Origin of the sequence: Alloprevotella rava, assembly GCF_014195585.1 — a bacterium.
In the GTDB taxonomy this organism is placed as follows: Bacteria; Bacteroidota; Bacteroidia; order Bacteroidales; family Bacteroidaceae; genus Alloprevotella; species Alloprevotella rava.
On sequence record NZ_JACICA010000003.1, the window covers coordinates 230,687 to 288,357 of the forward strand.

Consider the following 57,671-nt stretch of genomic DNA (forward strand, 5'->3'; position numbering starts at 1 on the left):
GATGTTGGTGATGTATCCTTTCTCTCGTACGGTTTCGTTCTTCATTGTGATGAAGTCGGGGTTGTAGTAATCACCTTGTCCTGGAATGATGTTCCAGTAGTCAAAGCCCGTGGGCTGGCTGATAAGGTGCCACTTTCCGATGAGGGCTGTCTCGTAGCCCGCCTTTTGAAGAAGTTTCGGCATGGTCTGTTGCGATCCGTCGAAGATGCCGTGCTCGTTGTTGGTGAAGCCGTTGTTGTGAGAATGTTTGCCCGTCAACATACAAGCACGTGAAGGGCCCGAGAGGGAGTTAGCCACGTAGGAATTGACAAACCTAATGCCGTCGCGAGCAATGCGGTCTAAGTTGGGAGTAGAAATATGGCTCTTGTCATAACAAGACATCATTTGCGCCGTATGATCGTCGGTCATGATGTAGACTATATTGTAGCGCTGAGCAGCTGCAGCCATGGGCAGCAATGAGAGCAGAGCTACAGCTTGGGTTTTCTTTTTCATAAAGCGGGAGGTGGGAGTTATAAAAAGAAAGGAGTATTAAAATTAGGGAGGGGTATATACATATCGACGCGAGAAGTATGCCTTTTCAGAGACATTCTTCTCGCGTCAAGTTGTATTTAAGCTTTGTCAGAACCGGCGGCTTGCTTGTTCACCGTTTTCTCAACGATGTCGATGAGTCGCTTACCCAAAGCATCGGCTTCCTCAATGGTATGTGCCTCTGAGAATATGCGGATGATGGGTTCGGTATTGCTTTTTCTGAGGTGCACCCACTTGTCGGCGAAATCAATCTTCAGACCGTCGATGTCAGTAAGGTTCTCGTTGGCGAACTCCTTTCTCACTTCGGATAGAATAGCGTCGAGGTCAGTTTCGGGCTGCAAATCGATGCGGTTCTTTGCGATAGCGTAGAGCGGATACTGTGCTTTCAGCTGTGAAGGCGTTTTGCCCGACTTTGCCATATAGGTAAGCATCAAGGCAATACCAACTAATGTGTCGCGGCCATAGTGGGCTGCGGGATAGATGATTCCGCCATTTCCCTCGCCGCCGATCACGGCGTTGGTTTCCTTCATCTTCAGCACGACGTTAATCTCGCCGACAGCAGAAGGACTATACTGTCCACCGTTTTTCTCCGTCACGTCGCGCAGGGCACGGGTGGACGAGAGATTACTAACGGTGTTTCCTTTCGTGTGTTGGAGAACCCAGTCAGCACAAGTAACAAGGGTGTATTCTTCTCCATACATTTCGCCATCTTCTTGGATGAAAACCAAGCGGTCTACATCGGGGTCACAAACAAAACCGATGTCGTAGTGCTTTTCTTTCATCACGCTGCAAATCTCATCCAGATTCTTGCGCAGCGGTTCGGGATTGTGGGCAAATTGTCCGTTGGGCTCACCATTTAGTATGTCATAAGTCACGCCCAGCTGGTCGAGAAGTTTTGGTAGGATAATGCCACCCACGGAATTGATAGTGTCGAGGCAGACGTGGAACTTAGCGTTTCGAATTGCTTCTACATCTACCAGTTCCAAACCCTTGACCATATCAATATGGTATTGGTCGTAGATGTCTTTTTCTTCGTAGCTTCCGAGCTCATCAACATCGGCGTAGACAAAAGAATGTTCATCGTCGGCTAGGCGAACCACCTCCGCAGCCTCAGCTGGGGGAATAAATTCTCCGAGTTCGTTGAGGAGCTTGAGCGCATTCCACTGTCGTGGATTGTGAGAAGCCGTCAGGATGATACCTCCCACGGCGTTTTCAGCAGGAACGGCAATTTCTGTCGTTGGAGTAGTGGCCAGGCCGATGTTGACTACATCGAAGCCCAATCCCATAAGAGTGCCGCAGACACAGTGGCTCACCATTTCGCCTGAAATGCGTGCGTCGCGTCCTACGACAATTTTTTTCTGTACTTTTCCGCCAACTTTTGCAGCACGGAGGGTTGCATACGCTGTCACGGACTTTACAATGTCGAGCGGATTAAGTGTATCTCCAGTGTGACCGCCGATAGTTCCGCGGAAACCAGAGATAGATTTTATGAGTGTCATTTATTTTTAATTAGGTTTTAGTTCTCTTAATAGGCAGCACAAAGTTAAGAAAGTTCAGAAGAAACTGCAAGAAGTTTTTATAGGAAATTGAGCTTAAAAATAGCAAATCTCCACAAGGTTTTCTTGGTTCTTGTGGAGATTTGGCGGTTATTTCCCAAGCGGAGAATAGTCCACTTTTTTAGTGTGGTCATCATCGTAAACGGCGTTGCGTATCTCTTTGGCTGATACTTCTACTTTTGTTCGTGTGAGTTCAGGAACGTTGAAACTCTTGAGTAATAGTTTGTTCTCTTCAGGATCGGCTTGTGGCAGGACGAAGGCTTTGTGGGCACGGCCCTCCTTGTCGAAATAAGCAATGAAGGGGCGCGTGTACGAGCCGTCCATACGGCGACTGCTGAACACAATCCAGCGGCCGTTGCTCGACCATGTGTGGTAGCTGTCGACATCGGGGCTATTGGCCTCCGTGAGCGGGCGAATCTCACCCGTCTTTAAGTCCTTGATCCATTGGTCGCTCGATTTGTGCCAGATGTGGAACTGACCGTATTTTCCGAGGGTGAAGAGCAAGTATCGCCCATCGGGACTGACGCGCGGAACACTTGCGCTGAGGCTCATATCTGTGCAGTTCACCTCCAGTTGTGGAGGGCCGAAGCGGCGGGTTTGCTCATCGAATGTCATACTATATATATTATAGCGTACAGAGTCGTGGCGTTCCAAAATGCGATTGATAGCCAAACTGTCGGGTAGCCCTTTGAAATCTGGCACATAAGCGTCGCAATAGTAAAGCTTCTTACCATCGGGCGCCCAACAAGGGAACGTTTCGAAATGGTCGTTGGTCTTGAAAATATTTGAGAGCTTGTTGTTGTCCGCATCATAGAAAACGAGGTCGCTGGCATAGTCCACCACCTCTATCTTATTCTTATTGATCATGTGGAAAGCCTGGCCCGTCTTGTTGCTTGAGAAAACCACCCAGTTGCGCGTTGGGTGCCACGTTGGATATACGGTGCTGGCCAGCGTAGAGTCGGTTTTCATATTTAGCTTCTCAATTTTCCCGTTTTCTATCAGCATTGTTCCGCCGTGTGCGGCGCGGACATGGAAGAGCATACGCTTCGTGTTGTGAGCCTGATAGTTGTGGCAATTGATGCAATGGTTCTCTTTTTCTTCAAACGTGCGATTGTTTTCGTAAATCGGCGTTTGTTCGAAATTTTCCAAGTCGCGCTGATAGATGCCCAGTTGGCGATAGAGCTCATAGCTGGGTTCGATGAGGCGATAAGAGAGGTATTTGTCGATAGGTTCTTCGGCCACATGGATAACGTATTTCGGGAAACTCACCCACAGGTCGTTTCGCTCAGCATAGAGTTCCACGCTCAAATCGCGGCCCTTGTTGGCCGTGAGCAGCTTGCGCCATTCAGTGCTGTCGAGGAGGAGTTTTCCATCCTCATTACCGCCTGCAACGAGTTGCGCGCCCTGTCCTTGGATGACTCCCACAAAGTTGTTGCCCGGAGCTGTCACCTGGAAATTGAGTGGGGCAATGTTGGGCGGAATAGTGATGTTGCGGTAGTCGGGGTATATACCTGCCTCCTCCTTCACGGGAGTAGCATTTTTGGGAATACTCACCTCCTTGGCGCAGGAAGCAAAGGCAAAGATGGCGAGCAAAAAGCAATATATTTTTTTCATAATTCAGCTGAGCAATTTAGTTGACCTGTCCTTTGTCCTTATTATTGTTGGCCACATTGCCTTCATTGTTTTCGCAGAAATAATAGTAGAAATAAGTACCCAACCAATCCTGTTTCAAGTTGGCGCGTAGGGCTGGCTTATCCTTGGTATAGGGGCGGGCCGCCATGATGAAGGCTTGGAGATTGGCCATAATCATTTGGTTCACTCCAAACTGCTTTGCCACGTCTTGATAGCCTTCTTTGATAGCGAGGCAGGCGAGGGCTTCTTGCATGGTTTGAGAAATGGGCATTCCTTTCTGCATCATGAAATTTATGCGCGGGAGCAACGCCACCAAGTCTTTGGAATAGAGACACGCCGCTGCCGAGGTGATGAGCGTTTCGTCGGCGCCTTTGTTCACGCCGAGGTTGTAGCCCAAGAACACAGGCTGGCGATAGTTTTGTTCGAAAAGATCCTCTTTGGGGAGAAACTTCTTGACGCTTGCCAACTCCAAGTCTTCGTCGATGAGCTTAGGATTGTTGAGCATCGGCTCATAGCGATCCACAAAAGCTTGCTCAAACGGAACATGCTTCAATATGTTGAGGTATTTCTCGGCCAACTCTTTCTCGCCAGTCAGAATGGCGCAGAGCACGCAGCGCTTGAGATTGCGTGTGGTAGGGCCGTCCATCACGATGCGTTCAAAGGCATAGTGGTAGGCAGGTTGCACAAGTCCGGCGGAAAAGTCGCAATCCGCCTGGAGGAGTCCGTACTCCTCGCTGCCGTCCACCTTTTTCAGGCCCGCATCGGGGTAGTCGTAAGGAATTTCAAAAAGGCGATCCAAGAGCTGATCGGTGCGAAGCAGCGCTATGGCGTGGTAGGCGGCTACGATGCGGGTGGGGCGGCGCGCCGACATGGCATCGTCGATCATTCCCTCCCAGTCTTGCTCCATCATCTTGTTCTGCATCTTAGCTCCGAGAATGTCGTTTTGATGGCGATACATGGCATCGGCATAGAGACCAGCGAAGCCTGCCACGGCCAATAGGATACCGATGCGCAGACCTTTCTCTTTTGCCGCGGACTGCTCTTTGCCACGGCGGATGAAGCGCATAATTTGTGTCACTACGAAGAGCACCACCAGTGTGATAAACGGGATGAGCATCAGGCGGCTCGGCTCGGCTTTGTAGTAGAGGTTGGTACCCATTTCAACAATGTAAGCCATGATGGCAATGGGCAGGAGAAAGGCTATGCCCCGCCAGCGGGCAGGGATGCGGAAGATGGCGTCCAACTGGCAGGCGATGGCCGTGAGGAGAGCGGAGAGGATGAGACCTCCCACCCATTTCGACTTGAATACTATCATCAGATAGCGACCGAACCAAAAGAGATGACCGAGGGGCGTATCGGTGAGAAACTTCATGGACATGGCATCGCTCATCACAAAGGCGTCTTGCTGCGCCCGCACAAAGACATCGCCATAGACGAAAGTGCAGAAAACGAACAACAACACGAAGCCGCTAATTTTGATAAAAGGATTCCAGCAAAACGGTTTTTTAGGCTTCACGGCCTTTGCTGGTGTCTGCTTTGCGGGGGCTTTGTGTTGCGGCTTGTAAGTTTTTTTGTGTGACATTATCAAGGTATATGATTACTTTGCTGACAAAGGTACAATTTTTTGCGGATAAGGTTTGCGGTTTCTTTGTTTTAGCCGCGAAAGGAGAGTTTTGGCCCACGAATTTTCACGAAAGGGGCGAAAGGGCACGAATTTATTTTTTCAATATCTCATCTGTGAGCAGTGATTTAAGAAGAAAATTCGTGCTCATTCGCCTTATTCGTGTCCTTTCGTGGGCTTAAAACCAAAGGAAGTATATCCCCGTAAAGAATCTTCGCAGTTTTGTGTCCTCGAGAATTGCGCGAAAATCAGCGGCAGATAAAGCGGTCTGTTCTGCTTCTATCTGCGCAAACCCGTTGTATAAGGCTATCGGCAGATACAATAAGGCTGTTGGCGGATATCCTTATTGCGTCGGCTGACATCCTTATTGCGCTGGCGGATAGAATAAGGGAAATTTTGCGGGGAATGGTGTAAGTAAATGCGCCTACAATACTGCAATGCCACTTCAGGGTGGGAAAGTTCTGAAAAACGAAGGCGCGAATGCGCATTCTTCATCTAAAAATGAGTGGAATTGGAGCGTTCTCAGTTTTTGTTGAGAAAATCGTTTGTCAAGTTATTGGGCGGTAAGGCGCTATATGGAGCATATAAAAAGGGAACTTCCAACTTGTGGAAATTCCCTTGTATAGAAAAACAGTGAAGGCACGAAGCCTTGTTTTTATTCCTGAAAAGTGTTTAAGAGGTTATTGTACTGACCAGCAGGGCCGCGCTGACCTACGATTTGCTTAATGAAGATATTCATTTCAATCTCGTGCTGATCGGCGCTCTCAAAGAGCTTCCACTGTGCTCGAGCACGCACCAAGTTGTGGTCGGCATACTGCGTTTTGTAATATACATCTCCGTTGATGTAGTCGATAAGGAAACGCACTGCTTGCATATAGGGGAAGAGTTTTGCGGCGTAGGGGAGGTTTTCTATCTCAACGGGAGTTAGGAACACACCAGCACTACGGAGATAGCCCTTAGTGAACGACTTGAAGATTTCGATATTGAAATTCACGTTGTCCAGGTTCGGGTCGTCCTCTTTACCCGTGTTGGCAGCAGAGCGTAGGTAGTCGCCAAAATCAGAGAAGATAAAGTTGGGCATCACCGTATCGAGATCGATGACACAAAGCACTTTACCATCTTTGTCGAAGAGAATGTTGTCGACTTTCGTATCGCAGTGGCAGATGCGCTTCTTGAGTTTGCCTTCACGCTGCAAGCGTTCGGCTTTTGTCATCTCTTCTGCGCGTGCTTGAATAGCCTCGATGAGATCGCGCACATTGTCCACGCGGCCGCTGCGGTTCTCCTTAGCAGCTTCTTCGAGTTGGTGGAGGCGGAATTCGAGATTGTGGAAATCCTTAATGGTTTCACCCAGTTCTACGGGTATATCTGCCAACCAGCTCTGGAACTGTCCGAAAGTTTCGCCTACGATGAAACTCGTTTCGGGAGTAACCTCCGTCATGCTCGTAGTATCGGGGATATAAACCATTATGCGCCAGTATTTCTGTCCGTCGGAGTAGTAGAACTTGCCATCCTTTGCAGGTACGAAACGCAGGCACTTGCGCTCGATGTCCTCTGTGTTGTTGGCCTCCAGCTTTTTGCGGATATGGTCGGTGACGTGGATGATGTTGTTCATCAGCATATCAACGTCGGGGAAAATCTGGTTGTTGATGTGTTGCAGTACGTAGTCGGGAGCTTCACCCTCTGTGGTGACTTTGTAAGTAGTGTTGATGAGTCCGTTACCAAGGGGAGCTACGTCAAGCACCTTGCCCGTTACGTCAAAATTGGCTACGATGTTGAGCAATTCTTTTTGTTCCATAGGTTTATAGTTGTATGTTTTTGTTTGTTATTATTTTTTTCCAAAACGCAAAGAAAGTAATTTTATTTCACAACGGCAACACAAAACAACAAAAAGGGACTGCTTCCAGCTGTGTGGAAGCAGTCCTTTGCTTACTTTAAGTGGGTTCGTCGGTCGGAAGTTTGAAATTCTGACCGCGAAAGAGGTGTTATTAGAAAGCTACTTTTTTGCCATTCACGATATAGAGACCTTTGCTCGCGTTCGTTACGCGACGGCCCTGGAGATCGTGGATGATAGTTTCTGTAGTATTGGTGTTCACCGCCATGTCTTGAATGCTCGTTTCGAGGCCTTTGAGCGGAGTGAAACGTAACTTATAAGTGTATGTGCCACTGCTGGGGCAGAGATACTTATTCAGTGTGCCTGCACCGCACGAACCATTGCCGAGACCTTTCTGCATATAGTCGAAATGAACAAAGACATCGCGCTGACCAGTGGGCAAGTTCCACATGTGGCGGTTAGCCTTCAGCGTGGCATCGTCATAATGAAGCGCAGAGAAAGCTACTTGGCCTTCGGTTTCCACTTTGACGCCGTTGCCCTCATCATCGGACAAGGTGAGATAGCGCAAGCCTTCGTGGTTGCCAGTGCTTTGCGGGCGAGCGTAAGCTTCGAGCTGCTCGCTGACAGTTGACTGATAGAGTCCGAAGAAAGAACCTTCCTTGCGGTCTACATAATTGGCCAAAGGACCACGTGCATAATAGGTCAGATTTTCGAATGAGCTGGGGAAGCGCATACCCATACCAATGCGGCGGAGGTTGGCAACAACCGGAGAGAAAGATGCCTCCAAATCGACAATGCCATTAGCGTAGACAGTGTAAGTAAAGACATAGGGGCAGCGATTGCCTTGAACGTTGTACTTAACAGTAGCAGAGAGACTGTCGGAAGCCACATTGATGGTCCATGTCTTATCGCTAACGCCAGTGGCCTGGTTGTAGTTTTCAGCACCACCATAGGGTTCTTCGTTTTCTACATAGCGATAGTGAGCAAGTTCGGGGCCTTGAGCCGGATTAAAGATGTTTTGACCATCACACTTCCAAGAGCGAAGGCCGCCACTGCGTGTGAAGACGATTGTGTTCTTGCCAGTGTTGAACGTGATATCGTAGTCGGTCTTCTTGATTTGCATCTTGTTGGTGGTGTTGCTGACAACGGGGAGAGCAGCAGGGCGCGCCTGTAATTGATCCTCGAATGTTACCAGTTCGTAGCCAGCATCGCACCAATCGGAAGCTTCGTTCACACAAAGTGCGAGTTGGAGGAAGTATTCGTGGGCAGTTTCCAGTGTGGTAGTATAAGGTACGCTCACCATTGTGGTTTGCAGTGGCTGGCAGTTGAGAGCTGTTGTTCCCGTTTCTACTGTTTCTCCGTCCTTCAATACTTTCCATGCGAGTTTGAAGGTATTAAGATTCAGCTGCGGATAGTTGTTTGTCAGACGGTATAATTTGTTGCCCATCTTCTTGAAGTCAACATACTGATACACCTTTTTCACTTCCGTGAGTTCGGCACTCCATGAGCGGTCAGCGTTGATAATTCCGTTGTTCACGAAGTTTCCCTGGTGAGGGCCGGGCTTGTCGTAGCCACTGATGTATTTAGGATAGCCGTTCAAAGTAGTTGTTTTGGCTTTGATGTCGTTGGCTTCGTAGATACTTTGATCTACCCAGTCCCAGATGCAGCCACCGAGACCATAGTTAGAACCAATGATGGCGTCCCAGTATTCACGGAGATTACCCACCGAATTACCCATCGCATGGGCATATTCGCAGAGGAAATAGGGCTGTTTGCGCCAGTTGTTTCCAGCAAGTCTTTGTACCTCATTTACATCTTTGTACATCACACTCCAGATGTCCGTACCAGCAGTATTATCATTGGTACTTCCTTCATAATGGATGGGGCGACTGCTATCAAAAGCTTTCACCACTCCATGAATTGTTTCAAAATTGCTAAAGCCGCTAGATTCGTTTCCAAGGCTCCAAATGATGGCTGAAGGGTGGTTGAAGTCGCGTCGAACCATACTCATCACGCGGTCTTGCATTTGTGGCAGCCAAGAGATCTTGCCTGCGATAGCACCATTCGGGTTGCGCAGGTTGTCATTCCAGTTCTTATGGCATTCAAGGTCTGCTTCGTCCACAACGTAAAAGCCGAGGTGGTCCATCATCGCCATCATTTTTGCCTGGCGAGGGTAGTGGCTGGTGCGCACCGTGTTGATGTTGGCCTTCTTCATAAGCGTCAAGTCCGTCCACATAGTGGCAACATCGATGGCACGGCCCAAAACGGGGTGCGTGTCCTGTGTGTTGACGCCTTTGAGGTAGGTACGGTTGCCGTTCACAAAGAACTGGCCGTTTCTGATTTCGAGAGAGCGGAAGCCATACTTTGTGGCAAACGCTTCCTCTTCGTTGCTGCCGTTGAGCTGGCTCACGATGAGCGTGTAGAGGTTAGGAGCGTCTGGCGACCATAGTTTGATGCCGCTGAGCTGGCCCAAATTGATGGTGTTCTGCTTGATGCTGTCGCCTGCTGCAAAGGTGATGGTGGCTGATTGCGTAGCCACTTCAGAACCAGAGGGGTCGAGCAGCGAAAGACGTACAGTGCGGTTGCCAGCCACTTTAGAGGGGTTGGCCATGGTGATGGACACGTTTGGCGTTGCAGTGCGTGCAGATGCGTGTACATTGGCCGTGATGAGGTGGTCCTGAATGTAAGTTTTGGGTGTAGCATAGAGATACACATCGCGGTGTATACCTGTCATGTGCCACATATCTTGTCCTTCAAGATAAGAGGCATCGCTCCATCGAATGTTCTGCAAACTGATATTGTTTTCTCCTGGGCGCACGAAGTTGGTCACATCAAATTCGCTGACGTTATTGGCCTCCTGCGTGTAGCCTACATATTTGCCGTTTACCCAGATATAGCTAGCACCGTAGATACCATCGAAATGGAGCACTACGCGCTGATCTGCAAATTCAGAGGGCAATACAAAATTGCGGCGATATGAAGCAACGGAGTTGAGAACATTACTGTTCATATTGATATAAGGAGGATTGTCGCTGAACGGATACTGCACGTTGATGTACGTAGGCTGTCCGTAGCCCTTCATCTCTAAGCAAGAGGGTACAGAAATAGTGTCCCACGCAAATGCATCAACGTTGTCGCCGTAGAAGTCTTCTCCTGGACGATTGTTAGTGCCTTCCTGCCATTTCAGATTCCAAACACCGTTGAGCGACATCCAGCGTGCGCCCGTCGGGTCAAGCCATGGCTTGGCGAAGCGCTCTGTATCAGCTTTCAGTTTGGCCGTTGTAGCGTAGGGAAGGTAAGTGGCGTGAGCCGGCTCATTGTTGATGCGGAAGATTTTCTCGTTTTCCCATTCCTCTTTCTCTGCAACAACGCTCGGCACCTCTGCGAAGCGGAAGCGCGTACCCGCAGCTGTTGCTTCGGTATTGTTAGCTAACTGATCATTAGTGCCGCTACACAGATAATAATAAGAACCTTTATATTGTGTCCGCAGTTGATAGACACCGTTAGAAGTATCCACACTAACTATTTCTATTTGCTGATTTGTATTTGTTGGGTTAGCGCTCCACTGAAGAGGGTACATCTTACTATTGAGAGCCATGTCTATGGCGCTGTTATAAGCGTCGCTGATGATAAGATATTTTTCCGTTCCTTTTAAATTGTCCGGCTGCTCAAAACGCCAAGTGCGCGCTGTGGCAGAACAATCAGCGAAAGTGTTCAGATAAAGTCGTGCATCATTAGCACCGTTATCCCAATTGGTTACAACGAGTTGCATACTCTCATTGTAAATAGCGTAGCATTTTCCTGCTTTAGGTTTTGCGCCATAGGTTTGCGCCTGCACAGAAAATGCACTAACAGCAAAGAACCCCATAGTGAGAAGGTTCTTTAGCTTAGGTAAAAAAAGATTCATTTTATTGTTGTTTCTGGTTTGTTTTATGTTGCAGTTTGCGGGCAAAGATAAGAAAAAAATACAAGCCAGTGTATCTTATCTTCTTTTTTACTTACATTTGCAGCTGCTAATTATAGGTAGCAAAATAGACTTAATGTGTTTTTAGGTAGAATAAGCTAAAATTTTAACGTATCCCTTTGATAAAGATGAAGATATGAGGAAAGTATTACTCTTTATGCTCTTTTTTGCAGCGCTGTCCGCAATGGGGGCAATCCAGTTTAATGAAACGACGCGTTATCGTTTGGTGTGTAAAAAGTTTGGCACTGGTGGCATAGGACTAGGTACATACCACACTAGCACGGCCTTAGTATATTATGACATATATGCCCAGGCGGCAACGGCAGATGCTTGGTGGTATATCCGCAAGAATGGTAACGGCTATACTTTTCAGAATGCTGCAACGGGGCAATACCTATATCATGAACCAACGCGTGAGGAACAAGTGGCTAAAGGCCTTCGTCTGTGCAACGCTGTCACTTCCGACAGTGCGCGTTGGAAGTTGACGTACAAAACTTCCTTTTTTGAAATTTCTAACAAAGCTGTTCCAACGCAGTACATCAACTGCCGTACTGATGGCTCTTACCTTGTTGGTACTTATTATCATGCAGATGATAACGGGCATTTCGAGATTTTTGATGAACAAGGCCGTCAAGTCAAAGATGATGAGCAGTCCGATCCGCTGCGCACTCCTTTATCTGGTTATGTAGATACGCTCCGCTTGAACAATAAAGACCTTGTCTACGATACTCTGGGCGGACGCTTCTTTTTCTCTGTCCGTAAACGCTATCGTGACGGGCGCGACTTTTCAGCAGCAGTAACGTTGTCCGCGCAGCCAGGTGTTACACTGTCGCTCGATGGACAAGAGCTGTCGGACGGCGGAACGATTACGATTCACGGCGTAGATTGCGGAAAGACTTATCCTATCGTTGTGAGTCGCAACGGAAGTGTGGTAGCCTCCGTTCCGCTTCAGATGACGTTCCTTCCCATTGTCGAAATGAACGTTACCTCACCCAATCAGACCACTTATACCCGCGGTTCCATTCGCGTGACCGATCCCGGTGTCACTGGCTATGATTCTCTCTACGTGGCCGGCTTTCGTATTCGTGGCGCGTCGGCAACCAACTATCAGAAGAAGTCGTATGCCATTAAATTGTATGAAGCTAATGGTGAATCGAAGGATGTAGAATTTCTTGGCAAACGTTCTGACAACAATTGGATCCTAGATGCGATGGTGATTGATAAGGCTTGTATGCGCAATCGCCTTTCTACCGATCTGTGGAAGGATATCCACACCGAACCATATTATGCACAATTTGAGAAAAAGAAGATTCGACCCTACACTCGAGGCGAATTTGTTGAAGTGTTTCTCAATGGTGCCTACCACGGCCTTTATTGTATGACCGAGAAGATAGACCGTAAGCAACTGCGCTTGAAGAAGTCGAAAGGCGACACTATACACAGCTTGCTCTATAAATCAGGACAATGGAGCTACGAAGTTCTTTTTGGTCACGAGTTGGGCTATCCCTCTACGACGGGCAGAACTCCGGCTAGATACAGCAATTATTATGATTCTTGGTGTAATTGGGAATTGAAATATCCCGACTTAGAAAAGGGTGAGAAGATTGATTGGGGACCACTTTACAATGCTATCAATTTCTGCGCTACTTCTTCTGATGTAGAATTTGATAAAGGTGTTGAGTCCTATCTGGATCTTCCTGTTTTGCGCGATTATTATCTCTTCCTCGACTTACTTTTTGCTTACGACAATGACGGAAAGAATATGTATTATGCCCTTTATGACTTGCAGAAAAATAATGGGCAGAAACTGACCATAGTACCTTGGGACCTCGATGCCACTTGGGGGCGTAGCTGGGATGGTTCTAACGATGACCAGAAAGATCCTACGGCTGATTGGTCAGTAGTGCGCCGAAGTTATACAGGAGGTCTTACCTACTACAACCGCTTGGAGCAAAGTCCTTATCATAACTGGTCGCAAATGTTGGCCGACCGCTATGCCGAACTCCGTTTGTCGAAGAAGATAGATGCCGATAGTTTAGTGGCACGTATCACCGAATACGCCACACTCTTCAGCGACAGTCGCGCCGATCAGCGTGAAGGCTCATCTTGGTATATGTACCACGGCGAAATACAAAAGGACGTGGAATATATGAAGAACTGGATAAAGGCTCGCGTACCCGCGCTCGACAGGAAGTATAGTTTCGATCCCACTATCTCTGGTCTGCGCCAGGTTTCCGATAAGCCTTATGTGAGTGCAGCAGGCGGAATGGGCAGCATCACCTTTAGTAGCAGTGCGCCACAAATGGTACAAATCTATACCATTGATGGCCGCCTCTATCGCACCATTCGTCTGACTCAAAGCGTAGAGACCGTCGGCGGTATTCCTGCAGGTCTCTATCTGACCGCTGGACAGAAAGTATTAGTACAGTAAGTTTTTTCTCCCTAAAGAAGGGGCGTCAGTCATCGTCTCCGTCTTCCATGAAACTGTCGTCAAAGGCAACAGGCATCATGAAGTCATCGATGGCGCGACGCTCTTTTTTTGTAGGCCGACCTGTGCCACGTGCGCGATCAACAAATCCGCTGATACGGCTCATTTCGAGCATTTCGTACTGTTGCGGGTCTGTGATGTTTTCCAATACATCGGGCACGAGCTTTGCTCCCACGCGTTTCTCGATGGCTTGTTTTACGCGAAACGTGTAGGTCACTGGCGGTTTGCGCACGCTCACTATGTCGCCCTCCTTCACAGTCCGTGCAGGCTTAGCTGCGGCATCATTGATTCTTACGCGATTATTCTTGCAGGCATCAGCAGCTATAGTGCGCGTCTTGAAGATGCGGGCTGCCCAGAGCCATTTGTCCAATCGTGCTTCCATTTTTATTTCTTGTTGTAATTGTTCATTGCAAAGTCGATGCCGCTGAGTGCAAAGGCCTTGATAGTTTCGCAGGCTATGCCGACGCGTTCGTCCATAGCGGCCAAATCCTCTGCCCCGAACTGGCCGAGCACAAAGTCCACCTGTCCACCGCGAGGATAGTCGTTGCCGATGCCGAAGCGTAGGCGAGCGTACTGTTGTGTACCCAGTTGCTGCGTGATGCTTCTCAGACCGTTGTGTCCAGCCTCCGAACCGGAGGGCTTCAGGCGGAGTTTGCCAAAGGGAAGGGCGAGGTCGTCCACCACGATAAGGACATTTTCCAAGGGGATATTCTCTTTGTTCATCCAGTAGCGCACAGCATCACCGCTGGCGTTCATATAGGTGGACGGCTTTAGCAGAACGAGCATCTGATTCTTTACGCGCATCGTTCCAACAAAGCCGTAGCGTTTGTCCTCAAACTGCATTCCGGCCGACTTAGCCAGGGCGTCGACCACGCGGAAACCTATATTGTGGCGTGTGCCGTCGTATTCGTCTCCGATATTGCCGAGACCCACGATTAGGTATTTCATATCGTTTTCTTTGTTGATGAGGCCCACATTCATGTGGGGATGTCTGAAAAAGCCCGGAACTCGTGGAGCTCCGGGCTTGAATATATGTTCTTTGTCGTAACTGACAGAGCTATGCTAAAGCTGGTCTTACTCAGCAGCCTCGGCAGCAGCAGCGGTTGCGCTACTCATTGCAGCACGTGTCATCTTAACGCTGACAACGTTCACATCCTTCGGAGTAACGAGTTCGAGCTTATCGAAGCTCAACTCGCCAACCTTGATGCTCTTGCCGAGCTGCAGGTTCGTAACGTCGATAACGAGCTTCTCAGGGATGTCCTGATAGAGAGCCTTCACGTTGATCTTACGGATCAGCGTAGTCAAGCGGCCACCGGCGCGAACACCTTCTGCAAGACCCTTAGTCTGGATGGGCACACCGATAACGATGGGACGCTCTTCGTGTACCTCAAGGAAGTCGAGGTGGAGGATATTGTCCTTAACGGGGTGGAACTGAGCTTCACGGAGGATAGCCTTGTGATCTTCGCCGTCAATTTTGATGTCAATGAGGTAGATGTGGGGAGTGAAGATAAGCTTGTTAGCTTCTTTCTCTGAAATAGTGAAAGCGATAGCTACAGAGTTGCCGTTAGCGTCCTTCTGCTGACCGTAGAGGTTGCAGGGTACGAGACCTTCGCGGCGAGCTGCCTTCGTTGCTTTCTTACCTAAGTCGGCGCGCTTTGCACCAGATACAGAAATCTGTTTCATTTTCTTTGTTTGTCTTTAAGTGTGTTACTCTAAATTAATTGCTTAATTCGCCATCGCACGGGGAGCCTTCCTTTTTGTTTGGGCTCTCGGACAATTTCCGAATCGGCCGCGAAGTTACCATTTCTTTCTCGAATGACCAAGTGGCTCTGTGGCTTATTTCTTTCAGCGTGTATATAGATGCGGAGTATTATTTCTGTGTTTTGTAAATCTTTCCGTAATTCTATTGCCTCGAGAATGCGATGAAAACCAACTTGTTTATGTATGGACTGAAATAGCGCATTGGTGGCGCTTTTTGTATCCTTATTGTGTCCTCTCTTGATGGAGTTTTGAGAATGGTTTTTATGAGGAAAGTGGCGGATAGAATAAAGAAATCTGTAAACGCAATAAGGCTATCGGGTGGCACAATAAGGAAGCCGCTCAACGCAATAAGGATGTCGGCTGACACGATAAGGAAATTCCTGAAAATCCTATATTTTTCCGGTTGTTTTCTTCTGTTTGCTATCGGGCTTTTGTGTAAAAACCTGGGGCGGGGAGGCAAGTGTTGTTCTGATGGCTTATTTCGCCCTTTTGTGTCTGCCTGCGAGTAGATGTTTTTCTCTTTCGCTCTTTTCTTTGCTTTGGTGTGAGATAGTGTTTCCTTATTCTGTTCCTCTTTTCCCTTATTTTATTTTTCTATTTTGCTAACTCTGATTGTAAAGAAATTTGAGATATTTGTTGGTCTCTTTATTGCCTTGTATTTTTAAGACCTTCTCTTCGTGGTTAGTCCCCATAAGTGCGGCTTTATGAGCCGCTAAAGCGCGGCGAGAAGACTTTCCTTTGTCCCTGCTTCTGTATTCTCTTAGCACTTTCTTTAGAAAAGTGAAGCTTTTGTGGGGAGATTTTGACTTCTAACTTTTTGTTTTTCTCTCCGCATTTTGTATCTTTGCAAACGTGTTAGGGCTCTAATGCCGCACAGCGATGATTATGATAAATCGAGAATTGATAAGGCTGAAAGTGGTTCAGCTAGTGTATGCGTTTTACCAGAACGAGGGTAAAACATTAGATGTGGCCGAGAAAGAATTGACGTTTAGTCTTTCTAAGGCTTATGAACTCTATAAGTATCTCCTTTCCATGCTTGTTGATTTGAAAGCTTATGGAGAACGTAGAGCGGAGTCGAGTGCGGCTCGTGCAGAACGCTTGGGAACAAAAATAGGCGGTCTGTCACCCGATAGGCAGTTTGCCGACAACAAGTTGCTTGTGCAGCTGGCTGATAATAAAGCACTGGGCGAATACCGAGAGAAAAAACAAGAATGGCCTGAGGAACCGGCTTTCGTGAAGAAGCTCTACGCCACTATGATAGAGAGTGATCTCTATCAGGCCTATCTGACGAAAGAAGATTTTAGTTATGAGGCTGATCGCGAACTGATACGCAAGCTCTACAAAACTTACGTTTGCAACAATGAGGACTTTGATTCGCTCCTTGAAGAGCATAGCCTCTATTGGAATGATGATAAAGAGATTGTTGATAGTTTCGTCATGAAAACCATAAAACGTTTCAAAGAGGACAGTACTGCTGAGCAAGAACTTCTCCCCGACTATGCTGCCGTGGAGGATAAAAACTTTGCTGGAACTCTTTTCGTCGAAACATTGAAGCGAGCTCAAGAAGTTCGCCAGCTTATTCGGGAAAATTCTAAGAACTGGGAGTTCAACCGCTTGGCTTTCATGGATGTCATCATCATGCAGATAGCTCTGGCCGAAATCCTCACGTTCCCGCAAATCCCGCTAAACGTCACGTTCAACGAGTATCTCGACATTGCTAAAGTCTACAGCACGCCCAAAAGCGCAGGCTATATCAATGGGCTTCTCGACCATGTGGTGAAATCGCTCAAGAAGAAAGGCGAGCTGATGAAGTAAAAAAACCTGGCGTCTCCCTCTTCGGGGGAGATGCACCAAAGGATACTCCGATTTTTCTTTTTCTGCTCTGCAGAAGTAAAAAGAAAGAATACAATATATTTATAAATTGAAAACCATAACTTAAAAACCTATATGACTACTCCAAACTTAGTTCTCCTTCAGGGCGCTCAAGCTGGCGACGGAGGAATGATGTCCATGCTCATCATGATGGGATTGCTGTTTGCTATTGTTTATTTCTTCATGATTCGCCCGCAAAACAAGAAGCAGAAGGAAATCCAGAAATTTCGCGATGCTCTGAGAGCTGGCGATGAGGTGGTAACGATTGGCGGAATCCAGGGAACCATCAAGCGCATTGACGACGAAACGAACACCATTATTCTCAATGTGGCTACGGGCGTAGAAATCCGTTTCGACAAGAGTGCTATCATCCCGAAGGGTACTAGCAATAATCGATAAATAGGGGAGCCTCTCAGAGCTCCCTCCATCTCCCCATGACGGGGAGGGCTCAGCATCCTCTTACAACAAGGAAACGGAGCGCTCCTCTTCAGAGAGAAATGGAGGGAGCTTTTCGTTTTTTTCTTATTCCTGTAATCTCTGATGGCAATATCCTCTCGAGCAAAGCGATTTCTAAAGTTGGGCATCGCTAAAATATGGAACAAACAGTCTCTGACCTTTCTGTTCTTTTTGGCATTAAGCACCACCTTCTGGGTATTTACGAAACTCAACGACTCCTACCGGCGCGACTATGAAGTGCCTGTTCGCCTAGTCCATGTCCCTAAGAATGTGGTCATCACCTCCGACTTGCCGGAATATATCCATGTTTCCGTCACAGACAAAGGCTGGGGGCAGCTTGCCTATGAGTATGGAGGTGCAAAAACTCCCATAACAGTCGAGTTTGCCACTTATGCCGGTAGTAATGGCTACGGCACTATTCCCATCACCGATCTATCGCGCCAGATTCTAGCCCAACTGCCAGCAGGCGCTTCTCTTTCGGGCTTGCGCCCACAATCGCTGGAGTTCTATTTTAATTACGGCGAGCGCAAGCGCGTTCCCGTCCGTTTCAAAGGCAGTATAGAAGCGGCCAATCGCTACTATGTTTCATACATCCACGCCGTACCTGATTCTGTCACGGTGTATGCACGTCGCAGTATTCTTGATATGTTAACGGCCGTGACCACCAAAGGTGTTTATCTGCGCAACGTTTCTGATACAACGACGATGAATGTTGATCTTCAGCCTATCCCTGGCGTTAAATTTATTCCTAATAAAGTCCAACTGAAAATAGGCGTCGACCGATTGGTTGAAAAGACGGTTCAAGTGCCAGTCCAGCAGGTAAATTTTCCGGCCTCAAAGGTGTTGCGCACTTTCCCTTCGAAAGTAAATGTCACATTCCAAGTGGGTATGGCTATGTACAAGCAAATTACGAGCGAGAGCTTTGTGCTGGTTATCAACTATGAGGACTTGCTCAACAACCGCACTCCGCGCTGCCATCTCAAGTTGAAAACTATTCCCAACGGTATTCGGCAGGTGCGCATCTCTCCTTCTGATGTAGAATATGTCATAGAGGAAATTCCAGCAACCGATGAGTAACCGTCCCTTTAGTGTAGCCGTGACGGGCGGCATAGGTAGTGGAAAAAGCTATATCTGCCGCCAACTTGCGGACGCAGGCTTCCCCGTGTTCTATTGTGATGAGGAAGCGCGGCGCATCATTATTGCCGATGCCGATGTGCGGCAGCAGCTGACGGCTTTGATAGGGGAGGAGCTCTATACTCCAGAGGGAACTTTGCAGAAACCAGTCCTCCGTGCCTGGCTCTGCCGCGGAGCGGAGAACGCCGCTCAGGTCGATGCGATTGTGTGGCCCAGCGTGGCCAATGCCTTTAAGGCGTGGGTTGCTCAGCAAGCAGCTGAGTTGGTTTTTATGGAGTGTGCGCTCCTTTTCGAGAGTGGTTTCGACCAACTTGTCCATCGCACGGTGATGGTGAGTGCTCCCGATGACATGCGCCTTTCTCGCGTGATGCAGCGCGATAATGTTGCGCTCGAAACAGTCCATAAATGGATGGCGCTGCAAATGTCCGAATCAGAAAAGATAGCCCGCGCAGATTTTGTTATCTCAAACGACGGCGTTACTCCGCCCAACCTCGACGGCCTTCTCCAGCAGCTGTTGGCAGAAGCCTCAAAGGAAGCCACCGCTAACAGAAGTAAGTGCTAAATTTCTCCAATTCCAGAAATATATATATCTTCGCAAACCAAATTTTGACTTAATAAACGAAAGAAAATGAAGGATACTATTCTCTCTATCTCCGGACGTCCCGGTCTTTTCCGCCTTGTTGCTCAAGGTCATGGTAATCTCATCGTAGAAAACATTCTGGATAAGAAGCGCTCTGCGGCAGGTGGTCGTGACCGCGTTACTTCCCTCAATGATGTTTCTATGTATACCGACGAGGACGATGTAGTCCTGACGCAGGTGTTTGAAAATATCTTCAAGGCCACCGAAGGTAAGAAAGCGTCCATTGATTATAAGCGTGCCTCTGAGGCAGAAATGCGCGATTTCATGGCTACGGCTCTGCCAAACTACGACCGCGATCGTGTACACGTTAGTGATATGCGCAAATTGGTCCAGTGGTATAATATTCTTATCGAAGCCGGCGTAACGGAATTTGCAGAAGAAGCTGCCGCTACAGAGGACAATGAATAAAACAGGTGCTCAATCGGAGCGCGCGGCACAGACTTTCAGCACCAACGTTATCCTTGTGGATGCCGATCATGTTGATGATGTCGTGCTGAATCTTACGGCAAATTTTGAGCGCATGCTCAATCGCCGATTGCCAAAAGCAGATCTGCCACGCTGGCTGAACTGCTTGGCGCTTGACGGAGGGCTCAGACCGGGCAACAATGCCATACAGGTGATTTTCCTTCATAAGAAGGAGAACCAGGCTCTCAAGCATTTTGTTCCCGCTCATTATGCCAACGACCTCGACGGTAAGGCTTTTACCGACTCGCTGGGAGAATTCACGCTCCACAGTGCAGCCGTGCCCGAATTGAGTAGTTCTGAGGAAATGTTTCTCCATACGCTTGACGAACTTCTCAAATCCGCCACCACGGAGCGCCTTATGATTGTCGGGAATATGGATAGCGAGGAAACAGCAGCAGCCATCAAGCGTTGCATAGCTCAATCCCCGCAACAAAAAAGTATAACACTGTTCGCCATGGAACCCGTAGCGGGTCGTGGTTTTATGCAGGAAATTCTTGGATATTCGCTGATGAATGCGCTTGGCATCAAAGGAAGCGAATTTGCATGATAATTACAGAGAAGGTGAGGACGCAGCTGGTGGGAGATTTCCCAAAGGCTTGCGATGGTCGAAACGACTAGCTACGTTAGTGGTTTAATGTTTCCGACAGCGTTCCCCACCTTCTCTGTTCTTTTTTTATTTGTGCGCGAAAGGCAATAAGGAAGTTGCAGCATGGACGACTCCTTTTTATCGCGTTGATAGGGGTAGGCTTCATTTCCTGCCTTCTTACCTTTTATGGAAACATTCAATTTTGAAATACCTAACATCAAACAAATAAAAACCTTATGAAATTATCACTGAAACTTGAGTGCTTGCTTATTTTCTGCTTGATCGCGCTGACTGGCTGGGCAGATGCCATTCAGGGGAGTACGACGGAGCCTGCTTCTGGTAAGCCGGAGCATCGTTACATCCTTGCTAATGGTCAGGGCTACTATGTCAACAAAAATTTAGCACCTACTTCTACGCCAGCCAACCGCGCAGTTTTTGCCATGTATGCCGTGGACGGAAAGGCAGATGCCTACTATCTCTACAATGTAACGGCAAGTAAATGGGTGAGCTATATGAAGGCTGCCACTTACAACAATCAGACGGGCTTCCTTCAACTTTCGGCTGAAAAACCCGATGGAGCTTACTTCCGTTTCGATAATTACGCTGGTGGATACTATCAGATTCAGCCCTACACCACGGGAGGTACCAATGAGAAGTATTTGAACTGGTTCAAAGGCATCGGTCCTGACAATCCTTTGGACGGTAATGTCTCTTTGGGTCTTTGGCAGGATAGCGGATCTAAGGATGCTGGTAGTCGTTGGACCTTTACGGCCGTCGATGTGGAGCATACCTGGACACTATTCTCTGCTGGAATGCCCTCCAATGCTGTTATCAAGGTGGGCGACACGGAGTATCGCGGAGTGAATGCGCAAGGCGATACGCATTTCCGCGCAGCTTATGTTGATGAGAGTGAAGTTTCTGTGATATGCGGCGGCGGTTATGTCTACACGCTTGTGGTAGATAATGCCAACCACCAAATAAACGTTGATTTCGTACAATTGTTCAATCCGACGGCATCTCCCACGGTGGAAGAGAAATATCTCTATTTGCTCAAGATGCCCGCAGCCTATGTCGGGACAAACGGAGGAAACCTTTTGGGTGTTACCAAGAAATCGGCCGCCGATCGTTTTCTTCTGATTGAAGATGCCGCCCGTTTGGGACAATATTATATATATGACCAAACCAGTGCAGCTTGGATTTCTTACAGTTCTGCAACTATCGGTTCAACGGCTAAGCAGCAGAGCGAAAGCAAAGTGACGGTGGAAACCTCCAAGGCTTCGGCAAAAACGTGGCAACTACGTTTGCGTCGCGATGGGGCAAGTGTCAGCATTTTTCCGGGAGAACTCTCTGAAATTTCGGGAGCTTCGCCAGCGTGGAACTTTACGGGTGGCGTATCCCAAAATGTTGTTCTCAATTTGTGGCGTGCTGATGATGGCAACAGTGCTTGGCTCATCGAAGATCCTTCGGTCGGTTCGTTAGCTTGTGCCACAACGCTATTCTCCGAATCAGGCAAAGAATTTATGCACAAGATTGTACCCAACGAAGGTGAGACTGTAGTGGGCGTCGACTTTGGCAACCTGACCACTCTGAAGCTCTACGACGACCGCCTCACTGTTGGAAATTCCTATAAGTATGTATATGGCAAAGCTCCCGAGGCAGAAGGCGAGTATAATTATGTGGTGAAACTGAAAACTACCGACGGCGATGAAAGCAGCGTTGCTGTGCGCCTCACGGTGAGTAGCCACTTGCAGTCGCCCACACCAATGATGGGCTGGCTCACCTGGAACTGGTTTGCCCGCGCCATTAGCCACGACAAGATTTTGGCCGTAGTGGAAGGTATGCAGAATAAGGGGCTTATCGATGCAGGTTATTCTACCATCGTGCTGGACGACTGTTGGGCAAAACCCGAAAGCGATAAATCGAAACTCACTTATGATCCTGCCAAATTCCCCAGTGGAATCAGTGGGTTTAAGGCCGCGTGTCAAGCCGTCAATCCTAAAGTGAAAATCGGTATTTATAGTGATGCCGGTAGCATGACTTGCGAAAGATATCAGCCTGGTAGTTATGGTTTTGAAAAAGAACATCTTGCCCTTTTCGACAGTTGGGGCGTTGATATGCTTAAGTACGACTTCTGTAATAGCGAAAACTCTGCTTTCGCCAGCTATAAGGCGATGGGAGCAGCTGTAAAGCGTCTCAATGAATCGCGTGTAGGACGCACTCCCTTTGTCTTTAATATCTGCGAATGGGGTTCCAACAAACCCTGGACATGGGGCGCAGAAGCTGGCGGAAGTAGTTGGCGTGCCACATCAGACGTACGCGAAAGTTGGATAGGTAGTTTCGGTCTTCCAGGTGTGTTGGGTGCAACAGATGTTGTACGCAATCTGTGGATGTATGCCGGCGTTAACCGCTTCAACGATCTTGACATGATGTGTATCGGTCTTCACGGCTTGGGCGGTCCGAGTAACTATACTGTCGGCCATCAGCAGAACGGCGGTGTCATCACAGGTCTGACGGCCGAACAAGCTCGCTCGCAGATGAGCCTTTGGTGTATGTTTGCCAGTCCGCTTTCTCTCTCCTGCGACTTCCGCAACACGCCCGCCGCTGAGAGCAATGGCTCGGCCGGCACACTTCCCAAACCGCTCATCACAGCCGACGACTTGGCTACGCTGAAGAACCCTGCCATTATTGCCATCAATCAAGATGCGCTCGGTCAGCAAGCTGAATACATGAAGAGCCTAAGTACGGGCACGACGAACTTTTCCAATACTGGCTACGATGTTTATCTGAAAGATTTGACCGAAGGCCGCAAAGCCGTGGCTGTGGTCAATCGTGGCGGAAGTGTGGTGACACCTCCCGCTCTCCCGCTTTCAGCTCTCTATATGAACGCTGCGGCGACCTACATGAGTAAGGATGTTTGGAGCGGAGCAGAGAAAGAAATCAGCGGAGTACTCTCCGTGGGACAGTTGAAGCCTTATGAAACGAAAGTGTTTGTGCTGACTGAAAAATCAGCGACTACGGGGCTTCACAACACGGCTCTGACAAGTAGCAATGCTGCTCCTATTTACGACCTCTCCGGACGTCAGCTTCGCTCTGTGGAGAGAGGCCAACTCTATATCCAGGGTGGCGATAAACTCATGAAGTAAGTCATTGTGCGCTGTCTTTTGCGACAGCCCTCTCTTTAGATGATTCTCAACGAACTGCATCCCTATTCCGCAAAGGAATTTAGGTGCAGTTCGTTTTTTGTAGCTTGCCTTGTGCAGTCCCTTTTCTTGTCAATTGTTTTCGTGTTTTAGAGCACCGAGAATGGCTTGAAATCCAAGTTGAAGTAAAGAGTCCTCAGTACAGTCCGACTTGTCTGACCTGTCCGATAAGGATATTCACGAATAGCCTTATTGCGTCAGCTGACACAATAAGGCTGTCGGCTGACAGAATAAGGAAATCTGCGGAGACGAATAGGCTTTTAATCTGCTAAAACCGACAAAATGCTGACTTTTCCCTCGAAAACACGAGAATCTTTGAGAAAATTTCCAATTTTTCCCTGTCATTTTCTGGCGCAGTCCACCCGATTTTCCGCAGAAAGCTTGTGTTTTGAATTTATTAAGACTTTTCTCGTCCTTTACCAATGTAAAGGAAAGCGACAGTAAGAGAGTTTCGCTTTAGCTATGAGAGTGTTGCTCGATTGTTGGCTTTCTCAAAAGTATCAGAAAAGAAGGCCGTCTTTTTCAATAAGCGCGTTGGAAAATGTCACCGAAAAAAGTTATCTTTGCGCATAATTTATCAACAAAAAAACAGACGATATGGGAAGAGTCATTATCATCGGTGCAGGAGGTGTTGCTACTGTTGCAGCGATTAAGGTTGCTAAGAATGCAGATGTCTTTACTGACGTGATGATAGCCAGTCGTACGCTGGCAAAGTGTGATGCAATCGTTGCATCGATAGCAGAAAAAGTGGGCGCAGAGCGCGCAAAGAATTTCCAAACGGCACAAGTGGATGCGGACAATACTCCCGAGCTGGTGCGCCTCTTTGAAGGTTTCAAACCCGACTTGGTGATGAATCTCGCGCTGCCTTATCAGGATCTGACCATTATGGACGCTTGCTTGGAGTATGGTTGCTCTTATCTGGACACGGCCAACTACGAGCCGAAAGATGAGGCGCATTTTGAATACAGCTGGCAGTGGGCTTACCGCGAACGCTTCGAGAAAGCCGGACTTACGGCCATTTTGGGCTGCGGCTTCGACCCGGGCGTGACGAGCATCTTCACGGCTTACGCTGCAAAGCATCATTTCGATGAAATCCAGTATCTCGACATCGTTGATTGCAACGCTGGTAACCATCACAAGGCTTTTGCCACTAACTTCAATCCAGAAATCAATATCCGTGAGATTACGCAGAAAGGTCTCTATTATGAGGACGGAAAATGGGTGGAGACCGAGCCGCTCGAAATCCATAAGACACTGACCTATCCCAACGTAGGGCCGAAGGAGAGCTACCTCCTCCACCACGAAGAATTGGAGAGTCTCGTGCTCAACTTCCCCACGATTCGCCGCGGTCGTTTCTGGATGACTTTCGGACAGGAATACCTCACTCACTTGCGCGTGATTCAGGACATCGGTATGGCAAGCATCAAGCCCATCAATTATGAGGGCAAAGAGATTGTGCCGTTGCAGTTCTTAAAGGCCGTTCTTCCCAATCCGCAGGAACTGGGTTCTAACTACGACGGCGAGACAAGTATCGGCTGCCGTATTCGCGGTTTGAAGGACGGTAAGGAAGAAACTTACTATGTCTACAACAACTGCTCTCACCAAGCTGCTTACGAAGAAACAGGTATGCAGGGCGTGAGCTACACTACGGGTGTGCCAGCTTGCATCGGTGCATGTCTCTTCATGCAAGGACTTTGGAAGAAAGCCGGTGTGTACAACGTGGAAGAGTTTGATCCAGATCCTTTCATGGAAGAACTCAACAAGCAGGGGCTGCCTTGGCATGAAATCTTTGGCGGCGACCTGGAGTTATAGGATATAATTAAGGAGTCGTTGCTGCGGAAGTTCTCCGCATTGCTCTCATGTAGAGAGGAGCGGGCAACTGTCCATGGATGATTCCTACAGATATAGATATTAACTTATAAACTAAAGAGTGCCCTCTTCGGGTGGCCTTCAGAATTTTCCCCTTCGGGCGAAAAGGCGGGGCAGCTATGGGTTACAGAACATTCCCTTTAGCAGGGAGGACAATGCGACCTTTGGGTGAGGGCACACATTCATTTCCTTATATGGCAAAAAAAGAAGAATTGGAAGCTTCAGCAGCTAGCGAAAAGCTGAAAGCACTACAAGCCGCGATGGCCAAGATTGAGAAAGATTTTGGTAAAGGCTCTATCATGAAGCTCGGCGATGATAAAATTGAAAATGTAGGAGTGATTCCAACGGGAAGTGTTGCACTGAATGCTGCATTGGGCGTGGGCGGTTATCCCAAAGGCCGAATCATTGAGATCTATGGACCAGAAAGTTCTGGTAAGACTACGCTGGCTATCCACGCTATTGCTGAGGCACAGAAGAAAGGCGGCATCGCTGCTTTTATTGATGCAGAGCATGCTTTCGACCGTTTCTATGCAAAGAAATTAGGTGTTGATATCGACAATTTGCTGATTTCTCAGCCCGACAACGGTGAGCAGGCACTCGAGATTGCGGATCAACTGATTCGTTCGAGTGCTGTGGATGTGGTTGTTGTTGACTCCGTGGCCGCTCTGACCCCGAAGGCTGAGATAGAAGGCGATATGGGCGATAATAAAGTGGGCTTGCAGGCTCGCTTGATGAGCCAAGCGTTGCGTAAACTAACGTCGACTATCAGCAAGACCAACACAACGTGTATCTTCATCAATCAGTTGCGCGAGAAAATCGGTGTGATGTTCGGTAATCCCGAAACGACCACTGGCGGTAACGCACTGAAATTCTACGCCAGTGTGCGTTTAGACATACGCCGCGTAACGACGCTGAAGGACGGAGACCAAGCTGTTGGCAACCAAGTACGCGTGAAGGTGGTGAAGAATAAGGTGGCACCTCCCTTCCGTAAGGCCGAATTTGAAATTACTTTCGGAAATGGTATCAGTCATATAGGCGAGGTGGCCGACTTGGGCGTTGAATACGGCGTTATCACAAAGAGCGGTTCTTGGTTTAGCTATGGAGAAACGCGTCTCTGCCAGGGGCGTGAGGCTCTCAAGAAGCTGCTGGGCGACAACCCTGAACTCTGCGACGAAATAGAGCAGAAAATCACCGCTGCTATGCAGCCAAAGAACGACGAAGAGTAAGCGTTCGTCCGTATCTGTCTGAACCGCGCGCCTCTGTGGCTAAAACCTGTTGATAAGTCCCGAATCTCCATTCGTAAGTGCTTGGTTTTGGGAGACTTGATAAGGATGTTTTCGGCTTAGACTTTTCAAAATAGGAAACTTTTTAAGCAGGCTTTGATTGTAAGTGTTTGATAATCAAAGTCTGCTTGCTTTGTTTTGGAAAACTTTTATGGAAAAGATAAATATACACGCGAAGATTTTTGGAAATGTGGGTGGGATTATATAGCTTTGTATTCCGAAAAAGGGAGAGGAGAGTTTTATCCCAGAAACTGATAAGAGATGATGTTCCTCTTCTTTATATAATACGTTATTTACATTCTCTAAAATCTTCATAAGGTGGAACAAAAAATCTACAGCTACGATGAAGCGTTTGAAGCGTCCCTCGAATATTTTGGTGGCGACGAGTTGGCGGCCCGCGTGTGGGTCAATAAATACGCTCTCAAGGACTCGTTTGGCAATATCTATGAGAAAACGCCCGCTGATATGCACTGGCGCTTGGCCAACGAACTTGCCCGCATAGAAAATAAGTATGAAAATCCGCTGTCGGTGGAGCAAATCTTTGAGCTTCTCGACCATTTCCGCTATATTGTTCCCGCAGGCTCGCCCATGTCTGGTATCGGCAATCCGTTCCAAGTAGTGAGCCTTTCCAATTGCTTTGTGATAGGCATCGATGGCGATGCAGATTCCTACGGCGCAATCATGAAGGAAGACGAAGAGCAGGTGCAGCTGATGAAGCGTCGCGGTGGCGTTGGTCACGATCTTTCGCAGATTCGTCCGAAGGGTTCTCCCGTTAAAAACTCCGCCCTTACCTCAACAGGTATTGTTCCGTTTATGGAACGCTTCAGCAACTCTACGCGCGAAGTGGCGCAGGACGGCCGACGCGGTGCACTGATGTTGTCCGTCAGCATCAAGCATCCCGACAGTGAGGCCTTTATCGACGCGAAAACCGAAGAGGGCAAAATCACGGGTGCAAACGTCAGCGTGAAAATTGATGATGCTTTTATGGAAGCCGCTGTTGCCGGAAAGAAATATCAGCAGCAGTACCCCATTGATAGCAACGACCCGAAGGTGGTCAAAGAAATAGAGGCGCAGGCTCTTTGGCAAAAGATCGTTCACAACGCATGGAAGAGCGCGGAACCTGGCGTACTCTTCTGGGACACGATCATACGCGAAAGTATCCCCGACTGCTATGCCGACCTCGGTTTCCGTACGGTGAGCACGAATCCTTGCGGAGAAATCCCGCTCTGCCCCTATGATAGCTGTCGATTGTTGGCCATCAATCTGTATAATTATGTAGATAATCCATTTACAGAGCAGGCTTCTTTCAACTTTGAAAAGTTCCGCGACCATGCAGCTAAGGCGCAGCGACTGATGGATGATATTATCGACTTGGAACAAGAAAAGATAGATTTGATTCTCAGTAAGATCGCCGATGATCCGCAGACGGAAGAGGTCAAAGAAACAGAGCGACATCTCTGGGAGAAAATCAAGCGCAAAACTGGCATGGGCCGACGCACGGGCGTAGGTATCACAGCCGAGGGCGATATGCTTGCAGCCCTCTCTCTGCGCTATGGCACTCAGGAAGCAACGGACCAGGCTGTGGCTGTTCAGCGCACGCTCGCGCTGGAGGCTTATCGCTCCAGTGTCACGATGGCTCGTGAGCGTGGACATTTCGAGATTTTCGATGCAAAGCGTGAAGAGAAAAATCCGTTTATCCTTCGTATCAAAGAAGCCGACCCACAGCTCTATGAAGACATGGTGAAATATGGTCGCCGCAATATAGCTTGTCTCACGATAGCTCCCACGGGGACGACATCACTCATGACACAAACCACCAGCGGTATTGAACCTGTTTTCTTACCCGTCTATAAGCGCCGCCGAAAGGTCAATCCTAATGACCCGAAGGTGCGTGTCGATTTCGTGGACGAAACCGGCGATGCTTTTGAAGAGTATATCGTGTATCACCATAAGTTCCTCACGTGGATGAAAGCCAATGGTTTAGACACGGAAAAGAACTATACGCAGGAGGAAATCAACCAGTTGGTGGCGCAGTCACCTTACTACAAGACCACGGCAAACGATGTGGACTGGCTGATGAAGGTTTCAATGCAGGGTGACATTCAGAAGTGGGTGGACCATAGTATCTCTGTCACCGTGAATCTCCCGAACGATGTTGATGAGGCTCTTGTTGATCGCCTCTATGTGCAGGCTTGGCGCAGCGGCTGCAAAGGATGTACGATTTACCGCGATGGAAGTCGATCGGGCGTTATGATCAGCGTCAGCAAGAAGAAAGAGAAAGAAACTCAGGTTTGCCAACCTCCTGAAGTGGTCGAGAAGCGTCCCGATGTGTTGGAGTGCGATGTTGTTCGTTTCCAAAATAATAAAGAAAAATGGGTGGCATTTGTGGGGCTGCTCGATGGACGTCCCTACGAAATCTTTACAGGTTTACAGGACGACGATGAAGGTATCGTGCTGCCCAAGAGTGTGACAAAAGGACACATCATAAAGGCCAATTGTTCTGATGGATCTCATCGCTACGATTTCCAGTTTGAGAATAAGCGCGGCTATAAAACGACAGTAGAAGGTCTGTCCGAAAAATTCAATAAAGAGTTCTGGAACTATGCCAAACTGATTTCAGGAATCCTTCGCTACCGTATGCCGATTGAAAATGTTATCAAACTCGTCGGTTCCATGCAGATGGAGAGCGAGAGCATCAACACGTGGAAAGCTGGTGTTGAGCGCGCCTTGAAGAAGTACATACAAGATGGTACGGCTGCTAAAGGTCTCACTTGCCCTAACTGTGGTCACGAAAGTCTTGTTTATCAAGAAGGCTGTCTGATCTGTAAAAACTGCGGCGCCAGCCGTTGTGGATAACACCAAGAGGCTTATACCTCACCATACAATTACTGCCGCCTATTTCATAACAGAATAGGCGGCAGTTTTATATGCTTATCTTCGAAAAAATGTACTAAATCTCATTTTGTATCTTCGAAAAAGTGTATATTTTTCTTGTTTTATCTTCGAAAAAGTGTGTTAAATTTGGTTTTAGTCTTTGGAAAAGTGTGGTTTAGGCTTCTTCTCGCTTCGTTGTTAGCGTGACGCTAGCGCCTAGGCAGGCGGCTCCGATGGGCGGGTTTACTTTGGTGAGCGTCAGGGTGACGGCACTGATGAGCGGAAAAGTAGTGAGCAGGCGGCGGTTGATGCGGCCGCAAACGTGCTCAAGGAGGTTGGAGGGTTGCTCCATTTCTTTACGCACAACCTCATAGACACTGGCGTAATTGACCGTTCCATTCAAATCGTCCTCCTCTATGGCCGTGGTGGCATCGGGGAGAATGAGGCGCACATCAACGGTGTAGTCGCCGCCCACTACGCGCTCTTGCGGCAAGCAGCCGTGAAAGGCGTAGAACTGAAGTTGGTGAAGGGCTATCTCTATCATCTTGATTCTTTTTTTACTGGAAATATACTCTCTTTACGCGTTCGCTGATACTTGTGAGTACCTCATACGGAATGGTCTGCAAGACATCGCTCAGCACTGTTACTGGGAGATTGTCGCCAAATATCTCAACGCTGTCGCCCTCATGACAAGGAATGCCCGTGACATCGATCATACACACATCCATACAGATGTTTCCCACATAGTAAGCCTTCTTCCCGTTGACCAGACAATAGCAATGACCGTTGCCAAGGTGGCGGTTGAGGCCGTCAGCATAGCCAATGGGGATGGCAGCAATGCGACTCGGTCGCGTGATAGTGCCTTTCCGACTGTAGCCTACTGTCTCGCCTGGCGCAACATCGCGAATTTGCAAGATAGTAGTTTTCAGTGACGACAGATTATGGATCACGTGATTGTCGATAGGGTCGATGCCATACAAGCCCAAGCCGAGGCGGCACATATCAAGGTGGCGCTCCGGGAAACGCTCTATGCCCGCCGAATTGCAGATGTGGCGCAGAATCTTGTGGGAGAAAGCCAGTTGCAACTGCTTTGAACCCTCATCGAAGAGCTGGAACTGCTGTGCGCTGAACTCATCGAATTTTGGACTGTCGCTACCTACGAAATGGGAGAATACGGAGCGCGGAATGAGCGCCGACTGGTGTTTGAGGCGATCAATGAGTTGTGGCATATCCGTCTTAGGATTGAAGCCCAGACGGTGCATGCCCGTGTCGAGTTTAATATGAACGGGGAAATTAGAAATACCCTGCTTGCGCGCCGCCTTAATGAGTGCTTCGAGTAAGCGGAAGTTGTAAACCTCCGGCTCAAGATCGTATTCGAACAACGTATTGAAGGACGACATCTCGGGGTTCATGATGATGATGTTAGCCGTGATGCCCGCCTTTCGGAGGTCTGCGCCCTCGTCGGCCACGGCCACAGCCAAGTAGTCAACCCCTCTGTCTTGCAGCGTCTTAGCTATCTCGATGCTTCCTGCCCCGTAAGCGGAGGCTTTGATCATGCAAACGAGCTTTGTCTCGGGCTTCATGAACGAGCGGTAGAAGTTGAGATTCTCCGAAAGGGCTTCGAGGTTCACTTCGAGCGTTGTCTCGTGCACTTTCAAAGAGAGAAGTTCGGTGAGTTCCTCAAAATTGAATTCACGTGCACCTTTCAGCAACACGAGTTCATGTTGTATCTCGTTGAGCACGCCGCTCTCCAACAGTGCCGAGGTAGAAGGGAAGAAGCGTTTCTTGATTGTAAACGCGGAGTGGGCAGCTGCAATCTGAGGCCCTACGCCAATGATGCGGTCGATGCCGCGCGAGTGAACCATTTCTGCCACTTTCGCGTAGAGTTCTTCGTTGCTCATTCCGCTCTGCTGGATATCGCTAAGGATAAGTGTGCGCGTCATTCCGTTTTGGTCGGGGCGGCGACTCATAAAGTCCAGTGCGATGTCGAGCGAGTTTACATCGTTGTTGTAGCTATCGTTGATGATTGTGCAGCCTCTTACGCCCTGCTTTACTTCCAAGCGCATCGCCACTGGTTCGAGCTTCTTCATGCGTTCGGCAATAACGGAAGGGCTGATGTGGAGGTAGAGGCAGACAGCCAGCGCGTTGAGAGCGTTCTGGATAGAAGCGTCGTCAACGAATGGAATCGTCATCTCATAGTTTTTCTTGAGATAGGCATAGGCTATCTCTGTAGAAGTTTCATTCTTCTTAATGGTGTGGATAAACAGAGGACTATCAGCATCTTTGCGCGACCATGCCAATAGATCTCCCGTATAGAGCGAGCGTTGGACACAATCGGAGATCACGGGATCGTCACCATCGTAGATGAGGATATTAGTATCTTTGAAAAGACTCAGCTTCTCCAAGCATTTCTCTTCTATAGTGGCAAAATTCTCCTGATGAGCTTGCCCGATATTGGTCATTACGCCAATGGTGGGTTGGATAATGGCGCGCAAAGTTTGCATCTCGTCGGGCTGGCTGATGCCTGCTTCGAAGATGCCTATCTGGCTCTGCTCGTTGAGCAAGCAAACGGAAAGCGGCACTCCCACTTGTGAATTGTAGGATCGCGGGGAGCGCGTGACCACCATGGAGGGAGATAGCAACTGATAAAGCCATTCCTTAACAACCGTCTTGCCGTTGCTGCCCGTCACGCCAATAACAGGGACGGAGAATGCCTCGCGGTGGCGTTCGGCCAATCGCTGGAGAGCTTTGAGCGGCGAGATAACCAATAGGAAGTTAGCTTCGGGATAGAGTTCCTCATAATGATTGGGGACAGTTCCAACAACAAAGTTGCGCACACCGCGGCGGTAGAGGTCGGCGATGTACTTATGTCCGTCGTTGCGCTTTGTGCGCAGGGCGAAAAAGAGAGAAGTTTCAGGAAAGGCTAAAGAGCGGCTATCCGTCAGCAACCAGTCGATTTGGGCATCCAAGTGATGGCCAAACAGACGCGCTCCAATGAGCGCAATAACTTTTTCAAGAGAATAATGCATAATTATTATCCCGTTATGAGACGTTTTTATTTTGTTTTCTTTTATCCTAAAATAATCGAGGTTCTTCTACTGCCGGCTTATCCGTCGCTATGAGTTTGTGAGCGGTTCGGCGGCGTTCTTTCTCCAGCGTTTGTGCTTGTCGGCTTGTTTCGGAAGTGAATGTCCATTCGCGGAAACGCTGCCAAACATAGTCGGAGGCTTGAGCTGAAGGATGCAGCATATCGGCTTCGAAGAAACGATAATCGCGCAACTCGTCTGTCACGATTTCGTAGGCAGGAAAATAGAGCGCGTTGTCGTTGACCGTACAAAGTCGGTCGACAGCCAGCATAAGCGTAGACTTTGCTAGTTGGTTGCCGTGCATACCATATTTTGCATAGCGATAAGGACTGATGGTGAAGAGCACTTTCAGCCGTGGAAGTTCGCGCTTAAAGGCTTCGAGCAGCGGATTCCAGGCGTTGCAAATTGTTTCGAGGTCAATGGTTTGTTCTTGAAACGTTGTGGCCAACTCTTTGTGGCAGTTGCCCACCACGTAGCCTTGTGTGCGGTGCAGGTAAGCATGGTTAGTGCCCAGCGTGATGGTGAGAATATCGGCTTCACGCAGTAAGTTGGATGCCTTCTCAAAAGCCTCCATGATTTTCCGCTTACAGTCAATGCGCTCTTGGGCGGAAAAATGCGTTGAATGAAGCCAACTGTGCCACAGCCCATCGCGCCCCTTGAAGATGTAGGAATCTGGAAAGAACAAAGAGCCTTCCAGCAAAATTTCCAACGCCATGCGGATGCTCTCAGGATTATAGAGCACGCCAAAAGGATTGACACACACTTGTCCGTCGGGGAGAGCCTCCTTCATGCGAGCACCTATGCTGTCGGCAAAACAAGAGCCCATCAGTAGGACGCGGCTTGCGGGCGTCACCGTTAGGGCTGTCTTGGGCAAATCAACTATCGTTCTAAATTCCATACTTAGCTGCAAAAATACGTGTTGAGGGAAGAAATAAGCCTATTATCAGTGAAAAAGTTTGTAGTTTTGCACCTCATCATGGGTGGAAAGCCTCAAAAGGAGGCGACATCTGTATTTTTATGTGTATGAAATATCTAATAGTTTCTGATATTCACGGCTCTCTGCCGGCTTTGGAGCGCGTGCTCGATTTCTTCCATAAGGAGCATTACGATATGCTTTGTATCTTGGGCGACATTATCAATTATGGTCCTCGCAATGGTTTGCCTGAAGGCTTAGACCCTAAAGGTATTGTGGAGCGTCTCAACCCTTTGGCTGATCGCATTGTGGCCATTCGTGGAAACTGTGATAGCGAGGTGGATCAGATGCTGCTCGATTTTCCGATACTTAGCGACTATGCGCTGCTTGTTGAGGGCGGGCAACGGATATTCTTGACTCACGGTCATGTGTATGGTGAACAGAATTTGCCGCGTGCCGGTTTCGATGTTTTTATTTATGGGCATACCCATCTGTGGAAACTGGAGCGCGACGAGCAGGGTAGGGTGATTTGCAACACGGGTAGTCCCACTTTCCCGAAGCAACAGCGTCCCGCTACGTTCTGCACGCTGGAGAACGGAAATCTCAGTGTGCGCCTGCTGGACGGAACGATTCTCAAAACAATAACTCTGTGATGTAAATTATCACGGTTGCTTTCTTCTTTTTGTGAGCTTTAATTTACAAACGATTTTCTGGTTCTAGAAACGGAAACAACCTTTTTTTGTGTTTTTTTATCGGCCTGTTCGCTTGTTTTGCTTAATTTGATTGGTCGGAATGCTAAAGAAAGGGGGATTTTTCTCTAAGAAATGCGTTTTTTAGCTTATTCTGTCAGCTGACAGCCTTATTCTATCCGAAAATTTCCTTATTCTATCCAAGAATTTCCTTATTGTATTTTCAATTCCTCGGCGAGAAAATAAAATTCCTCGGCGAGAAATTTTAATTTGCCCTATAGAAATTGAAAATAGGCCTATTTTTTTGATGCAAAAAACGGGCGTTCTTTTCGATCGTAGGCGAAGAAATTGATTTTTGAGCCTCTCTTGAGGCTATAGACTGCGAAAAATGTTGATAAGATAAGATGTAGATAAATTTGTTTTATGCTTCTTTTACAGTAAATGGAGTTATATGACAACTTTATTATTCTCCTAATATCTGTGCGGAATGCTCTTTCACCTTGATTTCTTTCGGGCTCATAATACGCGTGATAACGCCTTGTTCATCGGTGATAAACGTGGTGCGGAACACGCCCATTGTGGTGCGACCGTACATCTTCTTTTCTCCGTACACGCCGAGGGCTTCAACGAGGCGCTTCTCCGTGTCGCAAATGAGCGGGAAGGGGAGTTGATATTTTTCGATAAACTTCTTGTGCGATTTCTCGTCTTGAATGCTGCATCCAAGTACCTTATAGCCTTGTGCGAGGAAACGCTCGTAATTGTCGCGCAGGTTGCAGGCCTGATTGGTGCAACCCGGTGTAGAATCGCGTGGGTAAATGTATAACACTACTTTTGAGCCACTCAGCTCGCTCATTGTCCATTCTTTGCCGTCTTGGTCTACGCCCAGCACTTCCGGCAGCTTTTGTCCTATTTCCATAATTGTAAGTTTAAAATTGAAGCCCCTTTTCTTCTCTCTATGAAGGGAGTGCTCTCTCCTGTAGTTTGAAGCGGAGCGCATTTAGGGGTTATAATTGAATGTCTAAATCGTCTTGAATTCTTTGTAGGAATGCTTCCACGCTTTCTCCCTCGGAGACTAACTGGCGCAGGTCTCTTGCTTGTTTGATAATCTCTCGCGTCATCGCCCCGCGGCAACTCTTGGCATAGATGGCGGGAGAAACCATGCGGCCGTTCTTCTCAATGTAGAACGTGGGCTGAATCACACGCACTTCTTTCTTGACGTGCTTCCAATCGAAGAGGTGCTCCATCTCCTTCGTGGCCAGGTGCACGAGGATTCCATCGTCGGACTGCACGGCACGGATGAGTTCCTCCGTCAGCCGCGGCTTCCAAAAATCAAACATGGTGCGTTCTTCGGTGGCTTCCAACTTCACCTTGCCTTCCATGCGGTAGGGGTGGATGAGGTCGAGCGGTCGCAAAAGCCCGTAGAGAAAAGAAGTAATGAAGAGATGTTCTTGTGCAAAACGGAAGTCATCGGCCGAAAATTCTGCCGCTTTCAAGTGTTTGTAAGCTTGTCCGAAATAGGCCAAAATGGCAGGCATTTTCTCATCCTCTTCTCTGAACGACTGATATCGCAAAAGGTTCTCTGCCGCCAGTTGTGGACTGCATTTCAGTGCGTTTCTCACCTCTTCCACATCCCATTGGCTCACCTCCAGCGCAAAGCGTTCGGCCTCGGCTTCAAAGCGTGGGCGCGAGGTGCAGGGCACCTGCGTATCAGTCTGCGCATTCATTATTTTAGCACAAGCCAGCAGTATTTGCATATATCATCTCTTTTTGATTGTGAAACTTAAGTCTTAGGTTGTTCGTCTTGGTCTTTCTGTTATGCAGATGCTCAATCCCTTTTGTTTGCAAATATAATAAAAACTCGTCTCTCTTTTATCTAAACCTCTTCATATGCATAGGATGAACCGAGATATCATCCGGTTCTGAATATATAAAGAATCAATAAAAAGTGAAGTCTCTGAAGCTTCAGAACTATCATATTTTACTTTTGCAAAGGCTATTTCAGGTTCATTCCCGAATTGCGTTGGTATTTTTCTGTACTCATTAACACCAGTACAATTTTGGGATGAACCCTTTATTTTTCTCTTTGCAAGCGTTGAGGGAGTAAAGATATGCGTGAGCAGAAGTGGATGCTGTGCGATACAGTTGATGGTGGTGGATAGAAATTGTTGCTTCTATTATCACTCCTACCAGTAAAAACTTGATTTTTGTTGTCACGTTGTTGTCACGCACCCAATCCATAGATTTTCAGTTAGTTATACTCAAATTGTGACGACGTGACGGCGTGACAACAAAAAAACAAACTCGGGAGAGGAGTGTGTTTTCTCTTAGTTGCGGCCTTATTTGTCGCGCTCACAAATACAATAAGGGCGTCGGCTGACGCAATAAGGCTGTCAGCTGACAGCCTTATTGTATTTTCAAACGCACTAAGGATATTTGCGGGAGGGTTGAGGTTAGTGGGACTCAAGGATAACACCAATGCAATTCGGGGATGAATCAAAAGAATAGGCATATTCATTGATGGATTCTATCCCTTATATTAAATATGAATACTCCTATTTTCCTCTGTCTTTTTTCTTGCGTATTCTGAATAAACAAAAAAATGCACTTTTCTTGTTCTTATTTTTAACAGAAAGCCTGCTTATGAGCTGCCTTACCTCCTTTGAAATTTCCCAAACCAGCTTTCAAACTGCAGAAAAGTGTGCGCAGATATGAAGAGCACAGTGTAGGAAAGTTCATCGTATAAGGCTATCTTTTTGAAACATTACTATTTCTCTGTCAGCCACGTACGATGAGAAAGTATTATCTTTGCAGCGAAAATTAAAACTTTATGAGCAATGAACGCAATTAAACTTGACATCACGAAAGCTGCTCAGTTTCTGAATACTGACGCAGTGGCTGCTTTAGGGCCCGAAGTAAAGAAGGCTCACGAATCACTTGAGAACGGAACTTGCCCGGGCAATGACTTCCTCGGTTGGCTGCATCTGCCTTCCAGCATCACCCCCGAAATTTTGGCCGACATCAAGTCAACGGCACAGACGCTTCGCGAAAACTGCGAGGCTATCGTAGTGGCTGGTATCGGTGGTTCTTATCTCGGTGCACGCGCTGTTATCGAATGTCTGAAAAATAATTTTGAAGAACTAACGCCCCGCATTCTCTTTGCTGGTAATAATATCAGTGAGGACTATCTGAGCGAACTCACCACTTATCTCAAAACTCGCAAATTTGGCGTTATAAACATCAGCAAGTCGGGTACTACCACCGAAACGGCCCTCACTTTCCGTTTGCTCCGCAGCCAGTGTGAAGAGCAGCGCGGTAAGGAAGAGGCACGCAAGGTTATTGTTGCTGTGACCGATGCTAAAAAAGGTGCTGCCCGCGTAACGGCCGACAAAGAAGGCTATAAGAGCTATGTGATCCCCGACAATGTTGGCGGTCGTTTCAGCGTGCTCACTCCCGTAGGCCTCCTGCCCATTGCTTGCGCAGGCTTCGATATTGAAGAACTTGTACGCGGTGCTCAAGACATGGAGAAACTCTGCCAAACAGCTCCTTATGCTGAGAATCCTGCAGAACAATATGCCGCTATTCGCAACCTGCTCTATCGTGCAGGCAAGAATATCGAAATCCTCGCCAACTATCAACCAAAGCTCCACTACGTCAATGAATGGTGGAAGCAGCTTTATGGAGAGAGCGAAGGCAAGGACAACAAAGGAATTTTCCCCGCTGCTGTAGATCTCACCACAGACCTACACTCTATGGGTCAGTGGATTCAGGAAGGCGAACGCAACATCTTCGAGACGGTTGTTTCTGTTGAAAAGTCAAAGTACACAGTTCTCTTCCCCCACGATGAGGAGAATCTCGACGGTCTGAACTTTCTCGAGGGTAAGCGCGTGGACGAAGTCAACAAGATGGCAGAGCTGGGCACACAGTTGGCTCACGTAGACGGCGGCGTCCCCAATATCCGCATCAGCGTACCCGAACTGACAGAGTACTACATCGGTCAGTTGCTCTATTTCTTTGAGGTAGCGTGCGGTATTAGTGGTAACTTGCTGGGTGTTAATCCGTTCAACCAACCGGGCGTTGAGAGCTACAAGAAGAATATGTTTGCACTGCTCAACAAGCCGGGTTATGAGGCAGAGAGCAAAGCTATTCGTGAACGTCTGAACAAGTAAGAGAGACACAGATGTCCCCTTCGTCTTCCCACGTAGGAAGGCTGAGGGGATTTCTCGTACATAACTGATGACTTATACATCTAATAATATAACAGCCCCTGAATCTTTCCTTTCGGAGAAATTCAGCGAGGCTGTTTTTGCTTATTTGGAACAGAGCGGCTTTGAGCGTTTTGAGCTAAAAGCCGTACTTTTCGACATGGATGGAGTCCTTTTCGATTCGATGCCTAATCATGCTAAAAGTTGGGCAGAAGTGGGGCAACTTTTCCGCTTGGGCGTGACGCCTGAAGATGTCTACCTCAACGAGGGACGCACTGGGGCTTCCACCATCAACAGCTTTGCCCGTCGCGACTGGGGACGAGAGGCTACGACAGAGGAGATAGAAGAAATCTACGCTGAGAAGTGCCGACTCTTCAACGAATGCGGAATGGCGCAGAATATGCCCGGAGCAGAACGTGTGCTCAATGCAGTGCGCAATGCTGGCCTTCAGATTCTTGTGGTGACGGGAAGCGGACAGACCTCATTGCTTGAGCGCCTGCAAACCCACTATCCTGGCTTTTTCAACCCCGAGCATATTGTGTCGAGCAAAGACTGCCGTCACGGCAAGCCCCATCCTGATCCGTACCTTTTAGGATTGGAGAAAGCTGGCGTTCAGCCTTGGGAAGCACTTGTTGTAGAGAATGCGCCCTTAGGCGTTCAAGCTGCCCGCGCGGCTCAGATATGTACTATCGCCGTCAATACGGGACCGCTTTCCAACGAGACGCTCCGCGATGCTGGCGCAAATATTCTGTTCCCCTCCATGACGGCTTTAGCCGATGAATGGAGAGGCTAAAACTTTTTCTTCCAGTGGGGGGGAGATTCCTCTCCTGCTCGGATTTCTCTGAGAAAATATAGTAATTTCCACTCACTTTGACTCTCAACGAAATTCTTCCACTCTACGCCGCTCACCCACAGGTAGCAGCACTGGCTAAAATAATTGGAGAAAGCAGTCCGCGACTCACTTTTTGCGACGGGCTTCACGGCTCAGCTGCCGCCATGGTTTTTGCCGCCCTCACGTGCCGACGCATCAAAGGAAAACCCTATCTCTTCGTGCTCAATGATGAAGAGGAGGCGGGGTATTTCTATCACGACCTCACACAGATGCTGGGCGATAAGAATGTGCTCTTCTTTCCTTCCAGCTATCGCCGTGCTGTGAAATACGCGCAGCGGGATGCTGCCAACGAGGTGCTTCGCACGCAGGTACTCAATGCGTTAGCGGACAGAAGTGAGCAATATCTTTTTATCGTTACCTACCCTGAGGCATTGAGCGAACGTGTTGCGCCAAAAGTTTCGTTTGAGTCGCGCACCGTCAAGATTCAGGAAGGCGGCAACTACGACCTTCCGCAGCTCGAGCGGCAGCTGCTGGAGCTTGGTTTCCGCCGCGTGGACTACGTTTACGAGCCTGGAGAGTTTGCCGTACGCGGTAGTATCTTGGATGTATTCAGCTATTCCTCCGAATATCCTTATCGTGTCGATTTCTTCGGCGATGATGTGGAAACGATTCGTACGTTTGAGGTGCAGACGCAGCTGTCTAAAGATCGCTTGAAAGATGTTACCATAGTGCCCGAAATGGAAGGTGGCGATTCGGATTTAGTACCGTTCACGGACTATCTTCCAACGGATGCTTTACTGGTAGTGAAGAATTTAGTTCTCATTACTGATACTATACAAAAGGTTTTTGATGAAGGGTTTGCCAAACAAGCCTACATCGAGAAAAAGGATAACAAAGAACGCCCCGAGTGGGAAATTTACGAAGAAGAAAAGGCATCAATCCGTGCTCCTCAAATGACAGAGCCTGCAACGGATCTCAACAAGCACCGCCTGCTTGTGTCGGGGCGCGAACTGAGCAAATCTCTCCTCGCCTTGCAGCGCATCGAAATGGGCAATGCTCCGTCCGATGCGCCAAAAGCTCGCCTGCATTTCAAAACACAGGTGCAGCCCATCTATCATAAGAACTTCGAGATGGTCAAGACTTCGTTCAACGATTTCCGCGACCGCCACTATCGCATTTATATTGCAGCCGACAGCGGGAAGCAGAACGAGCGCCTGACAGAGATTCTGGTCTCACTTCCCACAGATGCCACGATGCAGACCTCCGCTTCATCGGCCGATGCACCGCTTTTTACCCCCGTTTTGAAAACTTTGCACGAGGGTTTCTCCGATGAAGACTTGCAGGTGTGCTTCTTCACCGACCATCAGATATTCGACCGATTCCACAAATACAACCTAAAGAGCGACCACGCCCGCGACGCCAAGATGGCCCTTACGCTGAAAGAGCTGATGCAGTTTCAGCCGGGCGATTTCATCGTACATATCGACCACGGCGTGGGACGCTTTGCCGGATTGGTGCGTATGCCCGCTGCCGATGGTACGCAGCAGGAGATGATTAAGTTGACCTACCAAAACGACGACATCGTCTTGGTGAGCATCCATTCCCTCCACAAACTCTCCAAATACAAGGGGCGCGAGGGCGAAGCCCCCAAACTGAGCCGCTTGGGCACGGGAGCTTGGGAAAAATTAAAGGAGCGCACCAAGAAGAAAATCAAAGACATTGCTCGCGACCTCATCAAACTCTATTCAAAGCGCAAAGAGGAAAAAGGCTTTGCTTACAGCGCCGACACCTACTTGCAAAACGAGTTGGAAGCCAGTTTTGTCTACGAAGACACGCCTGACCAGCTCAAAGTGACGCAAGAAGTGAAAGCCGACATGGAGAGTGCGAAACCAATGGATCGTCTGGTTTGTGGCGATGTGGGCTTTGGTAAAACGGAGATTGCCGTGCGGGCAGCGATGAAAGCCGCAGCCGATGGAAAACAAGTGGCCGTACTCGTGCCTACAACCGTTTTGGCGTTGCAGCACTTCAAGACGTTTGAGAAACGTTTGAAGAACTTCCCCGTGCGCGTGGATTATCTCTCTCGCGCTCGTACGCCGAAACAGGTGCGCGAACTCTTGACCGATTTGGCCGAGGGGAAAATCGACATCCTTGTGGGCACTCACAAACTCATCGGCAAAAGTGTGAAATTCAAAGACCTTGGGCTTCTCATCATCGACGAGGAACAGAAATTCGGTGTTGCCGTCAAGGAGAAACTCCGCCAGCTGAAAGTGAATGTAGATACGCTCACCATGTCGGCCACACCCATTCCGCGCACTTTGCAGTTCTCTCTGATGGGCGCGCGCGACTTTAGTGTTATCCAAACGCCACCGCCCAACCGCCGCCCGATACAGACAGAGGTACACACCTTCAGTCACGAAATCATTGCCGATGCCGTCAATTTTGAAATGAGTCGGAACGGACAGACTTACATCGTTACTCACCGCGTTTCGGCTCTTAACAACCTCAAAGAATTGGTTAAGAAATATGTGCCCGATGCCCGCGTGGCTATCGGTCACGGACAGATGCCTCCTGCCGAATTAGAGAAAATCATTCTGGGCTTTGCCAACTACGATTACGACGTACTCATCTCCACCACCATCGTGGAGAACGGTATCGACATCAGTAATGCCAATACCATTATCATTGATGCCGCCAACCATTTCGGGCTGAGTGATCTCCACCAGATGCGCGGCCGCGTGGGGCGCTCGGATCGCAAGGCGTTTTGCTACCTCCTAGCGCCACCTCTGGCGCATTTGAGCGAGGAGAGCCGCCGCCGACTGCAAGCCATCGAGGAGTTTAGCGATTTGGGTTCTGGCATACACATCGCTATGCAGGATCTCGACATCCGCGGAGCTGGCAATCTCTTAGGCGCGGAGCAGAGCGGTTTTATTGCCGACTTAGGTTACGAAACCTACCAAAAGATTTTGGCAGAAGCGGTCAGCGAACTCAAAAACGACGAGTTTGCAGAGTTGTACAAAGAAGAGTTGCAACACTCGGCTCTCACGGGCGATTTCTTTGTGGATGAATGCAATGTGGAATGTGATCTGCATGCGTTCTTCCCCGAAACCTATGTGCCGGGAGCCAGTGAGCGTATGCTGCTCTATCGCGAGCTGGACGGTCTTACTACCGACGAGCAAATTGCGGATTTCCGCCAGCGCATGACCGACCGCTTTGGCGCATTGCCGCCCGAAGGCGAGGAACTCTTGCGCATCGTACCTCTGCGCCGCCTTGGTCGTAAGGTGGGAGCTGAACGGTTAATACTAAAAAATGGGCGCATGACACTTTATTTCGTTTCGAAATATGACTCGCCATTCTATCAGAGTTCCACGTTCGACCGCCTCATTCAGTACGCCGCGCAAAACTATCGCACTACTGAACTAAAAGAAAGTGCGGGCAAACGCCGTATGGTTATTAAAAGTGTGCCTACGGTAGGGCGTGCCCTCAGCCTGCTCCAACAAATCACGGAATAAGGTTTTTGCAATAAGTACAAAGAAAAAACCTCAATACAACTCATCCAAAAAAAACATCAATACACACCGATATGAACTTTAAAACATTCTTTCTCTCTTCGAAGAAAGCCAAGCAAATCAATCCTCTCTACTTGATTGGCGGCCACTTCTTGTCGTTGTATCTCATCATTGGCTTTGTGCTGCGCATCGTGCTCATGGCGTTCTCGCCAGCCGATGCCACCTACACGGCAATGGGCATACTGCGCGGTCTCTCCATCGGCTTTTTGTCCGACCTTGGTATGGGGCTGCTTCTCCTCGTTCCGCTCTTTGTTTTCTATGTAGGGCTCAACGAATACAAGTATAAAAAATACGCAGCCATCTCCATCTGCCTGCTGCTCATTGCTGGATTGGCCTACGCCTTTTGGCCTGGATCCATTTTCCGCCAGTACGGCGGTGGTGCTCCGCGCATTGCCCAGATTTTCTTAGGGTGGAAACTCTTGAGTTTCTCCCTCCGCGCCTTCATTCCGCGCATACGCAAAACATGGCGCGCCTGCACGCTCTATCTCACATGGGGCATCTACATCCTTTTGCTATTTATGGTTGCGGCAGGCGAATTCTTCTTCTGGGAGGAATTTGGCGTGCGCTACAACTTCATCGCTGTGGACTATTTGGTCTATACGAACGAAGTCATCGGTAACATTATGGAGTCCTATTCCATTGCGCCCCTAATGGCCGTCCTCCTACTGGCCACACTGGGTCTCATCTTGGCAGCCGTGCGCAAAAGCCGTTTCCAGTTGGAGGGAAATTACAGTCTCCGCCGCTTTGGCTTTGAAACGCTTTTGGCTGTGGTGCTTGTTGGCGCGGGCTTTGGAGCTACCTCACTGACACATAATCTGGATGCCAACAATCAGTATGTCACGCAAATCGAGCAGAATGGTGCTTACGATTTTGTGCGGGCTTTCTTGAACAACAAACTGGAGTATGACAAGTTCTACACGATGCTCCCACCAGCACAATGCGAGGCGCTCTACCGCCAACAAACGGGCTTGGATGCCAACGGGACGAAGCAACTCTCGGATGGACAAGGAGCTGAAAAATGCAATATCGTGCTGATCACGGTAGAGAGCTTGAGCGCCGACTTCCTTACGCGCTACGGAAACAAGGAGGGACTGACGCCTTACATCGACCGCCTCATGGCGCAGAGCCTTGTTTTCGACAGCCTTTACGCTTGCGGAAATCGCACCGTAAGAGGCTTGGAAGCTCTTTCGCTTTGCGTTCCGCCCCACGCAGGGGAGAGCGTCATCAAGCAGAAGAACAACCGCATGGGCGCACTCTCTGTGGGCTATCAGCTCCGTAAGTTGGGCTACACCACACAGTTTCTCTATGGTGGCTACAGCTATTTTGACAACATGGGCGACTATTTCTCCCACAATGGCTACGAGGTGATCGATCGCTCCAATATAGCCAAGCAGAATATCACCTTTGCCAATATTTGGGGCGTTTGTGATGAGGATATTTTCAACAAAGGATTGGAAGTGTTTGATGCCAACGCGAAAACGGGGAAACCGTTCTTTGCACAATTCATGACAACGAGCAACCATCGCCCCTACACTTATCCCACGGAGAAAATACACGTGGAGGGAAATCCCCATACTCGCAACGCTGCGGTGAAGTACACCGACTATGCCATCGGGGACTTCCTCAATAAGGCCGCAAAGAAACCGTGGTTCAAGAATACTGTGTTCATCGTCATTGCCGATCACTGTGCTTCGAGCGCAGGGAAAACCTCGCTACCGCTGGAGAAATACCACATCCCCTGCCTCATCTTCAGTCCGGGACGCATCCAGCCACAAACTGTTAGCAAGGTGTGCTCGCAAATCGACATTATTCCCACGCTCTTCACCATGCTCCACCTCCCTGCCAAGGTGCAGTTTGCAGGCAACGATATTCTTTCGCCCAATTTCAAGGAGCGGGCTTTTCTCGCTACCTATCAAGATTTGGGCTACTATGAGAACCACATTCTCACGGTGCTTTCGCCGGTACGGAAAGTGCAGCAATACGCCGTTAGCCCGCTTCCCGACGGCACTTTTGAAGAGACGCTACTCAAAAAGCAAAACATAGAACTGACGCAAAAAGCTGTAAGTTTCTATCAAACTGTGAATAAATAAAACTTCTTTTGCAGCCTCTTCCCCACTTGGAGAAGGGGCTGTTTGCTGATTGGTTGAAACCGTCGCCTCCCAACGCCCCTTACTCAACTTGAAAGTCTGCCGCACCGCAAGAAACTTCGTGGTGACAATCGCCACAAAGATTGTAAACAGAATTCGTATTCTAACGGAGCGAGAATGGCTTCAAAACCCAATCGTAGTAAGTGGGGCATCAGATAGCTCTGACTCGTCCTGCTCATCCAATAAGCCTATCGGCAAATACAATAAGGCTATCAACTGACACAATAAGGAAGTCAGCTGACAGCCTTATTGCATTCTCGAACAGAATAAGGAAAAACACAAGCATTCGGCACGCCAAAACAACTGAAATTATAAGAAATCGGCTCATTTCCCGTCTGTTTTCCAAGAAAAATGAGATGCGCGTTATTGCGACTCTCCTTTTTTATGTTTTACAGCTTCTTTTTCTCCTTTTCATTAAGTTACGCTGCGCTAAAACGGAAAAGTCGTCTGTAAAGTATAATTACCCTTACCAGCACATTATCGTTTCGTATCATTCCATAAAAGAAGCTACGCACCTCTTCTACTTTGGCGCACAGTTTGCAATAGCTGTTCACAGATAAAGAGTAAAAAGGTGTCGCCGTCTGAGCATGGCTCGTCATTCGCAAGCACGCATTGGACAAAATAACCTGAAATAGCAGAAAATCGAGAGGATATAGGCATTTCCATTACCCCTCCTCTCAACAACTTTAATAGGAAAGCAATAAAAAAAGCCCTTTTCTCTGTCAGTCTTCAGTTTTGGCACACCTCTTGCAAATAAGATAGGCAAATCACAAAAAGGTGTGTGGAAGTACCACACCTTAATAATTTAGATAATAACAAAAATAAAAAAATACAATTATGGGAAAGATTATTGGTATTGACTTAGGTACGACGAACAGCTGCGTTTCCGTTTTCGAGGGTAACGAGCCCGTCGTTATTACGAACAGTGAAGGTAAACGCACAACTCCTTCTATCGTAGCATTTGTTGAAGGTGGCGAACGCAAAGTGGGCGACCCCGCAAAGCGTCAGGCCATCACCAACCCGAAGCGTACGGTTTATTCTATCAAGCGCTTTATGGGCGAGACTTACGACCAGGTGGCAAAGGAAATCTCACGTATGCCCTACGAGGTTGTGAAGGGTGAAAATAACACTCCGCGCGTTAAAATTGACGACCGCCAGTACACACCGCAGGAAATCAGTGCGATGATTCTGCAAAAGATGAAGAAAACAGCTGAGGATTACCTCGGACAGGAGGTAAAAGAAGCCGTAATCACGGTTCCGGCCTACTTCTCCGATTCTCAGCGCCAGGCAACGAAAGAAGCTGGCCAGATTGCCGGTCTCGAAGTAAAGCGTATCGTGAATGAGCCTACTGCAGCTGCCCTTGCCTATGGTTTGGACAAGGCTAAGAAGGACATGAAGATTGCCGTATTCGACCTCGGTGGTGGTACGTTCGATATCTCTATCCTCGAATTGGGTGGAGGCGTATTTGAAGTTCTCTCAACAAACGGTAACACTCACCTCGGTGGTGACGACTTCGACCATGTTATCATCAACTGGTTGGTAGAGGAATTCAAGAATGATGAGGGCGCTGATTTGACGCAAGACCCGATGGCGATGCAGCGTTTGAAAGAAGCTGCTGAAAAGGCTAAGATTGAGCTGTCCTCTACTACGACAACAGAAATCAACCTGCCCTACATCATGCCAGTAGGCGGTGTTCCCAAGCACCTCGTTAAGACGCTGACACGCGCTAAGTTTGAGCAACTATCTCACCAGCTCATCGAAGATTGTAAAGTACCTTGCCAGGAAGCACTGCAGAGTGCAGGTCTCAACACTAACGAAATCGACGAGGTGATCCTCGTGGGTGGTTCCAGCCGTATTCCTGCCGTTCAGGAAATGGTGAAGAACTTCTTCGGCAAAGAACCCAGCAAGGGCGTTAACCCAGATGAGGTAGTAGCCGTAGGTGCTGCTGTTCAGGGTGCTATTATGAATAAGGAACAGGGTGTAGGCGACATCGTTCTCCTCGACGTTACTCCGCTGAGTCTCGGTATCGAAACGATGGGTGGCGTTATGACAAAACTGATTGAAGCCAATGCTACCATTCCTTGCAAGAAGAGCCAGGTGTTCTCAACTGCTGAAGACAACCAGCCCGAAGTAACCATCCACGTGCTCCAGGGCGAGCGTCCAATGGCCGCTCAGAACAAGAGCATCGGTCGCTTCAACCTCGCCGGCATCGCTCCCGCTCGCCGCGGTATTCCTCAAATTGAAGTAACGTTCGACATCGACGCCAACGGTATCTTGAACGTAAGTGCTAAGGACAAAGCTACGGGTAAAGAACAGGCCATCCGCATCGAAGCATCTTCAGGCTTGAGCCAGGAAGAAATCGACCGCATGAAAGCTGAAGCACAAGCCAACGAAGAGGCCGACAAGAAGGAGAAAGAGCGCATCGACAAGCTCAACCAGGCTGACTCTATGATCTTCCAGACTGAAAACCAGCTCAAAGATTTGGGCGAGAAGCTCCCCGCCGACAAGAAGTCTGTCATCGAGGCCGCTCTCCAGAAGCTGAAAGACGCTCACAAGGCGCAAGAAATCGACGCCATCGATGCTGCCATCAAAGAGCTCAATGATGCTTGGCAAGCTGCCAGTGCAGAAATGTACCAGCAAACAGGTGGTGCTCAACAGCCCGGTGCTGACGCCGGTTTCCAAGGTGGTGCTCAGCAAGGCGCTCAACCTAAAGACGACATCCAAGATGCCGACTTCGAGGAAGTGAAGTAAAAGTGCTAAAAAACGCTAATCAAAAATAAGTAAATCCCAGTAACTCTCAACAGTTACTGGGATTTTTGCGTGCACTAAATTTTCTTCAATCTACGGTTACCTTTCTTTACAAATATTTACTATATTTGCGACTCATGCGCACTGCAATCAATGCTGCTCCATCCTTGCACTACTTTTCCGCGGCCAAGATTCCTCCATCCCCGCGCTAGCTCTGATCAACACCTCCTATAAAACAAAGAACCTTTTTCATCATGGAAGAGCATAAAGAGCAACATAGAAAATCAATCCGCTTCTTCAACGACCGTGAAGTAAGAACAGTATGGGACGACGAACACAGTAAGTGGTGGTTCTCTGTACTGGACATCATTGCTGCGATTAACGAGCAAGATGATTACCAAAAGACGAGGAACTATTGGAAGTACCTCAAAACCAAACTAAGAAAAGAAAATAGTCAGTTGGTTAGTGCTACTAACCAACTGAAACTAAAAGCCTCTGACGGGAAGTCTTATAAGACAGATACGTTTGATGCAGAGGGTGTAACCCTTTTGGCAAAGCATATCAACAATACCAAGGCTATGAACTTTCTTGACTGGTTCCTCTATAGTGATAATACTATTGACGGACAGAGCAAGAAAAAGGCTTATCAGCTTTTTGAAAGTGGTATCTTAAAGACTGTAGACCCAGGTACAATCAAATGTTTACAACAAATACACGCTTATCTCTTTGGAGGACTGTATGACTTTGCAGGACAAATCCGTACGAAGAATATTTCAAAAGGAGGTTTTACCTTTGCTAATTGTATGCACTTCCCCGAAACTCTGCAAACAATAGAACGAATGCCCGAAACGACTTTTGATGAGATAATGGACAAATACGTGGAGATGAACGTAGCCCATCCTTTTATGGAGGGTAATGGTCGCAGCACTCGCATTTGGCTTGATCTGATGTTTAAGCGTTCTCTCAAGCGGTGTGTAGATTGGAGTCAGATAGATAAGAACGATTATCTGTCGGCAATGCGTGAGAGTATTTCTGATAGTACACACATCAAGTCTTTAGTAAAATCAGCTCTCACATCCCAGATTAATGACAGAGAAATGTTTATGAAAGGTATTGATTATTCATACTATTATGAGCAGAATGATTGATAGCATTTGAAAATAATAAAAGTAAATAAGTATTCATAGAAAACAAGACAAATGAAAACATTTGACGAGATACTAAATTTATTCCGTGAATATTCTGCAACGGAGTTAGAAAAAGGGCATAAGTTTGAACAGTTGATACAGCGTTGGCTTCTTTCTGACCCACGTTATAGCAATACCGTAAAAAGAGTGTGGCTTTGGAATGAATTTCCTGCTAAAGCCGAGTTCGGGACACACGATTTGGGTATTGACCTTGTTGCAGAGACTGATCAAAAAGAGTTTTGGGCAATCCAATGCAAATGCTATCGTGAAGATGCTGTTATTGATATGCCTAAAGTTGATTCTTTTATTTCACAAGCAACACGCACATTTACGCATCCTGACACGAAAGAAAAGATTTCTTTTTCCGAAATGATTTGGGTTTCAACGACATCGAAATGGAATCCTCATGCAGAGCAGAAAATCCAAAATCAGCTCATTCCTTTTACTCGTATCAATCAGTTTGAATTGCGAAACGCTGCGGTTGATTGGGAAAAGCTCAATAGTGGCCAACAGGGACAGAATGCTGTATTACCAGGGAAAAGTCCTCGCGCCCATCAAATAAAAGCGATGGAATGTGCTCAGAATCATTTCATGGAGCATGATCGTGGCAAACTCATTATGGCATGTGGCACGGGTAAGACTTATACCTCACTGAAAATCGTTGAACAGGAGACCAACAAAAAAGGACTTGTTTTATTTCTTGTGCCGAGCATCGCCTTATTAGGACAAGGATTAAATAATTGGATGACCGACACTTCTGCCGTCATCAAACCGATATGTATTTGTTCGGATTCAAAAGCTTCTAAACTCAATGAAGACATCGATGTCAGTATTGTAGATATGCCATATCCGGCTACCACCAATATTCCTACTACTGTAAAGCATTTGTTGCAATATAGAAAGAGTGATGCGTTGATTGTGGTGTTTTCCACTTATCAAAGCATTGACGTGGTAGCTGAAGCACAACGGCAGATACTCGAAGAGACCAACGGAACTTTTGGTGTATTCGACATGATCGTATGCGATGAGGCACATCGAACCACCGGTGCAAAGAGCAAGTATAAGGAGGAAAGCAATTTCACAAAGATTCACGATAATAACTTTATTCAAGGGCGGAAGCGTATGTATATGACGGCAACGCCACGTTATTACAATGCTAACATCAAAGAAACGGCCAAGGAAAAAGACATGCTTCTATGGAGTATGGATAATGAGGATTTCTTTGGAAAGGAGTTTTATCGTATCGGGTTTGGTGAAGCGGTTGATCTTAAGTTGCTTACCGATTATAAGGTGCTGGTGCTGACGTTGAGTGAAGAAGATTTGTCAGAGGACATGAAAACGAAGATCAAAGGCAACGATGAACTTACGTTGGATGATGCTTCTAAACTGGTGGGCTGTGTCAATGCGCTTTCTAAACGCATCAAAGGAGACAAAGGGATTACGGCGGCGGAAGACCCCGGAATGATGAAACGTGCTGTGGTATTTTGTTCTACTATCAATCGCTCAAAGCGTTCCAGTGGCATCGCATCAACCGACTTTGCCAAGCAGTTCCCCGAATTGGCCAAATACTATAAAGAAAACGATGTCGAGGAAAGCGAACGTAATCAAGTGGTAAATGTGGAAGCACGCCATATCGACGGCGGAATGAGTGCCGAGATAAGGGCTGAAGCCATAGACTGGTTGAAGGATGAGAGCATTGCCGATGGTCAGTGCCGTATATTAAGCAATGTACGCTGTTTGTCTGAAGGTGTAGACGTGCCGGCACTTGATGCTGTAATCTTCGCGTCGGCTCGTGATAGCCAAGTAGATGTAGTGCAGAGCGTTGGACGAGTGATGCGTAGTTTTAAAGACCCTAAAACTCAAAAACCAAAGAAATACGGATACATTATCATTCCGGTAGTGGTCCCGCCCAACACCGAACCTAATCTTATTCTTGACAACAACGATAGATTTAAGGTAGTTTGGGATATTCTCAATGCCCTCCGTGCGCACGATGAACAGTTTAATGCTACGGTCAACAAAATCAGTTTGAATAAAGAACGTCCTTCAAAGATTGTTGTGGCCGGAGTGCCAAGGGGTTCGTTCCAGATGCTTGGAGGTGACGCACGACCTACGCATGATGACAATGAGAAAGACCTTGCACAACTTTCCAATGAAGACGTGGCCACCCAACTCGAACTTCGATTTGGCGAATTGCAAGATGGCATATATGCCAAAATGGTAGAAAAGGTTGGCGACCGACTGTATTGGGAGAACTGGGCTGCTAAAGTAGGTGATATTGCCAAGAAGTTTATTTATCGTATCGGGCAACTTGTTCATACCGGTGTACACAAAGAAGAGTTTGACACCTTTCTACATGTGTTGCAACAAAATCTCAATCCTTCGATTACGGCAGAACAGACCATCGAAATGTTGGCGCAGCATATGATTACCCGTCCTGTGTTTGAAGCTTTGTTTAAAGAATATCATTTTGCAACCAACAACACGGTAAGCCAAAGCATGCAACGCATGCTGGAAATCTTAGAAAGCGAAGAAGTAAGCAAAGATACTTCTGTGCTTGAGGATTTCTACAGCAACGTAAGCAAATATGTGGGCACGATTGATAATTTGGAAGGAAAACAAGCCATCATCAAAACGCTGTACGAGAAGTTCTTTAAGGGGGCTTTCCCTAAAACGGTAGACAAGTTAGGCATTGTCTATACACCGATAGAATGTGTCGATTTTATTGTACACTCGGTGAACGATATTCTGAATAAAGAGTTTAATTGCTCACTAACCGATGAGAATGTGCATATACTAGACCCCTTCACTGGTACAGGAACTTTCATTACGCGCCTACTGCAAAGCGGACTTATCCTGCCTGCCGACATTGAGCGTAAGTATCTGCACGAAATTCATTGCAATGAGATTGTACTATTGGCTTATTATATTGCCGATGTTAATATAGAGAGCGTGTTCCATGAGCTAACGCAACGTGCGGAATATTTACCCTACAATAATATATGCCTTACCGATACCTTCCAAACCACAGAACATCGAGATCCTGTTTTTGATAAATCGTGGTTTGCGGGGAATAGCGCCAATGTAGAGCAACAACTCAAAGCGCCTATACGTGTTATTATAGGCAATCCGCCTTATTCTATCGGTCAGAAGTCTGCCAACGATAATGCACAGAACCAAAGCTACGAAATGCTTGACAAGCGCATTACTGATACTTATGTAAAAGCGTCTGCTGCAGGATTGAACAAATCTACTTACGATCTTTATATTAAAGCCTTTAGATGGGCGTCCGACCGTCTTTCCATGAATAAAGAAGAAGGAGGCGTAGTGGCATTCATCAGCAATGGCGCATGGATAGACGGTAATGCCAACGATGGTTTCCGCAAATGTTTAGAGCGCGAGTTCTCTGCTATCTATGTATTCAATCTGCGGGGAAACCAACGAACCAGTGGAGAATTGTCAAGAAAAGAAGGAGGAAAAATATTTGGTTCGGGTTCTCGCACTCCTATAGCCATTACATTGTTGGTCAAGAAACCTCATCAGACAGCTGACAATCGTGCTACAATATACTATCACGACATCGGCGACTACCTATCGCGCGAGGAGAAATTAAAGATAGTGCATAATTTTAAGAGTATTAGTTCACCGAAACTTAATTGGACAATACTTCAGCCTAACGAACACGGCGATTGGATTAACCAACGCAACGAAGGCTTTTCAGAACTTATACCGTTGGCACCTGAAAAGAAGTTTGATGCGAAAACGCAGAGTGCGTTCATGACGTATGCTATCGGTTTAGCTTCCAATAGGGATAATTGGGTATATAGTTTCTCTAAAGAGACAATCGGTCAAAATATGCAAAGAATGATAAAGTTTTATAATGCTCAATGCGAAGACTACCAGAATGCTTTGACCACAAATCCTAATCTATCCATAGAAGACTTTATTGACACTAATCCACAAAAGATTAGTTGGACCGTAAACCTAAAAAGATATTTAGACAAAGGGCTTGCATTATCTGCTCAAACTGATTATAGGAGTAGTCTTTACCGCCCTTTCTGTAAACAATACTTATATTATAATGATAATTTTATTGAACGCCCCGGACTGAGCAAAAAACTCTTCCCAACTCCTGAAAGTAAGAATTTAGTCATCTGCTTATCAGGCATTGGCAGTAGTAAAGGTTTCTCGGCGTTGATAACGGATAAAATACCAGACTTGCAACTAATGTTTAATGGTCAATGCTTCCCTCTCTATTGGTACGAAGAAAACAAGCAACAAGGTTTGTTTACAAAAGGAAGTTGTGACTATATCCGCCACGACGGCATCAGTGATTGGATGTTGAAAGAAGTAAGGAATCGTGTGGGCAATAAGAAAATCACCAAAGAAATGATATTCTATTATGTTTATGGTTTGCTGCATTCGCCCGACTATCGTGAAACCTTTGCATCGGATTTAAAGAAATCGCTACCTCGCATTCCTATTATTACGGACGAAACGGAGTGGATGAACTTCTACTATGCGGGCAAGACGTTGGCAGAGCTACATTTAAATTACGAAAGTGTTGAGCCATGCGATGTAACCATCAGCGACACCTATGCTGGAGATGACGAATACGAACATTATGCCGTAAGCAAGATGCACTTTCCCAAGAAAGGCGAACAGGGTACCATTATCTACAACGAATACCTGCGCATTGACGATATTCCCGCACGCGTTTACGAGTATGTGGTGAATGGCAAGAGTGCGGTGGAATGGATAATGGAGCGGTATGCTGTGACCATCGACAAGAAAAGCCTTATCAAGAACGACCCCAACCTTTGGAGCAAAGAGCATGAAGAGTCGCGCTATATTTTCAATCTGTTGTTATCGGTGATGAATGTAAGCCTGCAAACAGCTGACATTGTGGAGCGATTGCCACGACTACACTTCGATGGCAGTAACGTTACGATTACGGAGAAAGGCCACGATATGCTACCCGCGGAGGAAGAAGACCCTAACACTTACAAAGGTAGCGACACGCTGAAGTTGAGCATCAAGCAAGTGTTCTTTAATCAGATTGTGGCTGGAACAAAGAAAACGGAATATCGCGAGATATCCAATGCCTACACAGCCAACAAATATCTTGCCACCGACGTGCACGGAACACCACTCTGCGACCCGAAGCATACTGTTGAGGGGCGCACCTATCATCCCGATGAATACAACGACGGACACTTCCCGTTTGTAGCGCGCCCTTACAAACGCATCCGTCTCTCGGTGGGTCCTTTTGGCGACAGTTGCATGGCAGAGATAACCCATGTAACCTTCAGCGTATCGCGACAAAAGGGAAAAGGATTGGTTGTCTGGCAAGCAGAATATCATTTGGGAAAGGTAACGAATGTGAGAAGAAAACATAAGTAGGGAGATTAATGGTAATATCGTCTGAAGAATTATATCGTAAATTGGAGACGGAGTATCGTATTTCGATAGATGTAGATAGATATTTCGACTCGCTTCAGGTAAAAAATAATAGTGTTTTAGTTTCACTCAATAAGGAGCGTTGTCTTTTATATTCTTATAAAGGCCATACCCTTTCTTTTCTATCAACAGACAATAAGTTGAAACTTGCCGAATACTGTACACAGAGATTACAAGTAACCAAAAATATTCATCTTCTGTGTGTCTATTCATTCAGTATCTTTCATTTGTCTAAAGATAAAGAATATTTGTTCGATGCTATTTCATATTCTGAAAAAATAATGCGAGAGCTCTATCTTGTAGGAGATAAAGATAATGGTTTTGAGTTTGGAGAATTATTTGAATTTCTATATCCATTATGCAAGCAATATAACAAAGCGAATACGCTTGTTAATATTGTAAATGAAGCAATAAACAAGACTAAACCCTGCTTCCATTTTTGTATACTTGCTATTCTTAACAACTTCGTTGAAACATATAACAAGGACAAGAAGTCTGCTTTCAACATCAAAAAAGATTTTGACCAAGAGTGTTTAACGAAATTATGCTTGAAAGATTATGAAAGTGAGACAGATTCCACAATACAGGAGAGACTGTTAGACTTTGCTTTGAATTTTTCCAAACATATATCCAATAGAATTTTAAGAAAGAAAGTTTGCGAGTTGAAAGGAGATTACTTGATGTCACATTTACTTCCATACGATGATGGAAATATAATAATACCGCATTATAATAACTCTAAATTAGTTAATGCTATTGGGTTATATAAAGAAGCTAAAAATGAGGAGAAAAGGAAAAATGCAACATTACAATATGAAGCAAGTAAAAGTGAATTGAGATATATAAAATTTTCACATTCAATTACAAAAGAGGAATATGAAAAACGGATTGCGGCAATGCAAGAAATAATAGCATCCCTTTCAAAGGGAGAGCACTTTCATATTTTTCTTGCACTGTGTGGTTTAGGTATTGATTGGTTTTGCTTAAGTGCTGATCGTCTCAATCAAGCAGTACAAAATCAAATAAAAGAATTTATTTATACTCAATTAACACACGCAGTTAAGTCTGACTCATATAATAATAAAAGGCAATGTACGCATGAAGAGATAATATTACATCAACTCTTTGACTTCCAATATCGTCAATATGCTTTTTATATTTTCACACAAGTATTAGCAATAACGATGAAAAATAATACATTCTCTTTTGATACGCTCAAAGAAGACTTATGCCGTATAGGATTTAACAGTTTTGTTATTCATAAAGGACACAATGAAGAACGCATCCAAACTACGCCATTTGATATGGTTGAAGATGGTCTTCACGAGTTTTTAATCCAACATCAAAAATTTGTAACAGGCGAGAAAACAGACTGGAGGTTCTGCATAAGTTTTTTATCGACGCAGTTTGAAGGTATAATGCGGTTAATAGTAAATGATTTAGGAGAACCAATCGTAAAAGTCAAAGATGGAAATACTGAATTTGTCACATTAGAGGTATTATTGAAAACAAAAGCATTAAAATCAATCTTTACCAAAGAAGATCTTCTTTTGTTTAGCCAAACATATACAAAGGCTGGCTATAATATTCGTAATGATGTAGCACATGGACTTTTACTTCCACAGGAATATACAGCAACAAAAGCACTATTAGTTTTTGTTTCTATTCTCAGATTAGCAAAGGGGATATTTAATTATGTTCATAATCAACAAGGCGATAACATCCAAGATGTTTTCTAATCAATACTACTCAAATTGAGGAGACATTTTTGTACCATAAGAATGTAATTCATTGATAATCAGTGTAGGATATATTTGAGGAAGTGAAGTAAAAGCATAAACAAGTATATTACAACAAAAGAAGGGATTCTGATATTCTCCTCTTTTGTTTAATCTAATTTAATGTAAACAATGAGAAAAGAAGATATCTTAAAGCAGGTGGTAGTGCAAGAGTATGGGGAGAAGAAGCACCCGAAACTTACTGAGAGTCAGTTATTACTTTCACCTGATCTTTATGAAGAGGTAAAGAGTATGTACAAAGAATTAGGAGGAACTCTTGAAAAACCTCCATTTAGGTTTGGTTCGTGGGATATTCCAACTCCTGAGTTTATTCTGGAATTGGATGAAGAGAATCATTTCAATAGATATAGATTACAAACCTTAAACTCTAATATTTATCAGGAAATAAAGGGTTTCCCTCTGGATTCATATAAGCAGTTCTGTACACAATACGAATCTTGTTGCTGTAAGCATGGAAAATATTGGAAAAACGATTCGTCAGAGAAGTTGTTTATAAAAAGTAATGATAATGGATGCTTAAATGGAACTGGTAGTTCCAGATGGAGGCAGCGTGCCTTTTATGATTTCCTAAGGGATGTTACTGGACTTATAAAGGGAATTCCTGTTATTCGTTTGTCCGTTTATCAAACATTTAAGGGTAAGAAAGTACAAGAAATTATAGAGTCTAAAGATAAAGCCATGATTTTAGATTTGGTAAGGACTACGGTTGAAGAGTGGATGTAGGAATTCACTTGCTACATTAATATGGTTTATCTACTTCTATCACCATTCTATAAATTCTGTAGCACTACAAAAGGTAGACAACGACGTCTCTGCATAACTCTCTCCTTATAAAAAGCGAGATTTTGTTGTCACGTTGTCACAGAAAAGGTAAAACTTTTTGATTATTAAATACTTAGATGGTGTGACAACAAAATTTTATTCTTAATTTGTTGTCACACTGTTGTCACGCTCGTAATACTAACATATTCAAGATGTTAGCAGGTAAGTGTGACAACGTGACGATGTGACAACAGAAAAATAAGATGGGGGAGAAGGAGGAGACAGGTGCATAATGTATGGTTTGCTTATTGATATGATCCAATTTTAATAAGGGCGTCAGCTGATAGAATAAGGATATCAGTTGATAGGCTTATTGTATTTCTGAAAGCAATAAGGATATTTGTGCTTTTTGCTGTTGCGCGTGTAGTTTCTTCTCGGAAATATTTCAGAAACGATTCAGAAGTTTCTTATTAGAAGTTTTGATAAAGAAAAAGCGGAAACCCTTTATTTATAAGAGATT

At 46.9% G+C, this 57,671-nt stretch carries 37 protein-coding genes (1 of these 37 cut by a window edge); 22 read left to right on the forward strand and 15 right to left on the reverse strand.

What is annotated here, in order from left to right; all coding sequences use genetic code 11:
- The 7 genes from FHS60_RS04450 to FHS60_RS04480 all read right to left on the reverse strand — a co-directional run.
- A protein-coding gene (locus FHS60_RS04450) for a sulfatase family protein (RefSeq protein ID WP_244957435.1) crosses the window boundary here: on the reverse strand, positions 1-447 show its start. The gene continues 1,047 nt to the left of window position 1, outside the view; only the first 447 of its 1,494 coding nucleotides appear in the window; its start codon is at positions 445-447; its stop codon lies off the left edge, out of view.
- Positions 448-608: 161 nt separating this feature from the next.
- Entirely contained in the window at positions 609-2,027 is a 1,419-nt protein-coding gene (gene glmM, locus FHS60_RS04455) for a phosphoglucosamine mutase (protein ID WP_183695574.1), read from the reverse strand.
- 147 nt (positions 2,028-2,174) lie between these two features.
- On the reverse strand, positions 2,175-3,698 hold the full coding sequence (locus FHS60_RS04460) for a TolB family protein (RefSeq protein WP_183695577.1): 1,524 nt from the start codon (positions 3,696-3,698) through the stop codon (positions 2,175-2,177).
- A gap of 16 nt (positions 3,699-3,714) precedes the next feature.
- Positions 3,715-5,298, reverse strand: a complete 1,584-nt coding sequence (locus FHS60_RS04465; protein ID WP_183695580.1) for a DUF6057 family protein — start codon at positions 5,296-5,298, stop codon at positions 3,715-3,717.
- Positions 5,299-5,643: 345 nt separating this feature from the next.
- A complete protein-coding gene (locus FHS60_RS04470; RefSeq protein ID WP_183695583.1) occupies positions 5,644-5,832 on the reverse strand; it encodes a hypothetical protein in 189 nt (62 codons plus the stop codon).
- Between the two features lie 160 nt (positions 5,833-5,992).
- On the reverse strand, positions 5,993-7,132 hold the full coding sequence (locus FHS60_RS04475) for a phosphotransferase enzyme family protein (RefSeq protein WP_183695585.1): 1,140 nt from the start codon (positions 7,130-7,132) through the stop codon (positions 5,993-5,995).
- A gap of 190 nt (positions 7,133-7,322) precedes the next feature.
- On the reverse strand, positions 7,323-11,075 hold the full coding sequence (locus FHS60_RS04480) for a glycoside hydrolase family 2 TIM barrel-domain containing protein (RefSeq protein WP_183695587.1): 3,753 nt from the start codon (positions 11,073-11,075) through the stop codon (positions 7,323-7,325).
- Between the two features lie 193 nt (positions 11,076-11,268).
- On the opposite strand from FHS60_RS04480, the gene FHS60_RS04485 reads away from it, so the two are divergent.
- Entirely contained in the window at positions 11,269-13,563 is a 2,295-nt protein-coding gene (locus tag FHS60_RS04485; RefSeq protein ID WP_183695596.1) for a CotH kinase family protein, read from the forward strand.
- Positions 13,564-13,588: 25 nt separating this feature from the next.
- Here FHS60_RS04485 and FHS60_RS04490 read toward each other — a convergent pair whose 3' ends face one another.
- The 3 genes from FHS60_RS04490 to FHS60_RS04500 all read right to left on the reverse strand — a co-directional run bounded on the left by FHS60_RS04490 (position 13,589) and on the right by FHS60_RS04500 (position 15,303).
- Entirely contained in the window at positions 13,589-14,002 is a 414-nt protein-coding gene (locus tag FHS60_RS04490; protein ID WP_009346971.1) for an RNA-binding S4 domain-containing protein, read from the reverse strand.
- Positions 14,003-14,004: 2 nt separating this feature from the next.
- The gene (gene pth, locus FHS60_RS04495; protein WP_183695599.1) at positions 14,005-14,568 is read right to left on the reverse strand and encodes an aminoacyl-tRNA hydrolase; all 564 of its coding nucleotides are present in this window, start codon (positions 14,566-14,568) and stop codon (positions 14,005-14,007) included.
- Between the two features lie 126 nt (positions 14,569-14,694).
- On the reverse strand, positions 14,695-15,303 hold the full coding sequence (locus FHS60_RS04500) for a 50S ribosomal protein L25/general stress protein Ctc (protein WP_183695602.1): 609 nt from the start codon (positions 15,301-15,303) through the stop codon (positions 14,695-14,697).
- A gap of 963 nt (positions 15,304-16,266) precedes the next feature.
- Here FHS60_RS04500 and nusB point away from each other — a divergent pair.
- The 10 genes from nusB (at position 16,267) to FHS60_RS04550 (ending at position 29,742) form a co-directional block, all read left to right on the forward strand.
- Positions 16,267-17,196 carry a transcription antitermination factor NusB gene (gene nusB / locus FHS60_RS04505; protein WP_183695605.1) on the forward strand — a complete coding sequence of 310 codons (930 nt, stop codon included), beginning with the start codon at positions 16,267-16,269 and terminating at the stop codon, positions 17,194-17,196.
- 132 nt (positions 17,197-17,328) lie between these two features.
- The gene (gene yajC, locus FHS60_RS04510) at positions 17,329-17,652 is read left to right on the forward strand and encodes a preprotein translocase subunit YajC (protein ID WP_183695609.1); all 324 of its coding nucleotides are present in this window, start codon (positions 17,329-17,331) and stop codon (positions 17,650-17,652) included.
- Between the two features lie 141 nt (positions 17,653-17,793).
- Positions 17,794-18,786, forward strand: coding sequence for a CdaR family protein (locus tag FHS60_RS04515; RefSeq protein ID WP_183695611.1), 993 nt, complete (start codon positions 17,794-17,796; stop codon positions 18,784-18,786).
- The gene (gene coaE / locus FHS60_RS04520; protein WP_183695614.1) at positions 18,779-19,405 is read left to right on the forward strand and encodes a dephospho-CoA kinase; all 627 of its coding nucleotides are present in this window, start codon (positions 18,779-18,781) and stop codon (positions 19,403-19,405) included. Before FHS60_RS04515 ends, coaE begins: the two co-directional genes overlap by 8 nt.
- Before the next feature lie 66 nt (positions 19,406-19,471).
- On the forward strand, positions 19,472-19,891 hold the full coding sequence (locus FHS60_RS04525) for a DUF5606 family protein (protein WP_183695617.1): 420 nt from the start codon (positions 19,472-19,474) through the stop codon (positions 19,889-19,891).
- Entirely contained in the window at positions 19,884-20,495 is a 612-nt protein-coding gene (locus FHS60_RS04530; protein WP_183695620.1) for a DUF6621 family protein, read from the forward strand. Before FHS60_RS04525 ends, FHS60_RS04530 begins: the two co-directional genes overlap by 8 nt.
- A gap of 275 nt (positions 20,496-20,770) precedes the next feature.
- Positions 20,771-23,677 (forward strand): glycoside hydrolase family 27 protein, encoded by a 2,907-nt coding sequence (locus FHS60_RS04535; protein WP_183695623.1) that lies wholly within the window; start codon positions 20,771-20,773, stop codon positions 23,675-23,677.
- 654 nt (positions 23,678-24,331) lie between these two features.
- Positions 24,332-25,546 carry a saccharopine dehydrogenase family protein gene (locus FHS60_RS04540; protein WP_183695625.1) on the forward strand — a complete coding sequence of 405 codons (1,215 nt, stop codon included), beginning with the start codon at positions 24,332-24,334 and terminating at the stop codon, positions 25,544-25,546.
- Between the two features lie 251 nt (positions 25,547-25,797).
- Entirely contained in the window at positions 25,798-26,829 is a 1,032-nt protein-coding gene (gene recA, locus FHS60_RS04545; RefSeq protein WP_009346960.1) for a recombinase RecA, read from the forward strand.
- 375 nt (positions 26,830-27,204) lie between these two features.
- Complete coding sequence (locus FHS60_RS04550; protein WP_183695628.1) at positions 27,205-29,742, forward strand: adenosylcobalamin-dependent ribonucleoside-diphosphate reductase; 2,538 nt, start codon at positions 27,205-27,207, stop codon at positions 29,740-29,742.
- Positions 29,743-29,935: 193 nt separating this feature from the next.
- Here FHS60_RS04550 and folB read toward each other — a convergent pair whose 3' ends face one another.
- The 3 genes from folB to FHS60_RS04565 are packed head-to-tail and all read right to left on the reverse strand — an operon-like array spanning position 29,936 to position 33,744.
- The gene (gene folB / locus FHS60_RS04555) at positions 29,936-30,304 is read right to left on the reverse strand and encodes a dihydroneopterin aldolase (RefSeq protein ID WP_183695631.1); all 369 of its coding nucleotides are present in this window, start codon (positions 30,302-30,304) and stop codon (positions 29,936-29,938) included.
- Between the two features lie 13 nt (positions 30,305-30,317).
- The gene (locus FHS60_RS04560; RefSeq protein WP_183695635.1) at positions 30,318-32,789 is read right to left on the reverse strand and encodes a bifunctional UDP-N-acetylmuramoyl-tripeptide:D-alanyl-D-alanine ligase/alanine racemase; all 2,472 of its coding nucleotides are present in this window, start codon (positions 32,787-32,789) and stop codon (positions 30,318-30,320) included.
- Between the two features lie 46 nt (positions 32,790-32,835).
- Positions 32,836-33,744 carry a GSCFA domain-containing protein gene (locus tag FHS60_RS04565; protein WP_183695638.1) on the reverse strand — a complete coding sequence of 303 codons (909 nt, stop codon included), beginning with the start codon at positions 33,742-33,744 and terminating at the stop codon, positions 32,836-32,838.
- Between the two features lie 125 nt (positions 33,745-33,869).
- On the opposite strand from FHS60_RS04565, the gene yfcE reads away from it, so the two are divergent.
- On the forward strand, positions 33,870-34,412 hold the full coding sequence (gene yfcE, locus FHS60_RS04570) for a phosphodiesterase (RefSeq protein WP_183695641.1): 543 nt from the start codon (positions 33,870-33,872) through the stop codon (positions 34,410-34,412).
- 499 nt (positions 34,413-34,911) lie between these two features.
- On the opposite strand, the gene FHS60_RS04575 is transcribed toward yfcE, so the two are convergent.
- The gene (locus FHS60_RS04575) at positions 34,912-35,364 is read right to left on the reverse strand and encodes a peroxiredoxin (protein ID WP_009346954.1); all 453 of its coding nucleotides are present in this window, start codon (positions 35,362-35,364) and stop codon (positions 34,912-34,914) included.
- 88 nt (positions 35,365-35,452) lie between these two features.
- Positions 35,453-36,202 carry a YaaA family protein gene (locus tag FHS60_RS04580; RefSeq protein WP_183695644.1) on the reverse strand — a complete coding sequence of 250 codons (750 nt, stop codon included), beginning with the start codon at positions 36,200-36,202 and terminating at the stop codon, positions 35,453-35,455.
- A 1,080-nt stretch (positions 36,203-37,282) separates the two neighbouring features.
- Between FHS60_RS04580 and FHS60_RS04585 the strand changes: the two genes are divergently transcribed.
- The 10 genes from FHS60_RS04585 to FHS60_RS04630 all read left to right on the forward strand — a co-directional run bounded on the left by FHS60_RS04585 (position 37,283) and on the right by FHS60_RS04630 (position 57,112).
- A complete protein-coding gene (locus FHS60_RS04585) occupies positions 37,283-38,614 on the forward strand; it encodes a glucose-6-phosphate isomerase (RefSeq protein ID WP_183695647.1) in 1,332 nt (443 codons plus the stop codon).
- Between the two features lie 67 nt (positions 38,615-38,681).
- Positions 38,682-39,443 carry an inorganic diphosphatase gene (locus FHS60_RS04590; protein WP_244957429.1) on the forward strand — a complete coding sequence of 254 codons (762 nt, stop codon included), beginning with the start codon at positions 38,682-38,684 and terminating at the stop codon, positions 39,441-39,443.
- 77 nt (positions 39,444-39,520) lie between these two features.
- Positions 39,521-42,991 carry a transcription-repair coupling factor gene (gene mfd, locus FHS60_RS04595; protein ID WP_183695650.1) on the forward strand — a complete coding sequence of 1,157 codons (3,471 nt, stop codon included), beginning with the start codon at positions 39,521-39,523 and terminating at the stop codon, positions 42,989-42,991.
- Between the two features lie 71 nt (positions 42,992-43,062).
- Positions 43,063-45,138, forward strand: coding sequence for an LTA synthase family protein (locus FHS60_RS04600; RefSeq protein ID WP_183695654.1), 2,076 nt, complete (start codon positions 43,063-43,065; stop codon positions 45,136-45,138).
- 49 nt (positions 45,139-45,187) lie between these two features.
- Entirely contained in the window at positions 45,188-45,415 is a 228-nt protein-coding gene (locus tag FHS60_RS04605; protein WP_183695657.1) for a hypothetical protein, read from the forward strand.
- 617 nt (positions 45,416-46,032) lie between these two features.
- Positions 46,033-47,946: a molecular chaperone DnaK gene (dnaK, locus tag FHS60_RS04610; protein ID WP_183695661.1), complete on the forward strand. Its 1,914-nt coding sequence runs from the start codon at positions 46,033-46,035 to the stop codon at positions 47,944-47,946.
- Positions 47,947-48,197: 251 nt separating this feature from the next.
- Positions 48,198-49,091 (forward strand): protein adenylyltransferase Fic, encoded by an 894-nt coding sequence (gene fic, locus FHS60_RS04615; RefSeq protein ID WP_183695664.1) that lies wholly within the window; start codon positions 48,198-48,200, stop codon positions 49,089-49,091.
- 51 nt (positions 49,092-49,142) lie between these two features.
- Positions 49,143-54,533 (forward strand): DEAD/DEAH box helicase, encoded by a 5,391-nt coding sequence (locus FHS60_RS04620; protein WP_183695668.1) that lies wholly within the window; start codon positions 49,143-49,145, stop codon positions 54,531-54,533.
- A 197-nt stretch (positions 54,534-54,730) separates the two neighbouring features.
- Entirely contained in the window at positions 54,731-56,329 is a 1,599-nt protein-coding gene (locus tag FHS60_RS04625; protein WP_183695671.1) for a DUF4209 domain-containing protein, read from the forward strand.
- A 171-nt stretch (positions 56,330-56,500) separates the two neighbouring features.
- The gene (locus tag FHS60_RS04630) at positions 56,501-57,112 is read left to right on the forward strand and encodes a DUF7255 family protein (protein ID WP_183695673.1); all 612 of its coding nucleotides are present in this window, start codon (positions 56,501-56,503) and stop codon (positions 57,110-57,112) included.
- The last annotated feature ends 559 nt before the right edge of the window (positions 57,113-57,671 follow it).

Coding starts and splice junctions, on each gene's coding strand:
- glmM (WP_183695574.1), bottom strand. CDS start 2,027: ATGACACTCATAAAATCTATCTCTGGTTTCCGCGGAACTATCGGCGGT.
- FHS60_RS04460 (WP_183695577.1), bottom strand. CDS start 3,698: ATGAAAAAAATATATTGCTTTTTGCTCGCCATCTTTGCCTTTGCTTCC.
- FHS60_RS04465 (WP_183695580.1), bottom strand. CDS start 5,298: ATGTCACACAAAAAAACTTACAAGCCGCAACACAAAGCCCCCGCAAAG.
- FHS60_RS04470 (WP_183695583.1), bottom strand. CDS start 5,832: ATGAAGAATGCGCATTCGCGCCTTCGTTTTTCAGAACTTTCCCACCCT.
- FHS60_RS04475 (WP_183695585.1), bottom strand. CDS start 7,132: ATGGAACAAAAAGAATTGCTCAACATCGTAGCCAATTTTGACGTAACG.
- FHS60_RS04480 (WP_183695587.1), bottom strand. CDS start 11,075: ATGAATCTTTTTTTACCTAAGCTAAAGAACCTTCTCACTATGGGGTTC.
- FHS60_RS04485 (WP_183695596.1), top strand. CDS start 11,269: ATGAGGAAAGTATTACTCTTTATGCTCTTTTTTGCAGCGCTGTCCGCA.
- FHS60_RS04490 (WP_009346971.1), bottom strand. CDS start 14,002: ATGGAAGCACGATTGGACAAATGGCTCTGGGCAGCCCGCATCTTCAAG.
- pth (WP_183695599.1), bottom strand. CDS start 14,568: ATGAAATACCTAATCGTGGGTCTCGGCAATATCGGAGACGAATACGAC.
- FHS60_RS04500 (WP_183695602.1), bottom strand. CDS start 15,303: ATGAAACAGATTTCTGTATCTGGTGCAAAGCGCGCCGACTTAGGTAAG.
- nusB (WP_183695605.1), top strand. CDS start 16,267: ATGATAAATCGAGAATTGATAAGGCTGAAAGTGGTTCAGCTAGTGTAT.
- yajC (WP_183695609.1), top strand. CDS start 17,329: ATGACTACTCCAAACTTAGTTCTCCTTCAGGGCGCTCAAGCTGGCGAC.
- FHS60_RS04515 (WP_183695611.1), top strand. CDS start 17,794: ATGGCAATATCCTCTCGAGCAAAGCGATTTCTAAAGTTGGGCATCGCT.
- coaE (WP_183695614.1), top strand. CDS start 18,779: ATGAGTAACCGTCCCTTTAGTGTAGCCGTGACGGGCGGCATAGGTAGT.
- FHS60_RS04525 (WP_183695617.1), top strand. CDS start 19,472: ATGAAGGATACTATTCTCTCTATCTCCGGACGTCCCGGTCTTTTCCGC.
- FHS60_RS04530 (WP_183695620.1), top strand. CDS start 19,884: ATGAATAAAACAGGTGCTCAATCGGAGCGCGCGGCACAGACTTTCAGC.
- FHS60_RS04535 (WP_183695623.1), top strand. CDS start 20,771: ATGAAATTATCACTGAAACTTGAGTGCTTGCTTATTTTCTGCTTGATC.
- FHS60_RS04540 (WP_183695625.1), top strand. CDS start 24,332: ATGGGAAGAGTCATTATCATCGGTGCAGGAGGTGTTGCTACTGTTGCA.
- recA (WP_009346960.1), top strand. CDS start 25,798: ATGGCAAAAAAAGAAGAATTGGAAGCTTCAGCAGCTAGCGAAAAGCTG.
- folB (WP_183695631.1), bottom strand. CDS start 30,304: ATGATAGAGATAGCCCTTCACCAACTTCAGTTCTACGCCTTTCACGGC.
- FHS60_RS04560 (WP_183695635.1), bottom strand. CDS start 32,789: ATGCATTATTCTCTTGAAAAAGTTATTGCGCTCATTGGAGCGCGTCTG.
- FHS60_RS04565 (WP_183695638.1), bottom strand. CDS start 33,744: ATGGAATTTAGAACGATAGTTGATTTGCCCAAGACAGCCCTAACGGTG.
- yfcE (WP_183695641.1), top strand. CDS start 33,870: ATGAAATATCTAATAGTTTCTGATATTCACGGCTCTCTGCCGGCTTTG.
- FHS60_RS04575 (WP_009346954.1), bottom strand. CDS start 35,364: ATGGAAATAGGACAAAAGCTGCCGGAAGTGCTGGGCGTAGACCAAGAC.
- FHS60_RS04580 (WP_183695644.1), bottom strand. CDS start 36,202: ATGCAAATACTGCTGGCTTGTGCTAAAATAATGAATGCGCAGACTGAT.
- FHS60_RS04585 (WP_183695647.1), top strand. CDS start 37,283: ATGAACGCAATTAAACTTGACATCACGAAAGCTGCTCAGTTTCTGAAT.
- FHS60_RS04590 (WP_244957429.1), top strand. CDS start 38,682: ATGACTTATACATCTAATAATATAACAGCCCCTGAATCTTTCCTTTCG.
- FHS60_RS04600 (WP_183695654.1), top strand. CDS start 43,063: ATGAACTTTAAAACATTCTTTCTCTCTTCGAAGAAAGCCAAGCAAATC.
- dnaK (WP_183695661.1), top strand. CDS start 46,033: ATGGGAAAGATTATTGGTATTGACTTAGGTACGACGAACAGCTGCGTT.
- fic (WP_183695664.1), top strand. CDS start 48,198: ATGGAAGAGCATAAAGAGCAACATAGAAAATCAATCCGCTTCTTCAAC.
- FHS60_RS04620 (WP_183695668.1), top strand. CDS start 49,143: ATGAAAACATTTGACGAGATACTAAATTTATTCCGTGAATATTCTGCA.
- FHS60_RS04630 (WP_183695673.1), top strand. CDS start 56,501: ATGAGAAAAGAAGATATCTTAAAGCAGGTGGTAGTGCAAGAGTATGGG.